Consider the following 56211-nt stretch of genomic DNA (forward strand, 5'->3'; position numbering starts at 1 on the left):
CGTCTCGGTGCCAAAGGTGCCGGTGAGCTGTCGCTTCCGGTGACCGTGGCGATAGCCTTTTGCCGGGCCGTCCCCACGACGGTAGCGAAGCCGGCCGAGGAAGCTGGCCAGCTCCTCTTCGAACACGGCTTCGATGGTCGCGCGCACGTTGGCTCGAAGCCGCTCTTCGATCAGATCGAACCCGGCCTCTTCGGCCAGTAGCGCAAAGCTCGCGGTGTCGGTAATCTGGTTCATGGCGTGATCTCCCTGGCGGTTGCCGCCGCCGGTTGGGTGGGTGTCAGTTCACCCGGAGATTACGCCGCCCTCGAATTTCCACCACCTCCGCGACACGACCTCGAATGGGCGCTCCTGCTGCCGCAGACAGGCCTCCTCGGCCGTCGACCAGGAACAGATGTCGAACGGGTTCGCGTCTTCGAGATTCAATTCGACCAGTAGATCGCCAACCTGCCGTGCCGTCCGCCCGAACTTCAGGAATGTCGAGATACTGATGCGGTCGGGTGCAGAAGTTTGTTTTCCCAGCCCACTTTCATTAACGGCGCCATTGCTGCAGCGTTTGCCGAAGTATTTCGGAAGGTTTCGGATCTTCGCCAATGCGAGGACGACATCTTCCCGATCAATGTCGGAGAAGATCGGATTCCCAAGGGCCCACGTCCAAACGCGCTTCGCGCTCTGGGTATTCGCACCGCTGATCCGGCGCCAGTGTTCACCACGAACGGCATCGAGTAATCGAGCACCAGACCGATAGCCCCGCGACTTTGCATCCATGAAGATGTCGAAGGCTTCTGACAGGCAGACCTGGTGTTCGCCGGCAAGGATCAATTGCGATTGTTCAATGCGATTGGCGGGGTCAAGAAGATGGCGGGGTACCGATTGGTCGGCCGTTGTCCGCCATATTGTGGTTGCAGTTTCGTTTGCGAGGTTAACGCGCATTTCCTGGGTCTCCGTTCGTGTGGGAATGCTGCCCCTATGCCCCGGATTCGCGGGAAACAGTTGATCTGAGTCAAAATTTCGGATCGTTAACTCCGGCGCCGCATCACGCCTTCGTGATGTCGCCTGAAAATGCGATGGCTTGGCTCAAACATCAGGCTGGTCGACGCCGAAACCCGACGACATTGCCGTGATTGTCCTGTGTCTCAGTCGGCACGGGCTTGGGAGCTGCGGCCTTTTGCGCAGCGAAGGGGCTCTTGATCCTCGAGATATCCAGGTCGATCCGGCTGATGACCTCGTGGAGCGTCTTCACCCAGATCTCGCGCGTGTAGGACCCGTCACCCTCGTCGACCGGCTTCTCGTGCCCCATCAGGCGCCGGCGCACCATGTCGGGGCAGAGCAGGTTGCCGAGGTCGTTGTGGAATGTCGTGCGGAACGCATGGAAGTCGAGCCCGGGCCAGTAGCAGTCGTTCGTCTTGCGGTAGTAGCCGAAGGCCTTGCTGTAGAGTTCGGAGAACGTGTCCTTGGTCTGGCCGCGGTTGAGGTTCGGGAACAGGCGCGACTGCTTCTGCCGCCGCCGCATCTCCACGAAGTTAAGAAGTCCGAGCTCGACGAGCTTCGGGTGCACGGCGATGCGACGTTCCCCGGCGGTGGACTTCACGTGGTTGCCGGTCACGTTGCGCACCGTGAAATAGGCAATGCCGTTCTCCGAGCCGAAATCCTCCGGCCCGAGTTGCAGGATTTCCTCGGCGCGACAGCCTGCAAGGCGCGCGATGAGAGGGCCCCAGAACAGCGGGTAATCCTTCTCCTCGCATTGCCCCTGGTAGACCGGAGAGGCGAAGAGCTTCTGGATCTTGTCGTCCCAGAGCATGCGCGAGCGATCTTCCTCGTTCGCCTTCATGTCCTTCTCCTCGTCGTTGGTCCAGGAACAGATCTCGAACGGATTCTCCTCGATGAGCTTCATGGCCTTCAGCATCTTGCCGACCCGGTTCGCCATGCGGCCGTGGCGGAGGAAGGTCGCGACACGCAGCCGCGGGATCTTCGCGTCGAGGGCCGCGCGTTCGAGTTCGGCCGGCGTCACCTTGCCTCTTGCGGCAAGAACTTCCTTCGCTGCGATCGCCGTGGCCAGTTCCTGCTCGTCGGCACGCTCGACGAGATCGCGGAAACCTTTCGTATTGAGAAGGTTCTTCTTCTTGCCGTGGTATTTGGGGATCCGGCGAATGACATTCAGGACACCGTCGACTTCCGTCCAGTCGATCTGTTTGAGCGGTTGGTTGCCCAAGACATCGACCCAAATATCGCGGGCTTTCCTTGCGTTGCCCCTCGAGGACCGAACCCAGTTCCGACCCTTGTCCGGAAAACTCTTCTGACGTGCTTCGAAATTGTCCCCATAGCCGAGTTCTTTCAGCTCAAAATACAGGTCGAACGCCTCTCGGAACTCGATATTGGGGCCTTTCGCCAGGGCCGCGCGCGCCTTGTCGGAGAGGAGCGACTGATCGATCAGGATCCGGGGTTCTTCGCGCGGCATGGCGGGAGCCTTCGGCGCCGGCTCGGGCGACGCAACGATAGGTTCGGGTTCGCGATCGTGGCTGGGCGTTCGGCTGGACACAGTGTCCGCGACACCCAATTCCGCCGTCTTCGGCGTGGCGGGAGCCTCCTGGGCCGGGGTCTGAGCCGGAGAGGCCACCTGTGGCGCGGCCGGGGCGGTGCCCGACGGGATGGTTGACACCGGCACGGAAACCGCACCAGGCGCAGCTGCTGCCGGGATCGTCAGGGCGGGCGCGTGCGATTGTGCGACAACCTGGGGCAGGACAGCGCCCGGGGCGGCCGAGCGGCGCGCCATCACCGACCGGAAGATCGGCGTCACGTCTTCGTAGGTTCCGACCTCGCGCTTCTCCCGCTCGCGCGACACATCCAGCATGACCCGCAGCGCTTCGAAGGCGAGCGCGCGCCAGTCAGCGGTGCTCACGTCGAGAGTCACGCCGAACTGCCTCGCCATCTCGCGCAGGGGATCCGTGACCGGTGTCCGGTCGCCGAGCGCGAGGGCACGCCGCAGCATATCTTGGGTCGCACGCTCGGTCTGCGCCGCGAAATTCGCCGCCTCTTCCGAACGCGGCTCGGCGGAGGCGCGCAGAGCCTCGTGCGCCGCGATCTGGCAGCGCGCCAACTCGGTCAGCAGGGCAACATGTTCGGGCTTCAGATGATCCACCGGTCTCTCCGTCGTCAGCGCGAAGGCCGCGTCGGTGAGCACCGTCAGGCGCGCGACGAGGATCTTCGCTTCGGAGAGGACGTCGGTCCGCAGGCTGAGACAGATGGCCGAACTTTGACCAGGGTTCGATATCTCGACGAGCGCCCTCGGCAGGCGGCGCCGAAAGAAGAAGCCCGAGGGGCGTTTTTCGAGATGGGGGGTGTGTGCGACTCCGGCCATGGCAGGTGCTCCGAAAACGGTTCCAGGGCATCCGGGAGTCGGGATCCGTGCACCGGTTCGGGCACGCGTTTGTGCACCAATTTGTGCACGTGCACAGGTGGCTCCGACTCCGGTCGGGGCTCATCCAATGAAATCAACCACTTAGGGAATTTTGGCTCCGGCGGTAGGGATCGAACCTACGACCAATTGATTAACAGTCAAAGATTAATCTAATTAAAACAGTATCTTAGTCGATCTAAAGCGTTTTTTTGGGTTGAACGTTTCCAATAGGTTACGGCTCCGCCCAGCTTCACGCCGGTTCCAGGGCGCCGCGGCTGGCCGGATCGGCGCGCTGCACGTTCGCCCCGTCGCGGAATGTGATCGGCCCCAGCGCATCCTCGATCACGCCCGCGCCAACCTGCGGCACCAGCGTTCCGCTCGCATCGGACGGAATGCCCGTGCCCGCGACTGGCGTTCCGGTCCCATCGACGTAGCCCGTGGTGCTGGGGTCGTAGATCGGTGTCTCGTCCAGCGGCCCGTCGCTGATGTTCGGCGTGCCCAGGTTCGCCTCGACCAGCGCGTTGTTCCCGACCACGACATCGGTGTAGCTGGTCTGCGGGTTCACAAGCTCGGTCAGCGGCCCGTCGAGGTCGTTAACCACCGTGTTGTGGATGAGCGCGATCAGCCCCGTGAACAGGCTCGGTTCCGCCGCGCCGTCGCCGTTCGAGATCCCCAGCTGAAGGAGCGCAGGATCGAAGCCGTTCCGGCCCGCCATGGTCGGCAGAAACGCCTTGTTGTTGCGCATCAGGAACGGCGACACGCTCACGTTCGCGATCGTCGAGGTTTGGTGATCGCCGATGAAGGTGTTGCCCTCCACCCGCATCCGCGCCTTCGCACGCGGGATCGAGGACGCGCCCTCTTCCACCGTGCCGGCCGAGAGCATCGTGGATCCACCGCGCAAAACGCTTTTCGTCACGCTGATCCGATCAGTGCGCGTCGTTCCGGTCCCGAAGCGCCCGATGCTTTGGATCGCCACCTCGCCGTTGATCCAGCCCGACCAGCCGTGCCCGGATGTCCCTTGGCTGTGGCTGACGCTCTGAACCCGGCTGGTGTCGATCCGCAGCGGGAACCCGCCGTTGTTGCCTTGGTCCGTCCGCGCGCCGTCCAGTGCGCCGTAATCGACGCCAACCAGCCCGAAATCCCGCGTCTGGAACTGGTAGAAGATGCTGTGGCCGAAGTCCTTGAACACGCTGTCGGTCGCCGCGAAGCCCACGTCCAGGTGCGCCCCGTCATCCGCGAAATTGGTGTGGAAGTTGAAGCCGCGGATGTCGCAGTTGTCGACGTGGATCAGGTTGCGCGGGGTGTTCGGGAATAGCGCGCCGATGAAGCTCGTGTCCGGGCCGCTGGCCGCGAGGCTGTCATACGGCCCGTCTGCGTCCAGGCCGGACAGCCGAAAGTCGTGCGAGTAGGCCGCGACAGTGGCTGCGGGCGACAGGTTGAAACCTCCCGCGTTCGGGATCAGCGCGCGGCCCGTGCCGAACGCCTTGATGAGAAGATCGCCCCCGGTCACGGCTTGCGCGGCCTGCACGAAGGTCTCACCGCCGCGCGGCATGATGCGCTTGGGCGCGGTCGTGCCGTTGGACCAGTCCCGGATGGCCGCCGAAATGTCGTTGCCCGTGATCAGCCGGGCGCCTGCGGGCGCACCTTCGAAGTTTCCCGAGGGCGAGAGGCAGATCGTGTCTTGCCCTGGATAGGCCGCGTTCTCCGATCCCACGGAGATCGTCGTGCTGCCCGTGGCCCCCAGCCCGGTCAGGACCATGTCCGCCCCTACCTCGCGCACCAGGACCGTCAGGGTGTGCGTCCCTTCCGTCGGCAGGTAAATCATCGCGTCGGGCCCGATCAGGTAGCGCGCGTTCCCGTTGCCCTCTGCGGTCGCGAACGGCACGCTGGACAGGATCACGTCGCCGTCGAGCGCCAGGTAGACCTCGTGCCTGTGAAGCCCGTCGTTGCCCTGCGCAAACCCTGTCGCGCTCAAGTCAAGCTCGATGAAAGCCACATCGAACCCGGCATTCGACCTCGACCGTCGGACCACGGTAATCGTCACGTTTCCGGACACGATGACAGTCGGGGTTCCATCGAAAATGATCGAGGGCATTACGCTGCAAGCTCCAATGAAATGACGTAGAAGCCGTCTTCGAAATCGGTCGCCCCGCCGTCGCTGGTGACCGTGACGGGGCGGTCGATCTCTGCGCTCAGACCGCTAGCGCTGCCCGAGGCCACCATGCGCGTGCCGGTGTCCGCGTCTTCGGTCAGGCCGGTCCAGGTGGTCAGGTTCGAGTTGAAGTTGTCCCGCGACATACCGATCAGGACGCCACCTTCCGGCACGTCGATCAGCACGGCCCACTGGTTCGTGGCCGGCGTGTCATCGAACGCCTCGTCGTGAAGAACCGGCTCCCCGAGCATCGTGTAGACTGCGTGGCCGATGTCGAAAAACGGGTCCGCTGTCGTCTGGCTGTCCGTCCAGGCGATGTCGGCTGTCGTGCCGGTCGGCACGGCGGCCTTGAAGGCCAGCATGCGCAGCGCACCGCTGCTCTGCGGTGTCCCGAGCGGCTGCGCCGCCACGCCGCCAATGGTGAGCTGCACGTCGGTCGCCGCCTGCAAGCCAACAGTCGTCATCACCACGACCCAGCGGTTTGCCGCCGCCGTGCCGATGGGAACGCCGCTCACCGTGTAGGGCTGCGCGTTCTCTGTCCCGAACGTATCCGTGACCTGGTGCGCCAGTCCCGTAAGAGTTCCGCCGCTCGCCCCGATGGACAGCGGATCGACGGTCAGGATGATGATGTTCGAGGCCACGGCCCCGTCGCTTTCGCGGATCAGACAGATCGCGATCCGCACCGCGCCGTCCGCCGCCGTGGTGAAATCGCTCGTGACACCCTCCCCGATCGGGCTGTTGGTGTATTCGAGGACCCCCGTGCCGCCGGTGCCATTGTAGAGGTTGCCCGTGTTGACGGCGATGCTCGCTGTGGCGGCCGCCGCGTAGAGACGGAACCCGGTCACGCTGTTCGAGTAGGTGTAGCTGAGGGTGTTCGTCGCCGGATCGAAAGACGCCGTGTCCAGAATGGGCGCGGGCGCCGCTGGCGCCTCGACCGTGAAGGTGAAGCTGTCCTGCGCCGTCGCTCCCACGTCGTCGGTCACCGTGACGGTCACGGCCGTCGTCTGCACCGTGTCCAGCGCCAGGGTCAGGATCGAGCCCGAGACGCTGCCCACGTTCGAGCTGAAGCTGTAGGGCGCAGTGCCGCCGCTGGCCGACAGGGCCACCTGCACGGTTCCGCCGGCCGCCTGGGTTTCTGTCACGTTCGCCAGCGTGCCGATGCTCAGCGGGACCGGCAGGGTCTGCGCCGCAGTGGCGAAGGGCTGGCTGTTGCCTTCGCTGTTCGTCACGGTCTCGATGGCGTAGTAGGTGTCGCCCTCGCCTATCGTCGTGGTTCCGGCCACGGGCGAGCCGTTCAGATAGTAGGTCGCCACCTGGCTGCTAATCGTGCCCACGCTGGACGTGTATACTCCCGGAGTGAACCCGCTAGCCAAAGTGGCGCCGTCCGCCAGGCTCGCCATGACCGGCGCGGTGGTGGCGGTGATGACGGCCGCGGCCACTTCCGCTCCGAACGCGCGTGGAAAGGCGCGCGGGAAAGCCGGCTGAAAACCGGGCTGGAAGGCGCGGCCGCGCATCAGGCGATGTCCCGATGATCGACGTTCACGGTTGCATCGCTCGAGGCCGAAAGGCCGAAAAGCCGAACGGTCCCGGGCCCGAACGCTTCGACCAGGTCGATCTTGATCTCTCGATCGACCGTGCCGATGATCCGCCCGTCGGTTCCAGTCGGCGGGGTGTCGTCCGGTCGACCCATGATCCGGATCTCCTTTCCCTTCGGATCGATTACATGCGCGGACACGACGCTGGCATCGGCATTGGTCATCTCGGTCCAGACATCTGCATCGAGCGTCACGTCTTCACTGTTGCGGGGCATCAGGGGTCTCCTTCAGGATCTCAGCCATGGTTTCGATTTTGCCGTTTGCACAGCGGGCCGCGGTCAAATGCTCTGTCGCCAGCACCGCAAGATCTCGGTAGGTCTCGGCTTGCCGCTCACTGATCCGACAGGGCGTTAGCGTCTCGGCCGGGATCTGTGGTGGCAGGTAAACGATCCGCTCGGGCTGGCACGCGCCCGCGGCCAAGAGCGTCGAGAATGGCAGGATCAAGAGGCGCATCGGCACACTCCCCCATGTCAGCGGTTTGCAGATGTTCGATGGTTGCGCGGGCCTCGGCGGCCTCCTGGGCTTGGAGCTCGGCGCGGGCGGCTTCGACCCGGCGCGCAGTCCGCGCCTGGTCGGCCTGCCGCAGCAGCGCGGCATTGCTGGATCGCAGGGTCGCGTTTTCTGCCCGCTGGGCATCAAGGCGGGTCGTCTGGACGTATCCCCATCCAGCGGCCCCTCCAAGCGCCAGCACGGCCGCACAGAGCGCGTATGCCAAGATCTGTTTCACGCCGCGCACTGCTCTGCGGGCGCAATCGCCATGCAGCCGCGATAGATCGCTTCGGCCAGCTCGTCCATGTTGGCGTCGGCCGCGTGGCAGAACTGCGCATTCCCTCCGAAATAAGGCTCGGTCAGGATCGCGGGCGCCCTGCCCTGCCACAAGGAGCGACCGCCGCGGTCATGCCTGCCGCGCACTTGCACGCCGTCGTCCTCGTTGCCCATCACGGCAAGCATGCGGGCCTGGACTTCGCGCGCCAGCGCCATGCTGCCGGGCGTCCCGCTGGACAACGTCAGGCACCCTGTCGCGCGCGGGTCGGCCGAGCCGTTGAAATGGAGCTCGACCGTGACGTCGGCGCCCCAGGCATCGGTCTCGGCATAGACCTTGTCGATCTCGCGGCTGTACCCGCCGGCGCTTGGATCCCGGCGGAAGATCCGCACGCCTTCGGGGTCGTGCGCCCGGATCAGCTCGGCCAACTGGCCATTCCAGTCATACTCTGTGCGGCCATCCGTGATGCGAACAGCGCCCTGGGCGCGGGCGTTATGCCCGATGACGATAGCGATCTTCATTCCATGTCCTTTCATTGGTCTTGCCAATCGCCTGCGGCGAACGTGTTGGTCTGACGGGCCGGGCCGCGCGGGCAATTGGTGTGCGTCACCAGGATCTCCCAGCCGGTCGGCTCGATGGTTTCAGGCCGGACGATGACCCACGGGCCCCAGGTCTCGATCCTGTCGGATGGCGGGCGGTTTCCACCGCGCCAGACGCCGTGTTCCGGAGAAACATCCAGCGGCGCCCAGGCCCGGGATCCATCGTTGCGGATCACATAGGCGGTGAGATGATCGAACTCGCAGCGGTCCTTGCGCATCCAGCCCTGAACGACCAAGCCGCCGCGGGCAATCTCCTGCGCAGAGACGGACACCTCCGAAAATGGCGTCATGCCCATCAGGTCGCGATACCAGCGGTATTCCGGCAGGCGCTCGGTCCACGCATAGCCCACGATCAGCGCCACCAGGACGAACGGCGTCAGGGATTTCCGAACGGCGACCCTAGTTTTTTCCATTGCCGCCCCCAAATTTCTTGCGGATCAGCTCCTTGACGAAGTCGCGGTCGCTGAAGAGCGCGGTCCCCACGTCAAGCGCAATCAGGATGAAGGCCATGAGTGCGACGGCCGCGAGGATCTCGTTGTCGCGCGTATAGGCCGCGGCCGTTGGCGACAGGGCCAGGGTCAGCAGGGCCGAGGCGATGGTCTTCCCGACGCTCGCCATCAGCGTCTCGGACTTGCGGTCGCGCATGAAGATGTAGACCACCATGCCGATGAACGCGGCCCAATACTCGTGGGGCTTGTCGAACACGGGGGTCAGCCTCCCTCGGCTGGCTTTCCGTCCAGCATGTCGTGCGCCTGGCGCTTGAAGTGACGGGTCGCCGGGTGAAATTGCATCACGGCTTCGCGCACCATGACGAGCTCTTCGGGTTTCAGGTCGAGGACCCCGCCCTGCATCATAGGCGCCACCAATCCGCCAAGGGTCAGGTCGCGGATCTTGTTCTGATCCCGTGGGTCCATGGGCGGCTGATCAGCCGCCAAGGCGCAGAGGATGCCAAGCGTGACGGGCTTCTTCTCGTCGTCGCTGGGCAACATCTTCTCTTCCCAGGGCTGGCCGGTGGGTCCGACAAGGATGGCGCCGAAATCGATCTTCATGGTGAGCTCCTTAGGATGCTGGTGTTGAGCACGGGATGTCGCGAATATCGCCGTCATAGGTGACGACCCGGATGAAGCCGTCGGCCGCTGGCGGCGCTCCGGCTGTGTAGGCGCCCCAGGCGACAAGTCCGCCGTTCTGCCCCTGTAGGTGCAGGTTGCGGCTGTCATTCAGCGCGTTCGCCGCCCTGATCAGCGGGGCGCCGGACCCGGTCGCTGCCTCGACGCGAACGTGGGCAGTCGCCGCGGCTTGGTACGCGACCACGAAGAGGTTGCTGGCTGGGTTGATCAGCTCGCCGATCGCCAGGCCGCCGTCGGACACAAGCATCTGCATCCGCACGGCCGAATTCTGGATGGCGCTGGCGATGCTGAAAACCTCGGGCCGCACGCCGTCCACGTCGGGGTCGCGCGAGGACCAGCTCAGCATGTGGCGGTAGGCCATGCGGATGGCGTGGGCGTTCCCGTCGGTCCATCCCGTGGCCGACGGGTTGTCTTCCTCGCCGTCGCGAAGCAGGGCGTTGAAGCCGAAGACCAGCCCCGAAAGGAACTTCGCGCCATTATCTCCGAGGAAGATACCGGCCGGTACGCCATAGGACCGGCCGAAGACCGCCGCGTCCGACCCGGCCATGAGGCGGATACCCTGGACCAGGCCCTGGCCCGGCGCCTTGTGCGGGTCAGAAGCGCCGTGTTCGGATCGAACCTCGATACTGACGTTCTGCTCGATGCCGAAGCCGAGTGCGCCAAGGAGGCTGCGGAAATCGCCGTAGTAGCTCCAGCCCTTGCGACCGGTCGCGTAGGCGTGCCGGTTGAGACCGATGGCAGCGACACCGATCGCGTCCGTATCGTCGCTTGTCCGCGCCACGCCGCTGATCGCACCGCCGACGGACGTGATGACCGCCATGCGGAACAGGTCCTGCAGGTAATCCCAGCCCTTGCCGGTCGGTGCGGTGTCGCCGATCAGCTCGAGCCACGATCCACCGGTGACCGCGCCATCCACCTGCGCGCCGTGCAGGTAGCCGTCGCCTAGGAACACGCGGCCGTTGTGCCCGAGGATCGACGGGACGACCGAGCCGGACGCGAAAAAGGCAGGCGACGCGATCCGGACGCCCCCCGCGGGCGCCCAGTCGATCATGCGGGTATCCAGTAGGGCCATGATTACTCCCTCACGCCAGGACTGCGGTGTTGTCGTAGGAGGTCAGCCAGGCCCCGCCGCTGCGATGGACGAGCACGCCCGTGCCGTTGCCAGCGGTCTCGCCGGCCTTCCGCCCGTCGGTGGCATAGGCGATCGACCCATCGGCCACCGAGATGGTAGCCAGCTCCGCGACCGTTTTCGGTGGAGCCTGCGGCGGCACAAGGAAGATCACGCCGGCATCGTCCAGTTGCATGACGTCAACCAAATTGCCGGCGCCATCCTGGACAGCGAACCACATATTGAAGTTGCCGCCGGTCGACCCTGTCGAGCGTAGGGAGGCTTCCAGAAACAGGCCATCGTTGTCGCCCGTGGTGTCTGCCTTCCAGATGCGGAAACCGCCAGCCTTGCCGTTTTCGTCGATCCAGCCGCTGTCATCGGCGGTCGCGACGATGTCGATCCAGTTGTTTCGCGGCCCGATGATGGACACCGAGCCCGGAAAAATGTTGCCCGACCCCGCGTAGACGCCCGCAATGTCCTCGACGTTAGTGGCGCAGCCCTCGAACTGGATCTGATGGACGTTCGCGCTGGCGCTGTTGTAGCGCAGGCCGGTGCCGCAGTTTCGCGCGGAACCGACGAACCTGTTTTGAAGTCCACCAGTATCCCAAGCGACGTCGCAATCGTCCGCGAAGGCTTCGACGTTGCAGTGGCGGGTATCGGCGCCGAAATCCAGGCCGCGCCCGGCCCCACCAGTCCCTCGGCACCGGATTGCGTTCAGCCCGCGCCCGGACAGACCGACCGGCAAGCCGTCGCCGTTCGCTGTCGCGCGGTACCCATAGAACTGGTCAGACACCGTGCCACCCGTCAGGGTTACATAGGCATCGTTCACCTCGACGCCGGTAATGAACTCGGTGGTGGTGTTGCCGCTGCCTACGGGCTTGGTCGACGTCACGTTGTGGAAACCGAGAACCGACCGGGCGCCGCCCAGCCGATTGCTGGCATTCACCGGGGCGTTCATGCGGATGCCGGTCTTCCGCGTCTGACCCGGCTTCAGGTCCCAGGTTTCCTCGATCCAGATATGGTCCGCACGGACCGTCCCGCGAATGTCAAGGCCCGCCTGATCATCGTGATCCGGGTTCTGCATGAAGGATTTGATCCAGATCTGCTGGATCGAGGTCATGCGGTCCGGGGTGACAGGCAGTCCGAGGATCACTGTGAAGGATTTGATATCGATCGCATCGCCGCCGATGTTCTCGAAGACAAGGCTTTTCAGCGTCAGGCCCTCGTGGCTGACGTTCTGGCCGCCGAACCCGTAGTGAGCGCAATTTTTGAACTCCACGCGCTCGATCCGCGCGTTGACGAGCGAAGTCGCGTCGTTCCAGGTGATGATCCCCTCGCCGCGCTTCGGATCGGTAGGGTGCGGCGCGAGAGCCGGCCAATCGCCATCGATGGTCAGATCCATCACGCCACAATTGCGGATGCCGCGAATGCCGATAACGGACCGCCACTCGTTGGCCGCGTTCCGCAGGATGGTCTTTCCCATCCCCCGGCCGCGAAGCACGACGCCATCCAGAAGCCGCAAGCCCCCGCCGAGGTTGGCGTTGAAAGTCTCCTGATCCCCTTTCGCGCCGTCGACGAGGAACGTTCCCTCGGGCAGCTCGACCATACCGCCCCCGATGGCGCTGGCGAAGTTGATCGCGGCCTGCGATGCCGCGTTGTCGGCCTCCATGTCGCCTTCGCCGATCGAGCCGAAATGCCCGGGGTCGATCCATTCGACCGTGGGCATCGCGTTCGCCATATCCGCGATGGGGTTCGTCCCGAAAAGGACATGCCCGGCCGGGATCTTCACATAGGACAGATCGCCGGCGCTCACCTTGGTGCCGCCCGGCACCTGGGATGCGAAGAGCGCCCACCACGCGACCAGCGCGGCGCGACCCGCGAACCCGCCGCCAAGCCGCAGCCACTCCGCGACCGACAATCCCTCGTCGGTGCCGATCAGATCCGCGTCGGTGGCTGAGACGCCGGCGGACGGGGTGACGATATTGCCGTCGATCGCCAACCCCGCCGCGGCCGTCTCGACAAGCCGGACGCCCTGCCCCGATGGCGACGACGCCATGGGCACCAGGACGAAATCGGTGGTGGGCCGTTGCCGCACGCCGCCGATCCAGAGCTCGATATACTTCGTGGCGATCGGATCATCCGGCAGCGCGAAGGGCCCGACTGTGCCGTCGGCCGTAATGCTGAACGGTGTGACCTCGACCTTCGACGTCGAAATGATCGTGTCCGCCTCAGAGAGCACCAGGACACTCGGCCCGTTCTCCCAGCCGCGCTCGGTGCCGACCAGGATACGATTGATTTCCGGCTCGGGCAGCGTCCTGCGCTGTCCGTCTGCCGGCGGCGCGGCCAGCTGGGGGACCAGGCGGGTGCGCTCGGAGTTGTCCTGCGCCGCCATTGCCAGCCGGTCCAGCTGGCGCTCTAGCCCGCGCTCGCGGGCCGAGGTGCCCACCCAGCCCTGCTGCACGCTGGTGGCGCGCAGGATGTCCAGCCGCTTGCCCTGGTGCTCTGCAAAGGCCTCGGCTGTCAGCGTCAGCGCACCGCTTTCCGCGGGCCCTTGCGGGAGGATCGTGTAGCTCGTGGGCGCAAGCGTTTGCTCGAGGCCGGCGAGGTCGGTGACCCGGGCAACGATGTCGGCCGCTGCGGCGAATTCGAACGTCACCGGGTATGGACCTGCAGACTGGATGTCCGGATAGCTCGGCGGCGCGGTAAAGACGTCGACGGTCATTGCAGATCTCCCAGGGCATTGGTGATGTCGGGGGCCCGGTCGGGCGCAGCTGCGCCGCGATCCCACCAGGTGCGGTTGCCGTAGGTGCGCTCGCGATTGCGTTCCTGGCGGCGCCAGGCATCGCGGGCTCCGGGATCCAGCATCAGCTGCAGCTGGTCGGCGGCCAAGCGATCGAAGGCGACACGCCCGGGCCACAAGCTCGAGAAAATCGGCGTGTTGTATCGAAAGAAATTCGCGGCATCGCGACCGAAATACGTCTCATTGCCCTCGATCGCGGCGGTGGTATTGGCCACGATCGGGCGGATCACGTCGCCAGCAAACCCGGCAACCGGTCCCGCAAGGGTCTGCTCGATCCCGCCGCCAAAGCGATTTTTCTCGGAGAACAGGAAGTCACTGAAGATCCCGAGGCCGCCCGCCTGGATCTCGGCCGCCAGCCAGAACTTGGCCTCGTCCATGGGTCGGGGATCCCTGCCCTTCGCCAGCTCCTTCAGCTGCAGCGCCAGCGCGCCCATGACCAGCGTGGAGCTGCCCATGACCGCCAGGTATTTCGCCTTGCCCAGCGGCGTCGGGATCGCTTTGAAAATTGCGATTTGACCCATGGTGAAGCTGAAAGCGTAATTCTTGAACCCACCCGTCGATTGAAGAAGCTCACCGCTAAAGGTCCCGGGGCGGGTGTCTCCCCGGACAGCTGCAGTCGCGCGCATCCGCTTCGACGGGATGAACAGCTCGACCTGGTCGGCCAGTGCGGCCTGCAAGCGAAGCGCCAGGTCCTCGGCCTCGGCCCGGGGCAGCGCGGTCTGGTGCTCGAGCCACCAGAAGGGCGAGATAAAGTCGGCGCCGCCATCGGTCACATATCGGCCGTCTGGCGCGCGCAGGGCATCCCAGTCGGCCTCGGTGATGCCGTGCCGGCGCAGAAGGTTCTGCAGCATGCCGTCGACATCGCCAAGCGCGAGACCAGCCTGGCTGGCCAGGTGGCCGGCCGTTTCCATCTGCACCGCCACGCGCAAGGTATCCGTCCAGACACCCAACCCGCTGGCGCGGATGGTGAAGCCAGACAGGCGCGATAGCGTGTCGTTGGCCACCACGTCGTTCGTCAGCCGCGCCGAGGTCGACGCGATCGACATCAGCGTCTCGGCCACGAACCCCATGCGTTGCGCGTCCTCGCGGCTCGCGCTCGATGCCACCTGCCCCACGACCCGGCTCAACATGTTGCCGGGGTGACCGCGCATGACGGTTGCGGCCGTGCTGATCGTGGCCAGGTCCGATACGGCCGAAAGGGTGGCAGATCCCAGCTTGGTCGCCACGTTCAGGTGGCGGATGCCAGAAAAGAACCGAGCCCAACCCTCGTGCTCGGCCTGGTTCACTGCGCCGCTGGCATGGGCCAGCAGCACCCGGGCGCGCTTTACGCGCTGGTCGACGCCCTCCTTCAGTCGGCTATTGCCCGACACTTCTGCGCGGCGCGTCGCCACCTGCGTCGCGTATTCCAACCCGGCGGTCGGGTTGGGCCCGAATACCTGCATCAGCGCGATATCCCGGGCCTGGACGTCCAGCTGGCCTAGCATAGATGCCAGCGGGTCGGACATGCCGAACTCGGCGTTGTAATCCCACCAGGCGTCGCCGTCTCGGAAATGCAGCCGGCGCGGCTCGTCGCGCTTGCGATACATGGCCGCCCCACCGAAGGTCATGGCAGGCTCGCGATTGTCCCATCCGCGCGTGGTAATCCCGCGATACACGTCCTCGAGGAACGCCCGCGCGGCCGCCTTGCTCGGCGTCTTGCCCTCGGGCGCAAAGGGCCGCCCCGTCGAGAAATCATCGATCCGGGACCAGTCGAGCTTGTCGAAGATCCGCGACGCCCAGGCGTCGAAGCCGGCATCCTCAATCGCGCGCGCGTCGTGGGTGTGACGCAGGCCGTAATCGGCGAGCTCGCCGATATCACCACCAAGCGCGTTCATCTTCTGGCGCTGCCAGCCCTGCACCTTGCGAACCGATGCGGCGTAGGCCTTCGCGATGTCGCTGCCGCTGTCCTGGCCGTGGAGCTCGCGCACCACGTTGCGCAGGATCACCGGGTCACGGGACCGGCCCAGAACGTTCTGGCCATATGCCCGCAGCCCGTCCTGCAGATCGGCCCTGATGCGGGCCTGAATGGCGTCCTGCAGGAACCGCACGCTTTGCCCCTCGTAGGTCGATCCCGGAACCGTCTCGAACATGTCCAGGAGCGCCGTCGCCACATCAGGCGTCGTCTCGAGCCGCGCCTTGATTTCGCGCATCTTGCCCAGCTGGTTCAGAACCATGTGCCTGCGCGACCGCCGCTGCCGTCTGGTTGCCTCTTTCAGGTCGGCAGCGGCGGCCGCCTCGGCCTGGTGGCGCGGCAAAAACCGCTCGTAGTGGGCCACCTGGCGTTCGTATTCCGCACGGGCCGCGTCCGCGCGGCCCTGGTCGATATCCCCTGCGGCCAGCGCATCGGTCAGACATTTACGCATATCAGCCATCGGCTGTCCCCTCGATCGGGCAGCCGTCGATCGCGCGCTGCAGGGCGTCATCGGCCTCGAGGTCGTCCAGCGCTTCGCGCACGCTCATGCGCGATCCGTCGTCCAGCGTGATCTCGAGGTCGGCAAAATCCTCGGCCAGCTCGAGGCCGCCCGTATTGCCTGGCGCGCCATCATCCCCTATATCTGGGGTGGAGGTATCCCCCATGTCAGATCGAACATTCGTCGATTGGGACGGCCGACCCGCGGTGCTGTTCTCAGCCGCCCGGGGCGAGGCACTGGCGCTTCTCGAGCCCGACGGCACCTGGGAAGCGGTCGACGCGCTGGACGTTTCCAACACCGCATCGGTGCTGCCGTCGGAAGCCGCGCTGGTCGACAGGTTCGCGGGCGCGTTCGGATCGTTCGAAGTGCCGAAGAGCTTCGCGATCGACGGGTCCTCGCGGCTCAGCGCCTCGGCATAAAGCGTCCGCATCTGCTGCGTCAGCTCTTCGATTTCATCCGGATCGCTCGACGACCGCGCGCGGGTGTAGAGCTTGTGACCCGTCGCCTTCTTCGCCTTCAACAGCTCGGGCGACCAGATCTGGATTTCCGCGATCAGGCCGCTCTCGGTCTGCAACAGGACCTTGCGATCGGCGTAGCCCTCGGGGGTCCGTGACCACCCTTCGTCAATGATCCGACCGCTGCCCTTTAGGCTCTCGACGACCTGGTCGGCCTGTTCGGCCGTATTGACTAGGAACCCGCCGCGCACGATGTCGGTCAGCTCGCGGACGCTGCGATAACGCTTGCGCTCGATCTTGGCCGCGGCGGTGTCCATGTCTTTCAGCGCGGCTGCCGTGAATGTCGCGCCGGCATCGGCAGCGATGCGGTCGCCCAGTTCGTCAAGCTGCGTCTTCGCGCCCGGGGCCAAAAGATACAGTTCATCCAGGCTGTCGGCCGGCTGATCGTCCTTCATCTGCCGCAGCTCGGTCACCGGATCAGTCGCCTGGCGCGACAGGGGCCGGGTAAATCCCTGCTCGAGGGCAGCGTCCGCGGCCGCGGCCTCTTCGCTCATTGCCCCATCGGGGAAAGCAACGTCGGCCGGATCCGCCGCGGCCGCGATCGGCTGCGATCGCGCTGCCGGCGCCGCGCCGATCGTGTCCAACTCGCCGAAGGCCTCGCTATCGATCGCCTTCAGTACGTCCAGCGGGCCGGGCGTGTCCGAGAACAAGGCGGCGTCGGTGGTGCCGATGCGACGCGCCTCGGCCGCGTAGCGCGTCAAGAGGTCGGTAACCTGGTCGGCCCGGGCGGCGCGGCCGCCTTTGTAGAACCGCCGCGCCAGCGCGGCCGTCAAGGGTGCGACCGCTCCGTCGAACAGATCTTCATCGGCCAGCATTTCAGCCAGGATATCGGCCGGCCGGCCGCCGGCCTTTGCGACCACCCGCGCCTCCGCGATGATCCGCATCGCGTCCATGACATGGGCCGTCACGTCGAATTCAGGACGCAAGCGGCCGTCGCTGACGGCGCCCCGCAGCGCGGCCCAGCCAGGCGCCGACTGCTCGAGCGCTTCCATCAGGCTCAACAAATCGCCGGCGCCGGTTTCGGCGTAGCGCGACAGTATGTCGGGCGCGTCGAAAGCCCGTGCAAAAAGAGCCTGGCGGATCCGCCGTTGCCCTTCATCATTCAGCGCGCCGCTTGCATCGACCAATCCGCTGCGCTCGGCCTGCGGCATGCTATCGAGGGCGCGGCGCACGAAGGGCTGGTTTTCTGCTGCCGCCAGGGAACGCGACGGATCGAAGAGGGCAACGGTATCGGCATCGATGGCCCGGGCGTCGGCTGCGGCACGCTCGGTCGCCGACATGCGCGCCACGGCCGAGCTGTTGGCGGCACGCACGAATTGCTTGCGGGCCTCGGCTGACAGATCGGAGCTCCGCCGCGCGATCAGCACGGGCTGATCAACGCCGTCGGGAATTGTGAAGCCTGCGGCCTCGATCTGCTGGCGATAAGCATCGGCCCGGTTCGGGTTGCGCTCGAAGGCGCGCTGGATCGCCATGACCCGTCCGTTACCGCTTTCGATCACGTTGTCGGGCCCGACGATGGGCGCGCCACGATCGGCCTCGGGCGAGGGCATCAGCCGCGCGGGATCCAGCCTGGCGGCCATTTCGGCCACCTGCTCATCGCTCGATCGACGGCTGCGATCGCGCGGCTGCAGATCCCCGCTGGCGCGGACCAGCGATCGCGCGTCGACCACCTCGTAATCCACATCGATCCGAAGATCGTCGCCGGCCGTGATCTGTCCGCGCTGGGTATAGCCGCGACGATCGCCGTAAGTGATGTAATCGGCAGAGCCGGCATCCGGCGCGGCGCCGCCTGACGGCCTGACCGGTGTGTCACGGGGGCCGCGGTATCCTTCCCAGGCTTCCGTCCCCTGTTGGCGCCAGATCCACCAGCCCAGCCGATCCTGCAGCGCCTTGGTCATGACTTCATCGCCGCGCAGGCCGAGGCCCTTCTTGGCAGCTCGGAGCGTCGTACCGACGATCTGATAGGCCCCCATGGGCGTTGCGACCCGCCCGATCCGTGACTTGACCCACTGGCCGTATCGACCGCGCGGGGCCGAAAAGGCGATCGCCTCGTCGACGGTCATTTCCGTCAGCTTCACATCGGCGAAGCGTCCGCCGGGTCGGTTCTGGAAACTGAACAGCGCGTCATAATCACCGCCGCTCTCGCCCGCGAAGATCCCGTTCCGGATCTTCTCGGGAATGACCTGGCCGGGCGGGTAGATCGGATCGATGTCGACCTCGCGCCCCTCGTTCATGGCCTCTTCGGAAGTATCGACAGCGTCGCCGAAGGTGACCTGGTCGGCCTCGGGCGGGCGACGGGTCCCGGTGGTTTCCTGACGCGTGCGCCGCACATCGAAATACCGCTGCGCTGCCGCGACGCCGCCACCCAAGGCGCCGCCGAGGATCCCGGCCGTGCCGAGCGACAATGCCACGTCACCGACGCCCATGGGCAGGTCCAGCTCGTCGGCAACGGCGAACTGACGCGGCAGCGTGGCCGCCTCGGTCGCCACGCTCACGCCGGCCTCTACGCCGGCCGCTACGCCGATCCGCGTGCCGGCCGCGACCCCGAAGGGCAGCGATGCCAGGGTGCTTTCATCCGTGACCCCGGCCCACAGGCCACCCAGGATGCCGGCCGCCGCACTCCCATTGTCCAGAATGTCTTGCTGCGCCTCATATTCCGCCTGGCGCAGCGCGGTCACACGCTTTTCGAACTCTTCCGGCGTAGCTGGCAAATCGTCGTAGCGGCCGTCGGCATCGTTCTCGCGCAGTGCCGCAACGCGATCGGTCGCGTAGCCGACCTGAGCGTCGACGATCCTGTCGAAGGATCCGACGGTGAACCCGGGCCCGTCGCCATAGGCAGAGCCGAGCCGGTCGGAAATCTCCGCGATGGCCCGTTGTCGATCGACGTTGCGCCGGTTGAAGCTGTCCATCTCGATCCGGGCGGCGGTCACGCCCGCGTTGAACGTCTCGCCGAAATCCGACGGCAGGCGGGTCAGCGGATCCAGCTGGCTTGCGGCTTCGGCGTTGCGCAGCATGAAGCTCATGGCGACACCGCCTGCATCAGGGCCCGAAGGCTGAAGGTGAACTGTGCGCCGGCATCGTTCAGCAGCACCTCTGGCCGGCCGTTCCGACGGGGGCGGACGAACACGTAGGTATCGTCACCCACCGCCTGCAGCTGCAGGCTGGCGATGGTCGCGGCGTCTGGAAGCTCGCCCATGATGTCCGGACGCTGCCCGTTGCTGGCTTGCCCGAGCTGCGTCAGAAGCGTCTCGGCATCGAACTGATTGGTTGCTGTCTGGCGCGGCCCCGTGGGCACCTCCATGATGCCGAGGCGATCGAGGGCGTTGTCGACGCGGTCGGCGGCAACGCCTTGTGGCAGGATCGTCCGCATCCCCCGCACGTCCTGGATACCGCCGCGGGCCGAGCTGCTGTCGGCCTTGCCGATGCCGCCCATCACCTCGTGGAAAGCCTGCTGATAGATATCCTCGTCGAAGCCCTCGTCGGGATCCACGCGGCCCATGCGCCGCGCGTAGAGCGCGTCAGCCGCGGCGACGGCCGCCTGGCGATAGGCCTCGCCACCCGGGATGTCCGTGAAGACCGTCTCGATGACGCCGAAAGCCGTCTCCGCGCGATCGGCGATCGGCGGCAGCTTGATGTTGTCACGCGCCAGCGCTTCTTGCCCGCGCAGGATCTCGGCCGACAGGCCGACGGATCCGCTGGCGCTGGCCAGCATGCCCACGTGACCAAGTAGCGGATCGCCCGTCACGCCGACCAGGCTATCGGGCCCGTCGGCCGGCAGGGTGCTTGCAAGCGTAGCTGCCAGCAAAGCGCGCTGGCGGGGATCCTCGGTCGCCTGCAGGCGGGTCTTGAGCTCGACGCGTTCTTCCGCGGTGAAGACCGTTGCGGTTTCAGTATATCCCGCGTCAGCCAGCTCGTAGCCTTCCCGTACGCGGCGAACGACGTCGCGGGCCAGGCCGGCCGGCGCGTTGTCGAAATCCAGCGGGGTGTCATCGATCAGACCACGCGCCGCGGCCGTGGCGATTGGATCTTTCGCGAACTCGTCCAGTGTGTCGTCCAGCGCCCCGCGCAGGACCTCGAGCCGTTCTGCCTGCCACGGGCGCGCCAGCGATCGCTTTTCCTCGGCATCGATCAACGCGCGCAGCTCGCCGGGCGTCTTCAGCTGCAGCTGGCCCTGCTCTCTCCGCAGATCCAATGCCGCGGCCGTCCGGCCGTATCCCGGATGCTGCTGGTAGGCGGGATCCGACAACTTGCGCTCGTCCACGGCCTCGCGTCCGGCGGCGGCGATCTCGCGGATCGCGACCAGGTCCTCGCCGATCTCCCGCTGGCGAGCCTCGGCGGCCTTCTCAGCTTCGCGCGCCGCCGCGGCCGCCTGGCGCTCGAGGGCGCCGGAAGCCTGGGTCCGGTACCGCGCCAGCGTTTCGCCTCCGAGCCCATCGAAGTCGCCAGCGTCGGCCGCCGTGATGAACCCTTGTGGATCCTCATCGATCAGACCGATCGCCCGGGCATTCGCGATATCACCGCGCAGCCCTTGGCGCTGCAGCTCGGCCGTTTCGGCATCGATGACACCGGCGGCCAGGTTCTGGGCGATGATGTCCTCGCCTTCCGCGACCAGGGCCGCGCGGGTCTCGGGATCGGCACTGGTTGCGACCCGCGCCGCCGTGTCGGAATAGCGCAGGAAATTCGCCTGGCGTTCGGACTGCCGCAGCGCCAGGGTGCGCTTACCCAGGGAAAAGCCCTGGCGATTTGCCAGCTCGTCGAAGGTGAGCTCGAAATCGGCGGCGTTCTTCGGGTCGACCGCACCGGGCGCGCCATCGGGTCCGCCGAGGTATCGGCCGCGCAGATCCTCGATCCCTGATTGCCAGGCGGCTTCGGCCTGGTCCGGATCGCCCATGGCCTCGACCGACAGACGCAGATCGTTCATGTCGGCCGTCAGATCGATCGTGTTGCGCTGGCGCGACCGCTGCAGGCGATCGGTTTCCAGCGCGGTGCCAACCTGCAGCGCCGTATCGCCCAGCTCGGCGATCGCCGCGCCCAGCTGCGGCGTTTGCAGCTGCGGGGCGCGGGCAGCGCGGCCGGGATCGGTCCCGGCCGTGGGAACGACCATGCGGCTCATGCCAAGAGCTCCGGCCAGACCTCTGGCGCCCCGCGCAAGAGGCGCCCCGCGCCACTGAACATGCCGCGGATCATGCTCTGCTTACCCTGCGCACGGACCAACCGCGCGCTGTTCGACAGCTCCGTGTCGGTGGCCGCACCGCGCTGGCGGACGCTTTGCGATGCAAAAGCCAGCTCTTGCGCGGCCGTCTGACCCAAATAGATGGCGGTGGGACTTCCGGCTGACACGCCCCGGGCTGCAAACCCGGCACGCTGCTGAGCTGTCTGGGCGCGCATTTTCTTCCGGGTGCGATAGTCTTCGACGGCGTTCAGGCGCGCCTCTTCCTGTCGCTGCACTTCCAGGGCATCGGCCTGCGCTTCCGCGGTCTTCTTGGCCTGGATCCCCTGCACGAAGGATCCGCCCACGCTGGCAAGAAGGCCAATCGTCTGCAGCGCACCACCAATGCCGGCACCCGCCGTCGCAGCCCCGGCCGCTGCGCCCGCTGCGGTGGCGGTGCCACCTGCGCCCGCCAGGGCGGTCAAGAGCGTTGGGACGCACATCAGGGACCCATCTCTTCAATGTCCGCGAAATAGGCGAGGACCGTCATCGGGGCCGCGCCTTCGGGTGTGAAGCGCAGCCGCACGTCGTTGCAGGTGCCCGACTGGACGTCGGTCAGGATTGTCGCGTTCTCTGTCGTGCGGGCATCCGACAGCACGGTCCGGCGCACCAGCGGCTTGGCCGCCCCAAGATGCACGTTCCCGCCGGCATCGCGCTCGACCGCCTGAACACGTCCGCCGGCCGTCTCGTGGATGGCCACTGCGGCGTTATGCAAGCGGCGGCCCCGGCCACGGGCGTCGCCGTCCCGCGCCGGGGCTGAAATCGGAAGCGTCTCGGCAAAATGCGTTTGGTCCAGAAGCCCGATGGTCGCGCGCGTCGCCGGATAGGCGAGCTGCACCGTGCCCTGGGCGTCCGCCGACAATCCGCCCTGGTCCCCGACATCGGTCCAGGCATGCAGGCTGGTCAGCGCCAGGTGCGGCGCCAGAAACTGTTCGCGCGCCGGATCGGCCGAAAGCGAAACCGTGCAGAAGAGGTGCGTCGTATCGCTCAGCACCTCGACAAATCGCCGGGTGGTTTCCGCGACAGTCCTTTCGACTACCATGGACACCTGGTCGGCCGTTCCGGCGGCGTTCGGACTGACGCTCAGATCGATGACCCGACCACCCGCGACCGGCACCACCGCCCAGCCCAGAACATCCTGGTCGGGATCGAACACCATGGCGATCAGATCCCCGTCCCGGGTTCGCATCCAGGCCGTCCGCAATGGTGCGCTCTGCCAGACGATCTGGACGATGGCCCGCGCGCCCAAATGCGCGGCGGGCAGCGACAGCTCGATCGGTCGGGATCCGTCTTCCTCGAAGCTGTAGAGGATCCGGTTCACCCGCGCACTGTCGCGCGAGATATAGACCGGGTCCCCGAAAGCCAGGATCGGCGGCGTGTCGGCGACGCCATCATTCGCCACCAGCTCGGTATCGAAGGTCGTGGGACCGATCGCCTCGCCCGATACGCTCGAAAACACGCGCCAGACTTCACCGAGCGCCCCGATGAACAGGCCTCGTCGCGCCCGCTGCAGCCAGAACAGCCTGTTCTTCCGACCGTCGCTTTCCAGCTCGAACGCGAAACTCGCATCTGCATCGCTGCCCGGCAGGTAATCTTCGAAGGCGTTCTGCGTCGACGCCCAGACGGTACGGGGCTCGGAGGGCGAGGAAATCGCAAACAGGCGGCGCTCGTAGAGCGTGATCGCGCGGGGGTAGCCATAGTCGTCCGACCACGCGCTTTCGGACCAGCGGTAGCTGGGATCGTCGATGCAGGGCTGCGGGATGGTGCGCAGCACCTCTGCCCGCGCCTGGTTGGCGCTCAGAACCTCAGTGACACGGAACACACCCTCGAGGGTCGAGACGAAACGATACTTGGTGTCCTTCGACGCATCGGTGCGTCGCGTGCCACTCTCGTGGGTGGGCGGATTGATCCCCGAATGATCACCGGCGACCAGCTCGTAGATCTTGTCGTCATAGGTCACCAGGTCGCCGTTCCGGGCATCGCCGTCGTTTCCGACCCATAGGGGCACATTGGAAAAGTCGGTGGGCCGGATCAGGAAGACGCTTCCGACGTGGCTATCGCGGAAGACGTCGCCCACGGCGGTCAGGTCGATATTGCCCTCGGACGCGGTCGCGTATTCGTAGCGCCAGCTCGCGGTGTAGACGGGGCTGGTTCCCCAGTCGTAATCCTGCTCGCCGGCCGTGTGGGTCGGCGGGGTCGGGCCGACAGCGCCATCGCCGAGCGCGCCGCCGTCGGTGCGAACGCCCAAGAACGTGTAGACGCGGCCGTCGTGACGACACAGATCTCCGATCGCGAGGGACTGATCGGCGGTGGCATCGCCCGTGGGCGGGCTGCCGGTCCAGACCGTCACGCTGCCGGACACGGCACTGCACTGGATGGTCTTCGCTTCGTCCAGGTTCTGGATACGGAAGGGACCGCTTTGAAAGTCCACCGGCGCGATGGTCCAGTCGTCCAGCGCCAGGCGGCTGATCTTGTGCATCGGCTGCCGGCCATCGACGATGTAGATGACATCGCCGTCTTGCGCCGTATCGAGGTTCGGAAGGTCCGCCTCCTGGTAGGGCGTGGCCAGCTCGAAAGGCGCGCCGTCCCTTTGCACCAGGACACCGTACCGCCAGACCCGCATGACGCCGTCGGTGAACTCGAGCTCGACCGCGTCGTTCAGCGCGAATTCGAACGGGATCCGGCGCGCCGGCAGATCGAGACGCGTGCTGCCCTGGTGAATAGATCCCGGCGCCCTGGCGAAGGCGCCCTGGCGCAGGGGGATGAAACCGCGACAAGCGGACATCCCCGTCTTGAACCGCTGGAAGTCGTCCCGCGCATACAGAAGCGGGTCGATCTCGCCGCCCGAAAACGTGTTCTGGACCACGCGCGCCCGGGTCACAACCGGGCCTCACAGACCCAATCGCCATCGGGCATGGCAGCATCGATCGCGTGTCCGGACGCGCTGTGGCTGTCATGTCGCTTGGCCGCCATCAGAAGATCGTTGAGCTCGACACGTAGATCTGCCCGCTTCGTCCGTGAGCCGACGAATTTCGGCGACAGAAGAACCGCCATCTGGCTGGCGATGGCCGTCTGCAGGAAGGCAGGAAGCTCGGCCTCGACCTCGATCCTGCGGGTGTAGAGAATGTCCAGACCGCCAGCCTGCATGGCTCGGATGAAGCGTCCATCTTGCCGCCATACGTCGCGCGATCGGACGCTGCGCAGTATCAGGCAATCGGTGGGCAGCACGTATCCCACGGGCAGATCCGGATCCTGCGCGACGGCCGTTGCCTCGGGCAGGCTCGCGAAAGTTCGCGCCGCCGACCAATCGTAGTGTTCCAGAACCATGTCGCGGGCGCGGGGATAGACCTGGGCGGCCTTCGCAGCCTCGGAGCTTTCATCGCCAAACGACGAAATCTCGGCCTTCTCCATGAAATCGAAGGCCTGGGCGACAATTGTGCTGGTGGCGATGTCGACGGTCACGCGCGCCCCTCGGGGTCAGACCGGCCCGGGCGGATAGCCCGGGCCGCTTGGATCAGGGGGCCAGGTACGCGACGCGGAACGGCAGCGCACCGGCGCCCGTGGCGTCGGCCTCGGCATGGGCCCAGAGCTCGACATTGCCGCCGGGATCCGAGGCAAGGCCCAGCACCTCCCAGATCATCAGGCCGTGCGATGCGTCACCGAAGGCGACGGGCGTGACGATGTTCTCGGTGGCCTTGGTCTGATCGATCAGCGCATCGGTGTCGCTTTCGGTGCCGATGACGATCTGGGCGAAACCCCAGTTTTCCACGTCGAAGGCAGTGTCTTCATGCAGCAGCGCCGTCGACGGGATCGAGGCCAGGTGGAACTTCGACCCGCTCAGGTCGTCGGCTGCGTTTTCCACGGTCCCGGTGGCGACGATCAGGCGCCCTCGAGCTTTCTGCGGATCCGCCGGGACTGAGCCCGGCGTCATCGGATCGTGGATCAGGTTGGAAGTCTTGTTGGTCACGGGCATGGTGCGCCCTCCTTTCACAGGTCAGAAGGGGGGCCGCCCGGCGGGCACTGGGCGGCCCGCTTAGATCACTCGGCGCAGCGGATGACCCGCACGCCGCCGTCCTGCACGCGGCCGGCGGCCGGGTAGCAGTCGACATGCGCGTAGGGCAGGTTCTTGGCGGCCGTGTCGTTCCACATGTCGCCCTGCACGTCCTGCCAGAAGCCGCAGACGATCTCGGACTTCAGCCAGAAGGGGCAGAGCCGACGGCCGTTCGCATCCCGCGGGAGGCGGTTGGTGAACAGCCAGTTGACGCCCAGAAGGCGCGTGGGCTTGCCTTCGCGGATCGTCTCGACCTCGAACGCGTTCAGGGACCCCTTGGTCTCGAGCGCGATATTGATCAGGTCGGTTTTCTGCTTGGGCGTGATCAGGCCGTAGACCTCTTCGTCGGTCTCGAGCCCGAATTCTTCCAGCTCCATCCCCTCGGTCGCGGCGCGCAGCTTGCCGGTTGTCAGGCCAACATGCGTGCCGGGGGTCTCGTAATCGGACGCGATGTAGTTGGCGGCCGGCAGCGACACGGTGCTGGTCGGCGTCTTGCCTTCGAAGACGGGGCCCAGGATGCCGCCGCCATGCAGGCGGAAAGTCCCGTCCGTCGCTTTCTCGATCCCGAGGATCGTATCGAACACACCGCGCTCGACGGCCTTCAGGTGCGCAGTCACCAGCTGCGAGCTGGGATCCTGCGACTGGTCGAACTTTTCTTCCTTGGTGATGTATTGCCCGCTCTCGATCACGCCCGGGCGGACCAGCCAGCGGCGCGAACGCCTGGGCGGGTTCTCGGGGTTGCGGCGCCCGTAGTCCTCGCCGCGCAGGTAGTCGATCTCGTTGATCAGATCGGCCATGTCCTGCGCTTCGCCGGTGCAGGTGACGGTCGTGACGGCCGCGCGCAGCGGGTTCGACATCTGCTGCGCCGTCATCTTGATGTTGTTCTGGAAGGTCAGCTTGTGATGCGGCTCGACCAATTGACGATAGGACATGCCCTACCCCTCTCGAAAAATCATGTGTGTGAGTTTTCGGAGGGGTTGCCCGGCAACCGGACCCGCCCTGACCGTATCGTGGCCTGACCGCCGGAGCTTATCCGGTGCAGAAGGACCCGACGCACGGGTTACCCTTCAAACGGAACATGGCCGCAAATCTAGCGGCCATGTCAAGGGTTTTATTCAAATGCTAGACCGGATGAGTGATTGTGCTCGTTACCTAGCGCTCGATTTTATGGGCAATAACTGGCTCGGGTCCATCAGTGAAGACAGCAGCGATCTCATAAGTGCCGGAAGCGTTTTCGAACGATTCTTCAACGACACCCGCTTCCGGATTACTCCATTTCTTTAGACCGGGTTTAACAGTTGAACTTGCGCCATCCGTTACCGGTCGCCTTATTCCCAGACCAGTTACGTTCTGACCTTGCGCCTGAACGGACAGTCTTGAAACAGGTTTTGTCAATCGAGCAATGATGGTCACTTTTTTGTTGCCTTGCCACTCTTCAACCGTCGGACCCTCTACTATCTCTAGCTCCGGCTCGACCTCTTGGTTGATCGTGGTGTTATTGTAGGTGGGGGAAACGGTACCGCTGTTTTCTCCTACGTTAACGCTCTGATCGTAGATTTTTTTATACTCGTCATCTTCTGCCATTTCGCTGGTTTCCTCTTGAATTGTCGTATAATGGAGAGATCTTTCCAATATTTTTTTTCACCTTGATACTTTGATCAAAGTGAGAATACGAATCCGCGGCGTTAGGTTCTGGTGTCTCATCCGTCCGCTGATCAGCTGCGCGCTTTCCCGCGAATATGCGGTTCCAGAAAATCAGTACAAAAAGACCAATGGCAGAGAGACCCAAAGAGACGAAGGGCAACCACGGTACGCCACTCATGTGCTGCTCCCAGAACGCGCCCAGCCATCCCGGAAGCGTATAGTAAAATTCATATGCTCCGACGAGACCGGGAATACCGGTTCCGACAGTCCACACAAAGGTCCAGAATCGACGCATATGCAAAGCATGGCAGAACTCATATGTTGGAGTCGAGTTTCAAGTGGACAACCATCACGTTGGCAAGGCGACTACCCGGCCGCGAGCTTCGACAGCTCGGTATAGCGCTTGTGCAACCGGTCGAAATCGTGCCCGGGCTGGCCGATCCGTTTCGCCTTGATCGCCTTCTGGTAGTCGCTGTCGGGCTTCATCATCGCCTCGAGCTCCGACCTCGCATCCGCCGGCGTGACGCCCAGGGTGGATCCGCCAGTACGCATACCGGCCGCGCTGTCGTCGCCCATCATCTGACCAATAGCCGCAAACATCTTGATCGTGTTGGCGTCGCCAGTCTTCGCGGCCAGGACGCCCGACAGCGCAGAAATCGCGTCGCCGTCCAGCCCGGCCTCGGCCGCGATCGCGCTGGCGGCCTGCTGCGCCTGGGCGACCTTCGCGCTGTATTGGTCGCCCCAGTCGGATTGCAGCGCCTCCTGCAGCCTGGTGTTGGCAAGGCCTGCCTCGGTTTCGGCATCGCCCACCATCTTGGCCATATGCCCGGCGAAGAGCTCGGTCATCCCCGCCATCTGGGCTTGCGTCATTCCGAGCTCGTGCGCCTTCGTTCGCGCGACGCCCTCGAGCTGTTCGTCCCACGGCTGATCCTTCGGCCAGGCCTCGGGCTTGGCGATGTCGTATTTCTCGGCCGTCTCGGGGATCCCGAACACGTCGCCGTTGGCCTTCAGCCACTCGGCCACGTCCTGCCCTTCCTTGGGCCGGTCCATCAGCTGATCGGCGGGCTTGCCCAAGCGCTTTTCGGCATTGCTGTAGAAATCCGCCAGCTTCCCGATCGCCTCGACCGGATCGTCAACGGTCAGACCTTTTGCCTGCAGCATCTGTCGGGTCTGATCGTTGAACCGATCGCCCTTCCACCAGGGCGCCTCGCCACCGGTGCCGCCAGCTCCTTCGCCACCGGTCCCACCATCGCCGCCCGTCCCTTCGCCGCCGGCGCCACCGTCGCCGCCCGCCGCCTCGCCACCGGTACCGCCGCCGGCACCGCCCTCGCCTTCGCCCTGGCGCAGGATCTCGCGCCAACCGGGCCGCCCCCAAAAGCGATTAATCGTCATATCTCTGCTCCTTCAGCATGTTCTGGATGTCGGTGTGGGTGACGTTGCCGGCCGACAGCAGCTGCACGGCCAGGTCGCGCCGTCCGGCCTCGTAGGCCAGGCGATAGGGATCGATCGGCGCCGGCGACGGAAAGCCCTGATCCATCTGGACGGGCTGGGTCACCATCAGGCCTCCGTGGACGATCAAGTCTCCCATCAGCTCTTCGTCGCGGGCGAACGCCCGGCTCCATCGCGCGGCAAAGCCGGTCGCCGCTTCGGGCGCGTGCTGCGGAAAGATCGACCGCAGCACGGCAAGGGGGTTGGAGATTTTCACGGATGTCTCCCCGTTATGATCTGCCAACACGGCGCATCAAGTGCGCCAACGGGGACCCGCTCGATCGGCATCCCCATGAGCTTCGGCACGGGTTCTGGATTAGTGCAATCGCTTGAAGCCGTCACGGAACTCTCCAGCGACATTTGCCGCATCAGAGTGCAGTAAGCATCGTTCGTGATCTTTATTTTCTGAAACTCGTAGCCTTCATTGGCCAGCCGGAAATATTCGGCTTTGATCCGATCAATCATTGCCATCAGCTGCGCTCCCGCCCTGCATGGCCGCACCGGCCTGCGCCATGTCGCGCAGCGCCGCCCCGCCATCCTTGGCCATCTGCGTGGCCTGCATGGCCTGCATTTGCTGCTCACGGGCTTGCGCGCGCGCAGCCGCGACTTCCCGCGGTACCAGGAGCCGCTGCGGAAGCGACGGGCTGGCCTCGTGCAGGACCTCGGCGTAATCATCGGCGCTGATCCGGTCCAGGAGCTCGGGCTTCACCTGCGCCAACGGCAGAAGGTCGCCCAGGATATACCGCCGCACCGACGACGCCTCCGACGCCTTCAGCGCCAGGGCGGTCTGCGACGTGTAATGCACCTGCAGCGGCACGTCGCCGGGCGTCCCCTCGGGCGCCGGATCGATCTGGCCCGCGCGCATCAGCATTCGGAACCGCCGCTCGAATTTCGGTGCGGCGTATTCCTCCATGATCCGGTCGGCATGCGGCGCCCAGTTGCGCAGGCGTGCTTCCTCGATGACGCGGTTCTCGTCGTCCGAGATCCCGGTGCGGCCCGTGAGGCTCATGACCGTGTAGTAGAACGCGTCCTTGATCTCTTCCTGCTTGGCGCGCTTTTCCTCCATCGTCAGACCGATCGACCCCGTAGCGTCGTCCGACTGCACCAGGCGCTGTCCATTCGGCCCGATCGCGCCGTAGACGACTGCGCCCGGCCGGAACGTGCCATTCAGCGGGACCGCGTCGCGATCGGGCGCCAACCGGGTCGGATCGGCCGCGCGTTGCGCCGCCCGCAGCGTCGCGTCCTCCATGCGGTCGTTCACACGGGCCGATGCCAGGGCGATGAAGCCGGGCCCCGTGCCGTAGGTCATCCCGCTGTCCACGTCCCAGCGCGGGAAGTTGAACGGCATTTCGTCGTAGCCCGCGATGCGCACCAGGCTTTCCTCGACCTCGCAGGCATAGATCGACAGCCAGCGCTTGCCCCGCGGCCCCAGGGCGCGCGGCACGAACTGGTCATTGCGCACCACGTGCTGGTAGTACGTGTGCTTCTCGGTCGAGCCCTTCTCGGCCAGCTCCTGCACTTTCGGCGGCAGCGCCTTGAATTCCCGTGCGGCCTGGCGCGGCGTGAGCTTGAAGCGCCGCACCACCTCGTCCACACGGCCGTGAAAATCGACCGACACGACCAGCTCGGCCAGGGACAAGGTCACGTCCAGGAACCGCCGGTTTTCGCGGTCCATCTGGTCGTAGGTCCCGGCGTTGCCGAAGGCCGAAAGATCGGCATAGGCCTGGTAGCTCGATGGATAGAAGCTCGACATCGACGGGCTGAAGCTCGCCATCACCTTGGCCGTCTGCCGGTCCAGCCAGTCGGCGAAGGGTGGCCAACGGTTGAGATCGTCATCGGGGGTGCGCAGCCCGCCCCAGCGCGTGGCCGGGTTGGTGATGCCGGCATAGATACCCGCCGCGAAATTGCCGTGAGACGTCACGGGCACACTCGACAGGGGTTTCGACAGCTCGCGCATGGACGGGCTGTCCAGGCCGAAACCGCCCCGCTGCGGCCGGATCAGGCGGGCGATGTCTTCCCAGTCCTGCTCGTATCGGCGCCGCTCGACGATCAGCTCGCCCCAGCGGTCCATCGCGGCCCGGGCGCGCGGATCCTGCGCGATGACCTGGTCGGGCTTCATGCCGGCGCCCCCAGCTGGCGGGTGGTCTGCCCGGCCGGGATACCCACCGGGCTTGTGAGGATCGAGGACGCCCGGCTGGCACGCGCCCGGCGCAGGCGCGCTTCCATGTCACCGCCGCGGGTGGCTTCGCGGTTCGGGTTGGCCGCAATGATCTGCGGCGCGGCTTTGATGTCAGGCTTGGAAAACATGCACATTTCAGGGGTCCTTTCGATTGGTCCAGGCGAATTGAAGGAAGCGGTCGGCCCCGCCTGCCCCGAAACCGGGCAAACTGGCCTCGAATTCGAACCCGCAGTGAAGCAGGAAATCGGGCGCCGTCGGGTGACGATCCCAGCAACGCACCTCGACACGGTGGATCCCGGCCTCGACGCAGAAGACAGGCATGTCGCGGCGGATCTGCACCGCCGCCGCGGCGATCCCGCGGCGAAAGGTCTGGTGGCACCGGGCCAGCAGGGCCGCCTGGGCGACGCCCGCCTGGCCCGTGTTCCCCAGGATCAGCAGCGCGAAGGGCTCGCCGCCCCGCCGCCTATCGCGCAGGACCAGAGACAGGATCGCACCGGCCTGCGCCCCGCGCCAGTCCCCGAAAAGATCAAGATGATCGGCGCCGCCCCCGCGCACCGCCTGGGCTTCCAGCCAATCGCTGTGGTCCAGCCTGGCGAAGATCGCCAGCGCGGCGTGGTTGTCGAAGGGGGCGGCCTCGATCATGGCGTCAGTCCAGGCCCTGGGCAATGCGCCGCGCGCGGTTTCCCCAATTCTGGATCGCCTGCCCCATGGGCCCGCGCGTGCCGACCTCGAGCTTTGCGATCTTCACGTAGATCCGGCCCTCGGACGTCTCGCGGGATTTCATGCCCTCTTCGGTTTCCAGCCGGTGGATCAGGTCGGTGCGGCCCGGATCCGGGAACCCGGAAATCACGTCGGCGATGCGACGCAACTCGTCGGTGTCGTATTTCGGTTTCCGCTTCGCTGCGGGCTTCTTCTTGGTCGTCTCGGCCATGGGTGGCTCCTTTCGGTCAGAGGAAAAGACAGCCGGCGCAGAACAGCACCAGCGATACGATGGGCATGACGCCCTGAAGCGTTATCACGGCCCGCGTCTCCGCGATCGCAGCGTCGGGGTCGGCGATCAGGAACATGCCGATGGCCCAGCTGATCGCCAGCGCCACCGCGGCCGCGATCAGTCCGCAGATGAACCAAAGGTTCACGCCATCGCCGAGGTTGCCCACGATCGCCATCAAGGCGTTCAGCAGGATCAGCCCTTCGATCGCAAAGCATCCCAAGCGCTGCACCGCGCGCGCCTGGATCTTCTGAATTTCGGTCATTGCCCTTCTCCGACCGCCACGATCATCCAGTCTTCGGCCAGCATGTCGGTCTGCGAGGCCAGCCAGCCGATCACCATCGAGCCATCGGCGGCCCGCATGTCGATGTGCGGCAGGAGCTCGATTTCCTCGTCGGGAAGGATCTCGGAAGCACGCTTTGCAGCTGCATGGCCGCATTTCGCGTATTTCGCTTCGAAAGCGGATCCAGGCGTCAGCGCAATCCACATGCCCTTGCCGTTCCATCCCTCACGGGCGACAGCTGCTCCGGCTTTCAGAGCAGATAGCGCTTCGCTGAAGCTCAAGGCGAACTTGCGATTGGCGGGCTCATAGGTAGCCGCGAAGATCTCAGGCTTGCAGGGGTAATGCTCGCCCGCAACGCCAGTGATGACCCAATCGCCAGGGCTGACCATGTGATCGCCTTCCAGCGTCTCGATCAGACCGTGCGTCTCGGGTCCGACCTTTTCGGTCGCCCACTGGCTCAGGATCTCACGTTTCACCGCGGGGTGGTCACCGTGTTGAAACCATTGCGTGGCTTCGATCACGACAGGCTTTTTCCGAAACTTCATTGCATCCCTCCGTAGGGGCTCAGGACGTCCCAGCTGGTGGTCAGGCCGCCCTGGGACTTCGGCGGTCGGCGGCTACCGGGCATTTGCCCGGCCTCGCCCTCGCGGCGGCGCTTGTCGTCCAGCCGCGACATGTAGGGGCTGATCCCGTCGGCCCGGTGCGCCGACAGCAGCAGGTACTGCCCCGCATCCATGACGTTTGCCTCGGTCAGCTGCTTGTTGGGCACCTTGCGCTTGTCGCCGTTGCGGTCGATTTCGTCCGTCCAGACGTATCGGGCTTCAAAACCCCGGATCAGGTATTTGCAGCTTGAGTCGACCAGAAGGCCGGGCTCGCCAGCTTCCAGCGGGGCCTCCAGAGCCGCACGCACGGCCTCAAGCCGTGGATGAATGCGATTGGTGCCGATCCGCTGCGGCCGAATGTGAAAACCGGCCGCGCGGGACACCATCAGGTTCCAGGTCGCATTTTCATCTGCCGCGTGGCTCGCGCCATGCTCGCCCGCCATGTCGCCCCAGGCGCCCTCAATCCGAGCGTTTGGGCAGCGTTCGTCCAGCAACTCGCGCAGCCGCGTGCCGAAAACATGGGCCATTAAGCGTTCGTTCGGGAAATGCAGCTCGGCTAGGATGCGCCACCGCCAGAACCCCGCGGGCTGCGCGATGACGGCCGCACCCTTGAAGCCCTGGTCGAGCCCGATCCTGACCGGCAATTCCTGGTTGAAGGGGATCGTCCCCTGCGCCACATGGATATGCCGCTTGAATTCTCGCAGGAACACCGGCTCGCCCGCGCGCAGATAGGTGATCTTGTTGTAGACCAGCCGGTCGGTGAAATCGCTTCGTCCCGCCGCCTTGTTCAGGGCGATCTGAAGCTCGTAATACCCGGCCTTCAGGTTCTGCAGGTTCTCCGTGCCCGGCTCACCGAAACCCGGCTGGCGGAAGAATTCCATACGGATCGGCTTGGCGCCCTCTTCCAGCGCCATGGTCAGCTCGGCCTCCATTTTCCGGCGCTCCCCTTCGTTGTGGAACACGCGGAAGGTCCAGTTTTCCTCGTCGGGCGCGTTGAAGTCGCAGCAGATCTGACCATATCGCTGCAGCTCGATCGGCAGGCCCTTGAAATGCTGACCGGCGGGGTAGCGGTTGATCCGGCCGATGCCGACAGTAATCACATCCACCGGCACCGTGTCGGCCTCGTTGATGACGATATCGGTGGTCTGGATGCCGCGCATGGACGCGGCGATGTCGTCGCCGAACGCCATGAACTCGGCGGTGAACTCGATGGGCCCGTGCTCGTCCTGAAACTGGATCACGTGGGTCACCGGATCGCCGCGGCCGCCGGACCAGGTCCCGAGGCTTTTCGGAAAGGTCTCAAGGTATGACGGGATCGTCGTCGACCACAGCTGCCGGTAAGTCTCGCGGATGAAGAGGACCTTGTAGCGCCGCACGCCGTCGACCGTGGACCGGGGCATCATGATCGCCCGGCGCCGGCGGGACTTCATCAGCGTCGTGGTCTTGCCGGATCCGACCGGGCCCTGGATCCCGATCACGTCGTCGTCGGACCAGTAGAAGTTTTCCGCGATCGGACCCGGGAAGGTGCTGTCGTCGATCCGGTCGAACTCGGCCTCATCTGCGAACTTGCGCCCCAGGGCGGTTTCGTCCAAGCTCGCGATTGCCTCTTTCGCCAACAGCCCTTCCAGCTGCGCGCCCGTACTCCCATTGTCCGCACCCATGCGGCCAGCGGGCGCTGATCCCCCACACCCCTCGTTCGGGGCGGTCCAGAGGCCCCCCTGCCCCCCGACCCGTCGTCCCAAGGTTACGCTCATGGCCCCACCTGCGGATCGGCCAAAACGCTGTATGGGGTCACACAGGGGGGCATAGGGACAGGGGCGGCGAGGCCCCCCCGGGGGGTCGCGCGCGCGTGCGCCTGGCGCGCCTGGTGCGCGCGATCGAGGCCGCGCGCGTCCGTCACCGGTTGATTTTCGATCAACTGGGCTGTGGCCATTTGGCCCTTATTTTGCTGGTCTTTTGTCACTCCGTCCGACCCTCGCCGTCCGTCACTTCGACGTCGCTTTCGCTAACTTGCTGATTTCGCTGCATTTCGTGCGCCACGTCCGCAGGCATCATCCGACGGCTCGCGGGCGTCACGTCGCGGGCCCGATCGGCGCGATCGCCGGTCGGCTGCGGGGCCGTGAAGATCGCAACGGGCTGGGTCACGTGGACGTCGGGCGTCACCTTGGGCGCACCGTAGGGCATCAGCGCGTCGGCCGCGCGCAGCTGGGCCGTGTAGCACTGCTGGAAGACCTCGAGCCGCTTCGCCAGGCTCACGCGGTCGCGCTTGATCGTCCCGTCCTTCAGCTCGTCGGGCTCGGCACCGTGCCGCGCCCAGGACAGGATCCGCTCGGCCTGCTCCATGGCGGTGGCGATGGCGTCCTTGCCCGTCGTCAGGCCGGCGATCTCGGCCAGCTGCTGCTCGGGCAGGCGATAGCCCTTTGCCGCCAGGAACTCGCGCAGCTGGCTCAGCTGCTTGCCCTTGCCGCGCGTCGGCCGGTCGCCCTGGTCCGCCGCGCCGCTGTCCTGCTCGTCGGGCAGCAGCGACAGCTGCTTGACCAGGTCCTGATCGTGATCGAGCCGTTCGGCCGCCTCCCGCGCCAGCGCCTGGTATTGCGTGTCACGACCGGGCATCAAAATGCACCCTTTTCAACGATTACAAAGGGATAGCCAGCCGCCACGACAGTTTCGGCCACGTGTCGTGGGCGTGTCGTGGGACTTGTCGTGACCTTTCTTTCCATCTTTTCAAAGAGATAAGAGAGAGCCACGACGCCACGACGCAGAAGACACGTTACCGCCATCGCGCGGGCGCGCGCATGCACACACATGTGAGAGAAGCTGAAAACCTGTCGTGGTGTCGTGGATTCGATGTAAAGCATTGATCCCAAACGATATTCGCCCACGACACGCCCACGACAACGGCGATAATGGCTGTCGTGGCGTCGTGGCCCCGAACCCACCGGCCAAAGGCCCAGATCCGCGAAAATATAGGCCCGCCTACGGGTGCGGGTGCGGGCAAGACGGCGCGATATCAGGGGTTTGCGGGCCATGGTGATGGTCAGCCTAAATCGTCGATGTCGTGGGGAAGGTTGTCGCGCGCGGGCGTCGTGGCGTCTCGGCCGTCGCGGTCCATGGGGAAGGACAGAAGACCGGGGATCGATGTGAAGGGCACGTAGTGGCCACGCGACGCGACGCCGGCGAGGGTCAGGGCCTTGGTGCGCTCGGCGCCGGTCAGGCGCCGAGCGGCCTGTGCCCAGACACCGTTTTCCCAGGCGCTGCCCTCGAAGAGCCGGCAAAGCCCGCTGAAAGGCTTGTTGGGCAAGAACAACTGCGCGTTCTCCTTCTCGCCCTGCACACGGAGACCGATCTTGGCCAGATGCTGATTAGCGTTCCTTGCCCTGTCGCGCGCATCGATGTCGTCGGAGGAAAGCTGGGGGGGTGCGCCCGGCAGCATGGCGGCCGCCATGATCCATTGCGCAATGGTGAACTGCTCGCCGCGTCGGTAGGGGTCGAAATACTGCGACAGCAGCCAGGTCAGCATGTCCTCGGCGTTGCTGCCGACTTCGGTACTGTCCTCGACGATCACGCGCGCCATCTTGGCCGCCCAGTTGTCCAGGACATCCTGCTGGGGCAGCTCGGCACTATGGGCCATGTCGGCCATGGCCAGGACGGTGGCGTAGTTGTCGGCCGCGCGGCCGGTCTGCTCGTGACGGGCGAGGGCCGCGCGCCACAGGTCCAGCCGGGCGTCCCAGGTGGGCCAACCATCGATCAGGCGCTGTCGCAGCCTGGCGCCCAGCGTGCGCAGCCGGCGCGGGTTCAGGTCGGGTTTCGGCGCGCCCTGGGGCAGTCGGTCCAGGTCCAGGAGGATCAGGCGGGACCGGTCCTGCGACGGCATGTCGGGCACCAGGATCGAGCTGAACAGGAAACAGCTGTAGGCGTTCGACTGGTAGCCCTTCTGGTCCGAGGATCCGCGGAAGATTTGGCCGCCCGACGCGGCGCGGCGAGCGAGCTCGATGACGGCTCGCGTCTTGCGCGGGTTCTCGGGATCCGGCTCGAACTCGTCGATCGCCACGGGCAGGCTCGAGAAGCCCACGACCGAGCGGATCCCGGCCTCCGTGGCGTCGCTGGCCTGTTTCAGGCCCGTCTCGCCACCGTGCAGGTAGGACAGCAGTTGTTGGAAGGACGATTTGCCGGTGGCCTGGTCGCCGGTCAGCCATCCGACGGGCCGCCAGCTGAGCGCGCCACCCAGCATCTGCGCACAGATCAGCCCAAGCGCCAGCTGTCCATCGACATCGGGGCGCCGCCAGTTCCAGGTCGATATCAGATTGGCGATCCTGTCGGCCGTATCGACTGAGCCGTCCTTGTCGTCTTCATCGATGGGCCCGGTGGATGCATCGGCGCGAGGGGTGCGGGGCGCAGCTGAATAGACTTTGCCCTCGTGAACTCCTGGCGATAGCCACTTGCCCTTGACCTTGACCTCGTCGCCGGCATGCAGAACCAGGTTACCGTCGTCGTCGGTCCAGGCACCTGTTCCGCGCACGGCACCCGTTGGTTCCCAAACGCCACATTCGTCGCAGGCAGCCATCATGACAGAGCTGCACATCTGCGCGTCGAAAGCGTTGCGGCGTGGCTCGCCGTCCTGCTTGTAGCTCGGGAAGTGATGGGCCAGCAGCGCCAGGCGTCCGCCGAACAGCGACAGGATCTTCTGGTTGTCGTGCTTTGTGACGGCTCTCAGTTGTCCCCGGACGTCCAGGTACCAGCAGGCATCGCCGTTGACCCCAAGAGGTATGACCGGGCACCCGTCGAAAATCGTGCCATGCGCTCGTCCACGACCGCGCGCACCGCTGCCGCCACTGCGGGATGAGTTGGCCTCGCCATCTTTCGGTCGAGCTTCATCGCTTCCAGCGTGTCGATCCTGGCGTCCGTCATCATTCCGACCATCGGGTTTCTCCTCGAGTGCATTGCGCAGCTCTTCGCCGAGCTGGTGAAGGGGGGTGGCGTCGGTCATGCTGCGCCCTCGCCCATTGCGACAACGCCGCCGGCACCGGCCGCGCGCAGCGCGTCGTTCAGGTCCTTGCCGCCCTGCCCGTTCTGCCAGACAGCTACGGCGCGGCCCTGGTCCAGGAAGGCGCGGCGCGCGCGCTCGAGCTGCTTCTGCGCCTGCTCACCCTCGTCGCGATCGGCGATCAGCGTCACGCGGGTCACGGCCGGCGGCAACACCACGTTGGCCAGGTTGCCCAGGCTGATCGCGGCCAGGACCCGGTGCTCCGGCACTACCAGGGCGCAGCTCAGCGCGTCCTCGATGCCCTCGGCGATGAAGACGCGGGTGCCGTGCGGCGCGTCCTTCAGGCTCGGCGGCTGCCCGCCACGCGGGCCGGGGTGGTTTCCGCGCCAGACATGGATCGCGCCGGCGCCGTACATCCCCAGGACCTTCTTGGCCTTCGGAACCGGCGCCTTGTCCCAGCGACCGTCATGCCCCAGCGCCAGGTAAGTCCGGTGGCAGGCGACGACCCGGCCCCTCGCATCCACGACGGGCGCCACCATCGCGGGATAGCTGCCCTCGATGACCTCGCCGGTTTCCGGATCGGTGTGGCTGTAGAAGCAATCGCGCAAGTAGCGCAGCACGCGGATCCGGCGCGGAAGGCGCGCAAGGTCGATGCCCCGCCGCTCGCGCAGATACTGGCCGACGGGCGTGCCCTCGATGCCGTCGACGCCCGAGAGCCATAGGGCCTTTGCCTGTCGCGCGCGGCGATCGGCGCGCTCACGCTCGTCGCGCTCGGCCTGCGCACGGTGCGCCTTGGCCTCGGCCGCGGCGCGTTCACGCTGCGCGCGTGTGGCGGGATCCACGGTCTCCAGGCCCAGAAAGGCGCGCGCCTCGCGCAGCGCGCCGGCCAGGTCGCAGTTCAGGTGCAGCTGGATCAGGTCCAGAAGATCACCGCCCTGCCCCGTGGCGTGGTCTTGGAAGCGTCCGGCGTATGGTCCGGACAGGTTCACGTAGAAGCTGCCGACATTGCGATCGACGCGCCCCGGGTTCAGCGTGAAATACTTGCCCTTGTCGGTGTAGCTGCCGGGCGCGGCCGGCGCGTAGGTCTGAGCGACCCGGTCCACCTGTGCAAGGAGCATGTGCTTGATGTCGTCGATGCTGTGGGCATAGCGGCGTTCGTTCATGCCGCCGCCCCGCGGAGCGCGTCCAGGGCGTGGCCCGCTCGCCAGGACAGAACGGCCACTAGGCGGACACGAACGGCGTATTCCGCGTGATTGGCACCCAGCCCAGCCTGGGAGGAGTTCAGGAAATCTTCGACCGCGGCAACCAGCGGACCGACATAGAGGTGCTGGCGGTTGGCCTTCTTCACCGCGTCGCGGACGATTTCGATCATCATGTCCTCGTGCGGACCCGGCCGCACGTGGCTCACGAAAATCGCGGCCAGCGCGTTGATCAGCACGTGATCGTTTGGGGCCAGGCGCAGCTCATCCATGGATATCGCACCGCGTGTAATCGACCGGATCCGGCCGGGTCGCCCGCTCGATCGCATCCAGCAGCCAGGCGCCCCGCTCCGCGATCGCGGGCTGGTCGTGGCTGATCAGAAGGTACTGCGTCGCGAAGTCACTGACGGCCAGGAACAGCGCGTCGTCCTTCGCCAGCAGCTGCTCGGCCACGGCCTGCAGCTCTTCCACGTCCGCGCCGGTCATCTGGCCGGACTTGGCGCGCAGGGCGACGGTCGAGGCCTGCAGGCCGACCTGGACACGCGGTGAATAGGTCATGCGCCCGCCCCGTGCGAGGGACGCGTGGGGATGGGGCGGGCGCTCCCGGTGGGGGCCGGGATTTCAGCGAACGCGGCGGGCGATCCCCAAGGCGCCGCGTCCGCCCGGCCCGCGGAAATGCTCGAAACGCGGGCCGAAAGGAAGGGAAAATCCCCGCGCGAGCTGCCTTCGCGCGGGGAGGTAGCGGCCCGGGAGGATTGGGCCGCGAGGCTCAGATCGGCAGGCACCGACTGAGACGTCTCGAATTCAGGGGCGCGCCGCTCGTGGCGCTTGACCGCATCGATCACCAGCCACGTCCAGGACGCAACCCCGGTCAGGATCACCCAGGCAAGGACTCGTTGTGAAGGGGGCATTGCCGGCTTCATGCCGCGTCGTCCTGGCGTGCGGCCAGAATCGCATCGACCTCGGCCCGCGTCGCACCGCGGATAAGGTGCTCAGCTGTCAGGCCCAGCCCGCGCGCGTCGGAGTAGTCGAGAAGGCGGCGCATGGATCGAGCGGACGGAATGTCGCCAGCATCACGCCACGCAGAAGGGTTGACCCACTTGAACGCTGTTTTGCGGTCGAAGCCCGCTGCGATAGCGACGTCCTCTATGGTGCCAAGTAGGCACTTTGCTACTTCAACTGGTGTAAGGTTCGCACTCATACGCAAGATGTAGGCGAAGTCGATTTCCGCTGTCCAGCATATTTTTCCGTTTTTCGAACATCAGTTTTCGGTGAAGAGTGCCTACTTAGCGGAAATGGATGTCGACTGGTTCAAGAAACAACAGAAGATCAAGGACGTAACAGCCGACAAGATCGCGGCCGAAATGGGCCGCGCGCGCTCGGCCGTCTCGCGCATCTACTCGGGTGAACAGAAGATGAGCCTGGATTGGGCTCGAGCATTCGCCCGCGCGCTTGATCTTTCGCTCGATGAGGTGCTGTCGCACGCCGGAGTACTTGGCGAACAAGATGCCAAGACTGTCACGCCAAGCCTTAGCGACGGTGACGCATCGCCATACAAGGTGCACGGGGACGCATCCAACCACCGACAATTGCAGATCATCGAAGCCATGGGCGGAGGCCGTTCCGGCGTCGAAATCTGGCAGGTTCGCGAACCCTCTCTCGCCTTCATGGGATACATGCCCGGCGATGCCATCGCGGTGGATGCGCATCAATCGGAGCTGACCAAGGCGGGCGATGTTGTGCTCGCACAGATCTACGAGCACAGCGGTGGCCGCGCTCGAACCATTCTACGGCGACATGAGCCCCCTGTACTTGTAGCAGCGTCACCAAATCCGGACGACGCTCGCACCTACGTCGTAGATCACAACAATGTCGTCATAAGAGGCAAGGTCATCGCGAGCTGGAGGCTTCAATGATCCTCTTCGAAGACGCGATCTGGCAGGTGAAGACTGGCTGGCTGACCGGCTTCAAGGTCTTAGACAAGGTCGAGCGTACGTGGCACCGACCCAAAAGAGAGCAATCAATCCGCATGGGCTTCACGCTCCAGAAGATCCGGCAGGGCCGTCTGCAGACCTCACCCGCCACCAGGAAGCGGGCCGAAGACGAACTCTGCAAGATGTTTGCCCGCGCCGTGACCGATCCCGATACAGAGGAAGCGGTCGGATTTCTTGGGCGCCCAGAACATGAGCTTATCACATTCATTGAAGATTTCAGCATCGACTACGAAGCCAGAGTGCGGCAAGCCTCCGCAAACTGATTTCCGTTTTTCGGAAATTTTCCGTTGACGGTGCAAAGTGGGCACCTTACCTCTGAGTGCGTACCGCACACAGGAGGGACTGCTCGTGCCAAGTCTGGAAACCAAGAACCCGTTGGGGGGCTTCGCGGCCGCCGTGCGGTGGAAGATCCTCGACGGCGATAGCCTGAACTGCGCCAGTGATGCCGAGGCCGAGGTCAACCCGGCCGAGCGCGAGCGTCGCTTCGACCTGGCCGCGCGCCTGGTCTGCCGAAATTACCAGGTCAGCCTGCTGGAAGCCCGGGTTTACCTGGACGGTCACTGCGGATCGATCTTCGGCCACCAGGTCGGCAATCTCATGCTTCAGGGTGAGGACTTCGACACGGCCCTGACCGTGGCATTGGCCACCGGCTTGCCGCTGCTGCGCCTGCGCACCGGCCGCGACGGTCTGCCCCTTGATACGCGGGTGGCGGCATGAGCGCGGCCCGCGAAATCCCCAGCTTGCCCGCGGCCGACCCGGCCACGATCAGCGACCAGCTGCTCGAGACGCTGATCGGCATAGCCGAAGACGCGCGGACTGGCTCCACGACCGAGGACAAGGCCGCGCTGCTGCTCATCTGCGCCCAGCCCTGCCTCGAAGAGCTGCTGGACAGCCGCCGCCGCGCCGCCGCGGGGCTCGAGCTCGTACCCGATATCACCCCGTCCAACGTGGTCCCGCTGCTGGGCCCGGGGGACCGGCCGTGACCCGCCGCCTGGACGAACGCGACGTGGCCGCGGCCATGCTCGACGGCGAACTGGATCCGTATCGCGTGCTGCAGCTCTTCGCTGGCAGCGCGCCCGATGCCACGCTGAACGACCTGACCCGCCGGGCCAGCCGCGACTGCCAGCTGTCGCTGGTGCCTGACAACCAATTTCTGCGCCTCTGCCGCGCCCTTCAGAATGGCGTGACCAGCGGCCAGGCCGCCCGTCACTGGGACAACAACCCCGCGTTTCGCGCATCGTAAGCCTCTGCCAGGGCCGCGACGGGGTCTGTCGGCCGATCCTTCTCATCGGACGCCCCGCCATCGCCCGCCGCACCGACAGCGCGGCGGGCCGGACAAGGAAAGACCATGCCAGATCCCACTTTCATCGACGCCACCGGTTTTGCCCGGATGCTGGATTGCAGCCGCGCCACCTTCCTGCGCCGGCGCGACCAGCTCGAGGCCGACCATCGCTTCCCTTTGCCCATGCCGCACATGCAGTCGCCCCTGAAATGGCGCCGCAGCCAGGTCGCTGCCTGGATCGCCCAGAACGGTCTGCCCCGCGACGTGACGCCCGAGCTGCCGCCCGAGCTGACGCCGACCGGCGGGAACGTTGTGCGTCTCATGCAGAAGGCGGCAACGGCATGAGCCAGAAGGTCATGACAGAAGTGGTTTTTCAGCAGTCGCGCGCCGAAGTCCAAACCATCCTGCGAGACGCCGACGGCCTGGACAATTCACAGGTCAGTCAGGTCGCAGCGGATTATTTGCTGGCGGCCGTTACGTTGTTTCTCGGCATCGGGACGGATCGCGACCAGGTGACGCTGATGTTCTGCCACGTATTGGCCGCGCTTCTGTCCGGCCAGCTCGGGACGTGCGACTGCCCGAAATGCACGGCAGCCCGAAAGCGCGGCGCGAAGGCCCTACATTGAGCAAGCCGCCGATCCCCAAGGCCAAGATGCCCCAGCGACTGCGCCAGCGGCGCCGAGCCGACGGCAGTTGGCGGGTGTGGTGGGAACCGGGCAAGGCGCTGGCCGCCGCAGGCTGGAAATCAGTCGAGCTCTCAGCCGACAAGCCGACCTGGTCAATCCGCGAAGCAGAAAAGCTGAACCGCGACGTCGACCTGGCCCGCGCTGGCAAGACGCCGGCGCGCACCGGAGGCCGCTCGATCGACGCGGTGATCCAGCGTTACCGAGCCGAAGCCTTCCCGGACTTGGCGCCGAAGACGCAGAAGAGCTACGACGCCCTGCTGCGACTGATATCGGCAAAGTGGGGCGAGGATCACGTCTCGGATTTCACGAAACCGGTGATCTACAACTGGTACCAGGCGCTACTGCGGACCGGCAGCCCGCGCCGCGCCCAGGCGCTTGTGCGCATGATGTCGAGCCTCATGGGCCATGCCGAGCTGCTGGGTTGGCGCTCCGAGGACAGCAACCCCTGCCTGCGGCTCAAGATGCGCACGCCGAAGCCGCGCAAGCGTACCGCCAGCTGGGACGAGATTGACTCCCTGGTGCAGGCGGCAGACGCGCTTGGCTGGCCGGTCATGGGCCAGATGGTGCTGTTCGCCACCTATCACGGCCAGCGCGAGACGGATCTGATCCTGGCCCGCCGCGCCGACTTCCGCCGACAGGACGTGCAGCTTCCCGGCGATGCTTCCCCGCGCCGCCTGTGGCTGTGGCAGCTGACCCGCTCGAAACGCGGGACCGAGGGCGTCCTGCCCGTGCACGACGCCTGCGCCCCCATGCTCGATGCTCGCGAGGACCTGGCGCCTGAAGCGCCGATCTTCGCGGATCCGGTGAATGACGCGCCGTTCAACGAAGAGACGTTCCAGACGCGCTGGCAACGCCTACGCACAACCGCGGCCGAGGCGCTGCCCAGCGTCGCCACCCTGCAATTTCGCGACCTGCGCCGGACCTTCGGTGTCATGGCCCGTTCGGCCGCAGTCGGCCGCGACGATATCGGCGACGTCCTGGGCAACTCGGCCGCGCGGGATCCGCTCCTGGGCGAAACCTACATGCCCGCTGATTTCCCGGCCGCCATGCGCGCGATCGGCGCGATCACCCGACCCGCCAAGGGGCCCGAAAAGAGGAAGGCGTGAAACGATGAGCGAGCAGACCGGCGCCGCAGAACTCACCCGTCGCGGAATCTTCGATTTACAGGTATGCGTCCCCTCCGACTGGAAGGACGACCAGGTCGTAGACTTCGCCGAGACGCAGTTTCCGAGCGGGACGGAAGATGGCTGGCAGATCCGCCGAGAAGGCAATCACGATCTTCGCGGCGACCCGGAACGAGTTCAGTGCTCGAAGCATTCCACCCGTGTCCATATCATGCTGGACGCCTGATCCAGCTCAGCGATGTCCATCGGAATCGAGCGAGGAAGGACCGAGCGCATGAACGCGGAAAGCACACGCGGAAACACCTTCGCCGACATTGCCGCGCGCCATGCGGTCGACGTGACCAAGACATTCGAGAAGAACGGCGTGATCTACAATCGCCGCCGCTTCCTGAGCTTCGAGCAGCTCGAGGACTTCTTCATCGAGAACCTGCTGGGCGAGGCGGTCAAGTCCAAGGTGATCGGACGGACGTTGATCTGGTGGACGCACTAACGCTAGCCTAAGATTCCACATTTGGTGTGGATAGCGCCGTGTCTTCCTAGACTCGGTAGAGATGCCTGTGATATCAGCAAAAATTGAGGCGGTCAGGTCTTCCCACCTGCCGCCTCTATTTGTAACCAGCCGGGTCAGGCCGATGTATGTGAGCTCACGAGTACTTTCTACAGGTGTTAATCGCAGCGTCAAGCCTGATCCGGCCAATCTGAAAGGCCAGATCCATGGCACAAAACGTAATATGGCACGGAGCGAGCGGTCGTCCGTACACGTTCGAAATGCACCCCGTCGGGACGGAGTTCAATCCGATTCCGGGGGTCTACGTCTTAGGTAGACCTGTGATTTCCGATACGTGGGAAGCGCTTTACATCGGTGAAACCCAATCTCTCAAACAGAGACTCAATTTGGGTGTCACCTCCCACGACGGCTACCGACGGGCCAGATCGCTCGGTATGACCCATATCGGTGCGATGTGGGTTCCTGGACACGCCGAGCGCCTTAGCATTGAACGTGACCTTCTTCATGGTTTGTCTCCTTCCGCCAATGCTCAGACAGCTCGGGGGGCCACCTGATGGACGGTGAAAGTAAAACCATTCTTTGCGGTTCCTGCAAAGTGCCCCTGCAGGGGCCGGAAGATCCAGGACCCAAAGACACTGTCGCGTGCCCCAACTGCGATCGGGGCGATACGGTGGAAAACGTGGTGAAAGAAGTTGAGGCTTACGCCGAGCATGAAGCCAGCCGATATCTGCAAGATGCCGCGAGAGACGCTGCACAGCGCAGTCAGTTCATGACTTTCGATGGTCCAAGGATCACGCCTCGAACCTTCCGGTTTATCGTCGATCTCGATCTGTGACAAGAGGCGGCCGGCTGACAATTCGGTCGGCCGCCGGCGCTGATCGTACCCGAAATCTTAACTCGCATTATCCATCAGACGGAGCGTCCGTCACGGACGGCGACGGACGGACGGACGCTGCTGCAGCGCAGCAATACCCAAGTATCTGATTTAGTTGGAAAATTTGGCTCCGGCGGTAGGGATCGAACCTACGACCAATTGATTAACAGTCAACTGCTCTACCGCTGAGCTACGCCGGAACACGAGGGGCGTATAGCAAGGGTGTTCGGGGGCGACAAGAGGGCCGGGAGGAAAAAGTCACGAGCGGTGAAACATCGTCTCGGCATGGATCGGCCCCGTGGCGGACACCTCGTTTTTACCATGCAGATCAATCAGATGCGCGAGGACGTTGCGCGCGGCGGCCGGCAGAAGACGGGCGGGCGTGTCGGTATAGATGCGCGCGGCCAGCGTGGCGGCGGTCAGCGGCGCGGGTCCCAGGGCGTCGAGGATCTGCGTCTCGCGGCCCTTGCGGTGGGCAATGAGCCAGTCCAGCCGTTTGGCCGGCGCGTCGACCGGGTCGCCGTGGCCCGGGTGAAACCGGGCCCAGTGGGTTTCGGCCAGCCGCGCGACGGACGCCATGAACTGGGTCATGTCGCCGTCGGGCGGCGACACCAGCGACGACGCCCACCCCATCACCAGGTCGCCGGTGAACAGCGTGTCGTCCCAGGCGAAGCTCAGGTGGTTCGACAGGTGCCCCGGCGTCCAGAGCGCGCGGATCGTCCAGCCCTCGCCGCGAACGGTATCGCCATCCGCCAGCGTTTCGTCGGGCCGGAAGGCATGGTCAACGCCCTCGCCCCCGCCCAGCTCGCCCAGCCGCTCCATCACCGGCGCGCGGCCGGCATGGGCGGGACCGAAGCCCAGGATCGGCGCGCCGGTGGCCTTCGCCAGCGCGCGGGACAGGGGCGAGTGATCCAGGTGGGCGTGGGTCACGAGGATGTGGCTCACCCCCTCGGGACAGGCCGCGAGGATCGCGTCCAGATGCGCGGGATCGTCCGGCCCCGGATCGATGACAGCACAGGGGCCCTCGCCCACAAGGTAGGTGTTGGTGCCCGTATGGGTCATGGGCGACGGGTTCGGCGCGCGCAGCCGGCGCAGCCCGGGCCCGAGCGTGAACGGCGCGGCCATGGCCTTCCTCCTGTCCGACGGACGCAGTAGCGTGGCCAGCATGACAGTCGATGGCATGAAACGCTACATCCCCAGATCGCTCTACGGGCGGGCCGCCCTGATCCTGCTGCTGCCGGTCATCACCATCCAGCTGGTCGTGTCGGTGGTCTTCATCCAGCGCCTGTTCGAGGACGTGACCGAGCAGATGACCACGAATGTCGCGCTGGAGCTGTCGCGGCTCGTCACCCTGATCGAGGAGGCGCCAAACCCGGAGGAGGCCCGAGATCAAGCCGGCCGGCTGGCGCAGGCCCTGAACATCGAGCTGGCCCTGCCCGACCCCGATCCGGTGACCGGGGACGCGCGCCTGTTCTACGACCTGTCGGGGCGACTGGTCCTCCCCACGCTTTACGACGATCTGCCGGGCATCACCGGCATCGACCTCGCGCGCAACGACGGCGCGGTGTTCCTCACCATCGACACGTCAAAAGGACCGGTGGGGCTCAGTTTCGACCGCGACCGCGTGTCGGCCGAGAACCCGCATCAGCTGTTGGTTCTCATGGTTGGCACGTCTATCCTGATGACGGTGATCGCCTACCTGTTTCTCAAGAACCAGCTCAGACCGATCAAGCGCCTCGCCGCGGCGGCCGAGGCCTTCGGACGCGGCCGGCTTCAGCCCTATCGCCCCTCCGGCGCGACCGAGGTACGGCAGGCGGGGGCCGCCTTCCTCGACATGCGCCAGCGGCTCGAACGGCAGATGGAGCAGCGGACGCTGATGCTGTCGGGCGTCAGCCACGACCTGCGCACGCCGCTGACCCGGATGCGTCTGAGCCTGTCGATGATGGACGACCCCGAGGCCCCTGCCCTGTTGCGCGACGTGGACGAGATGCAGCGCATGCTGGACGCCTTTCTCGACTTCGCCCGCGACGGCACGCTGGACGATCCGACGCTGGTCGATCCCGCCCTCTTGCTACAGGATCTGGTCGAGAACAGCCGCCGCGCGGGACAGGCCGCGCATATCCACCGCATCACCGGCTCGGGCGAGGCGCTGCTTCAGCCCGTCGCGATCAACCGCGCGCTGGAAAACCTCGTGGGCAACGCCGTGCGGTATGGCAGCCGGGCCGAGCTGTCGCTGTCGCTGACCCCCAAGGCGCTGGTCTTCACGGTCGAGGATGACGGTCCCGGCATCCCCGAGGCGGCACGGGACGAGGCGATGCGCCCCTTCGCCCGGCTGGATGCCGCGCGCAACCAGAACGCGGGCGGCGGCGTGGGCTTGGGCCTGAGCATCGCCATGGACATCGCGCGACAGCACGGCGGCATCCTGCGGCTGGACCGGTCCGAACGTCTGGGCGGGTTGAAGGCGGATATCGTCCTGGCGCGGTGAAGCGCGGGGCGCCGCCCATGGAATTAGCCGCTACAGACAACGATCCTGCAAGCGAGCTTGTGTAAGCACCGCCTTAGGCTCGCCTCGGCATCAGGAAACGAGGCCGGCACCTTTTCCGTGCCGGCCTCGACCGCTCAGCCGGCAACATAGGGTTGGCTTGGGCGTGATGGGTCGCGAACGGCAGCCCAACCAGCGCCGCGGGTTGAAAATTGTCGCACCGGGGCGAGAGCCGGACCGATCAGCGCGCGGTGCTTGCGCAGGAAAACGGCGTTTTACCGTATCGAGGCAGGCCACGGCGACGGTCCGCTCCGACAGGGCGGCCGTTCGTTGCGACACCGAACCGAGGTGGTCTTCGCCAGCCGCGAAGGCGACGCGCCTCAGGACGAGACCGCGCGCCACTGGCCCACGATCCTTCCGGTCGAGACCGTCACGGCGAGCGGAGCGACCCTAGTCGACGCCGCGAAAGCCCTGCGCCACCACGAATTTCTCGGAACTGTCCGACCGGCTGCTGGGCGGTTTCATGTGGGCGACCTTGGCGAAGCGTTGTTTCAGGATCTTCTGCAGGTCGCCTTCGGCGCCGCCGGCCAGCACCTTGGCGACGAAGGTCCCGCCCTCGTCCAGCACGTCGAAGGCCAGGTAGGCCGCGGCCTCGCACAAAGCGATGATGCGCAGGTGGTCGGTCTGCTTGTGGCCCGAGGACGCGGCCGCCATGTCCGACATGACCACGTCGGCCCGCCCGCCCAGCAATTCCTTGACCCGGTCGTCGGCGCCTTCATCCATGAAATCCATCTGGTGGATCTCGGCGCCCGGCACCGGCTCGACCTCTTGCAGGTCAACGCCGAGGATGCGGCCTTTGGGCTTGCCCGGCGTATCCCCCAGCGCGTTGATGCGCGGCACGGCCACCTGCAGCCAGCCGCCCGGCGCGCAGCCAAGGTCCACCACCCGCGCGCCGGGGCGCAGGAAGCCGTACTTGTCGTCCAGTTCCATGATCTTGAACGCCGCGCGGCCGCGATACCCCTCGGCCTGCGCACGCTTCACGTAGGGGTCGTTCAGCTGCCGCTGCAGCCAGCGGGTCGAGGAGGACCGACGCCCCCGCGCCGTCTTCACCTTCACGGTCAGGTCGCGCGCGCCGCGGCCGCTGGTCTTCTTGGCCATGATCGCCATCCTTCCCCGCCCGCGCGGTCGCGCGAAACAAATCGTTGAAAATCGAACCCGGCCGGGCATCCATGGGGATACCGCAGACGAAGGAGTTCGCACCATGCCGTATTTCGATCTTTTCGTGGCCGCCGTTCCCAGCGCCGACAAGCAGGCCTATACCGAGTTCTGCACCAAATCGCACGCCTATTTCCTGTCCATCGGCGCCACGGGGGCGGTCGATTGCTGGGGCGACGATGTCCCCGGCGGAGAGCTGACATCATTGCCCATGGCCGTGAAGTGCGGCCCGGACGAAACGGTCGCCGCGGGCTGGATCGTCTGGCCCGACAAGGCCACGCGCGACGCGGGCTGGAAGCAGATGATGGAGAACGATCCCGAGATGCAGATGCCCTTCGACGGCAAGCGCATGATTTTCGGCGGTTTCTCCGAGATCGCCACCAGCGCGTCCTGACCTTGCCGCCGGATCAGTAGGGGCCGTCCTCCAGCACGCCGTCCGCCGACATCTGGGCGTAAAGCAACCCCTCGCGCAGGCCGCGGTCGGCCACGCTCAGCCGGTCGGTGGGCCAGACCCGCAGCAACGCCTGCAGAATCGCCGCACCGGACATGATCAGCGCGTGCCGGTCGCGTCCGATGCGCGGATCGGCGCGGCGCCCCTCGGGGCCGAGGGTCAGGTAATCGCGGATGACGGCATCGATTTGCGCGCTGGTCATCCGCAGCCCGTCCACGCGATTGCGATCATAGCGACGCAGGCCCAGGTGGCTGGCCGCCACGGTCGTGACCGTGCCGCTGGTGCCGATGATCTGGAAGCCCTCGCGCTTCTGCTCGGTGGCGTAAGGCGCGAAATTCACGAGGTTTTCCTCGAAGAACCAGCTCATCAGCGCGAAGCGGGCGGCGTCGTTCTTCACGTCGTCGAATTGCTCGCGCAGGGTGGCGACACCCAGAGGCACGCTGATCCAGTCCACGACACGCGCCGCCGGGAAGGGCGATCCGTCCGCGGGCTTGAAGCCCGCGTGCAGCCGCATGATGGCGCGGGGCCGTTCCACCCGCGGCACGCGGGTCAGGTCGATCCAGACAAGCTCGGTCGAGCCGCCGCCGATATCCACGACCATCAGCTGCTCGGTCTTGGTGCTGACCAGCGGCGCGCAGGAGATCACGGCCAGCCGCGCCTCTTCCTCGGGCTGGATGATGTCCAGCCGCAGACCCGTCTCGCGCCGGACCATGCGGATGAAGTCGCCCGCGTTGGTGGCACGCCGGCACGCCTCGGTCGCGACCAGCCGCATGTGGCTGACCTTGTGCTTCTGCAGCTTCGACTGGCAGATCCGCAGCGCGTGCACCGTCCGGCGCATGGCGGCGGCGTTCAGCCGCCCGCTCGCCTCGAGCCCCTGGCCAAGCTGCACGGACTTGGCGAAGGAATCCACGACATGGAACTGGTTGCCCTTGGGCTGGGCAATCAGCATGCGGCACGAGTTCGTGCCGAGATCCAGCGCGGCATAAAGCGACGCGGGATCGGGTTTCTGGGTGCCGGGCGGCTCTACCGGTTTCGGGAACACGCCCGCACCTATGGGACGCTTGGGCGCCATTTTCACACGCCCTCCTTTACACTTACCGCAAGCGTAGGCCCCGCGCCCGCACCTTGCAAGCCTTCTCACCGGTCGCGCGCCGCCCTGCCCCGGCCGCACGCCTTCATAATCATGTTGAGCCGAATGACGCGCCCCGCCGCTGGCCATCCCGGTCGCTTGGGCTTACCTCAGGCCGCGTGAGCGACGGGCGCGTCGTCTTGTCCCGACAGGATGTCGAAAATCGGCATTCCGGCGGGCCTGTCGCGTCCTATCGGAAACGGGAAAGAGGAGATCCGACTATGGCCGAGGTGACCATCGTGTACTGGCGCGACATGCCCGCCCAGGTCATCGTCGGACGCGGGCGGCGGGCCACGAAGCTGGCGCTGCCCGAACGGTTCGAACAGGCCATCGACCGCGCCGCCATGAAATCGGGCGCGGCCTCCACCGATGACTACCTCGCCGAATGGCGCAAGGCCCCTCCCTACAGCGTGGACGGCGACGATGCCGATGTCGCAAGGGCCGAGGCCGACCGGATCGACGCCGAGTACGACACCGACCGCCTGAAGACCCTGATCGCCAAAGACGGTTGGGCCTGACCCCTGCCCCGTTTCCCTCGCTCGCTGGAGACCCTGATGTCGCTTCTGTCCTTCAAACGCCCGTCCCCGACCACCAGGCCCGCCCACGGCGCCATGGCGCCGTTTCTCGACGGCTTCTCGATCGAGGTGATGCCGCGCACCGCCGCCAAGATCGACGATTTCCGCGCGATCCTGCCCGAGGGCACCCGCGTCTACATCGCACATATCGACGGCACGCCCATCGACGACATGGTCGCCACCGCCCGGCGCCTGGCCGACCAGGGATTCCCGGTCATGCCGCACTTTCCGGCCAGGGTGATCCCCGACCGCGCGACGCTGGCGGACTGGATCGCGCGCTATCGCGGCGAGGCCGGCGTGGACCAGGCGCTGGTCCTGGCGGGCGGCCTGGCGACGCCCAACGGCGACTTCACGGACAGCATGCAGTTGCTGGAAACCGGCCTGTTCGGCGACTTCACGCGAATCCACGTCGCCGGCCACCCCGAGGGCAACCGCGACATCGACCCGTCGGGCGGCGCCGACAACGTGAGCGCCGCGCTGCGATGGAAGCAGCGTTTCTCGGAAACCACCGACGCGCGCATGGCCATCGCGACGCAGTTCTGCTTCGACGCGGCGCCGGTGATCGACTGGGCCGACAGCCTGCGCGCGGCCGGCATCGACCTGCCCATCCATATCGGCGTGGCCGGTCCCGCCAAGCTGCAAACCCTGATCAAGTTCGCCATCGCCTGCGGCGTGGGCCCGTCACTGTCGGTGCTGCAGAAGCGCGCCATGGACGTGACCAAGCTGCTGCTGCCCTACGAGCCCACTGACGTCGTGGCCGCGCTGGCCGCGCACAAGGCGCAACACCCCGAGTTCAACATCGAAAGCGTGCACTTCTTCCCGCTGGGCGGCATCACCGCCACGGCGGACTGGGCGCGCGACCACGGCGGCCAACGCGCCGCAGCCAGATAGGAAAGCCATGACCCGTACCGTTATCGAGTCGAAGACCAAGACCGTCACCATCGGTTTCGACGAGCCCTTCTGCGTCATCGGCGAGCGCATCAACCCCACCGGCCGCAAGAAGCTCGCGGCCGAGCTGGAGATGGACGATTTCTCGACCGTCGAGAAGGACGCGATCGAGCAGGTCGCCTGCGGCGCCATGGTGCTGGACGTGAACTCGGGCGCGGTCTTCACCAACAAGATGGCCGAGGATCCGCGCTACGCCGACAACAACTTCGTCGAGCCGCAGCTGATGCCGGAACTCGTGCGGCGGGTGCAGTCGCTGGTGGACGTGCCGCTCTGCATCGACAGCTCGGTCCCCGGTGCGCTCGAGAACGGGCTCGAAGCCGCCGAGGGCCGCCCGCTGCTGAACTCGGTCACGGGCGAGGAAGAACGGCTGGAACTGGTCCTGCCGCTGGTCAAGAAATACAACGTGCCGGTCGTCGCGATCAGCAACGACGACACCGGTATCAGCGAAGACCCCGAGGTGCGGTTCGCCGTCGCCAAGAAGATCGTCGAGCGTGCCGCCGATTTCGGCATCCCCGCCCACGATATCGTGGTTGATCCGCTGGTGATGCCCATCGGCGCCATGGCCACGGCCGGCCAGCAGGTCTTCACCCTCGTCCGCCGCCTGCGCGACGAGCTGGGCGTCAACACCACCTGCGGCGCGTCGAACGTGAGCTTCGGCCTGCCCCATCGCCACGGCATCAACGCGGCCTTCCTGCCCATGGCCATCGGCGCGGGCATGACCAGCGCCATCATGAACCCCATGCGCGCCGTCGAGATGGAGGCGATCCGCGCCGCCAATTTCCTGATGAACCACGACGACAATGGCTACGAGTGGATCAAGTTCTCGCGCGTGCTGGATGCGGTCGATGGCGGCGAAAGCTTCATCGAGGCCTCGAAGGCCGCGCAGGCCGCCGGCGGGACGCGTGGCGGACGGCGGCGGCGCCGCGGTTAAGCCCATGTTTACCATGCGCCGGTTCAGATCGGGGGATGATGCTATCCCCCCCCACCCCGTTCGACGGTCATCACGTGGCCGAGTTGTTTTCGGCCAAGGCTGTCGCACGTGGCTGTGTGGTCCGATGGAACCGGGCCTGGGCGGATCGCGAGATCGGGCGCGACCGGCTGATCGCCGAGGTGCGCAGCCGCGGCTTTCACATGATCGCCTGCGGCCCTCAATACGTGATCATCTGCAATCGCGGCGGCATCGACATGATCTGCTGACCCGAATTTGCGTCGCAAATTCTTCGATATTCTCGAACCGAAAATCGCTTTCCACGGGGAACACGCATGTCTGATCCCTTGGTCGTCTTCATGCCGTCGGGCAAGCGCGGCCGCTTCCCGGCCGGCACCCCCGTCCTGACCGCCGCCCGCCAGCTCGGCGTCGACCTCGACTCGGTCTGTGGCGGGCGGGGCATCTGCTCCAAATGCCAGGTCAGCCCCGGCAGCGGCGCCTTCCCGAAGCTGGGTCTCACGGTGCGCGAGGATGCGCTGAGCCCGTTCAACAAGGTCGAACAGCGCTACGACGAGAAGCGCGGGCTGAAACCCGGTCGCCGCCTGGGCTGCCAGGCCCAGATCCAGGACGACGTGGTCATCGACGTGCCGGCCGGCAGCCAGGTCCACCGTCAGGTCGTGCGCAAGGCCGCGACCGCCCGCGACATCGTCATGGACCCGGCCACGCGCCTGATGGTGGTCGAGGTCGAAGAACCCGACATGCACACGCCCTCGGGCGATCTCGAACGGCTGAAGCGCGCGCTGAAGGATCAATGGCAGGTGGACGGCCTGACCGTGACCCTGCCGGTGCTGTCCAAGCTTCAACCCGCGCTGCGCAAGGGCGAGTGGCAGGTCACCTGCGCCATCCACCACGACCATTCGGGCGCGCCGCGCCTGCTGGACGTCTGGCCCGGCTTCTACGAGGGCGGGCTTTACGGCCTGGCGATCGACCTGGGCTCGACCACCATCGCGGCGCACCTGTGCAACCTGCAATCCGGCGAGGTCGTGCTGAGCACCGGCGTCATGAACCCGCAGATCCGGTTCGGCGAGGACCTGATGAGCCGGGTCAGCTATTCCATGATGAACCCGGGCGGCGACGCCGAAATGACCCGCGCCGTGCGCGAAGGGCTGTCGGGGCTGATCGAGGATACGCTGTCCGAGGCCGATATCCCCGCCCGCGCGGCGGTCGAGATCACCGTCGTCTGCAATCCCGTGATGCACCACCTGCTGCTGGGCATCGACCCGGTTGAACTGGGCCAGGCGCCCTTCGCGCTCGCCACCGCCGACGCGCTGACGCTGGACGCGGCCGAGCTGGATATCGGCTGCGTGAACCCCGCCGCGCGAACCTACCTTCTGCCCTGCATCGCGGGTCACGTGGGCGCCGATGCCGCCGCGGTCGCCCTCAGCGAGGCGCCGGGCGCGCAGGAGGACCTGACGCTGATCATCGACGTGGGCACCAACGCGGAAATCCTGCTGGGCGACCGCGACGGCGTGCTTGCCTGCTCCAGCCCCACGGGGCCCGCCTTCGAGGGCGCGCAGATCTCCAGCGGACAGCGGGCGGCGCCCGGCGCCATCGAGGCGATCCGCATCGACCCCGAGACGAAGGAGCCGCGCTTCCGCGTCATCGGCTGCGATCTCTGGTCCGACGACCCGGGCTTCGCAGCGGCCACGAAGGACACGGGTATCACCGGCATCTGCGGTTCGGGCATCATCGAGGCCGTCGCCGAGATGCGGATGGCGGGCCTTCTGGACGCGGGCGGCCTGATCGCAAATGCCGAACAGGCCGGCACCGACCGGATGCAACCCGACGGGCGCACGCAGGCCTACGTGATCCACGACGACGGCGAACGGCGCATCACCGTCACGCAGGGCGACATCCGTGCCATTCAGCTTGCGAAATCGGCGCTTTACGCCGGGGCGCGGCTCTTGATGGACGAACGCGGCGTGGACCGGGTCGGCCGCGTGGTCCTGGCCGGCGCGTTCGGCGCGCATATCAGCCCGCTGCACGCCATGGTGCTGGGCATGATCCCGGACGTCCCGCTCGACAGGGTAACCAGCGCCGGGAACGCGGCCGGCACCGGCGCGCGGATCGCTCTGCTGAACCGTGCCGCCCGGTCCGAGATCGAGTCGACGGTCCGGCGCATCCACAAGGTGGAAACGGCGATCGAGCCCCGCTTCCAGGAGCATTTCGTGGCCGCCAACGCCATCCCCCACGCCACCGACCCGTTTCCCGAGCTGCGCAAGATCGCGACCCTGCCCGACCCCAGCTTCAACACCTCAGGCCGCGAAGGCGGACGCCGCCGCCGCCGGGGCTGAGCCGCCCGAGGCCGCTTGACGGCGCGCCCGCTTTGGCGCATGGGATGGAGCAAGGCGGGTGTAGCTCAATGGTAGAGCAGGAGCTTCCCAAGCTTAAGACGAGGGTTCGATTCCCTTCACCCGCTCCAGTTTTCCAGATCCGCGAGACTTCGACCGCTTGGCCGGTTCACGCCGATTCTTCGGCCCGCTCACTGGCGCGGAGGGATCGGCGCGCCTAGGTTTGTTGCAATAGCAATCCAAGGCGGGAGAACACCATGTCGTTGAAGAATATGGCCGTGAAAATGGCGCTGGCCTTCGCCGCCGCGAAGGGCGTGCAGGCCTACCAGCAGGCAGGCGGCATGGACGGCATCCGCCGCAAGCTCGCACAGCAGAAGGCACAGGGCGGCAGCGCGGGCGCGCCGTCCTCGACCGGCGGGCTCGACGGGCTTCTCGGCCAGCTGGGCCTTGGTGGCGGCGGCAGCAGCGCTGGCGGATCGTCCTCGCTGGGCGGGCTTCTGGGCGGGCTCGCCGGTGTCGCGGGCGGCAGCGCGG

The 56211-nt window shown here is 65.9% G+C and carries 60 protein-coding genes, 2 tRNA genes and 1 pseudogene (1 of these 63 only partly in view); 20 read left to right on the plus strand and 43 right to left on the minus strand.

Translation table 11 applies throughout. The annotated features are described in order from the left end of the window. From BMX96_RS11440 to BMX96_RS11630, 39 genes and pseudogenes are all read right to left on the minus strand, one after another. Positions 1-234, minus strand: a pseudogene (locus BMX96_RS11440) (IS256 family transposase); the annotation flags it as partial. Between the two features lie 48 nt (positions 235-282). After that, positions 283-819, minus strand: a complete 537-nt coding sequence (locus BMX96_RS11445) for a hypothetical protein (protein WP_091845628.1) — start codon at positions 817-819, stop codon at positions 283-285. Positions 820-1081: 262 nt separating this feature from the next. Beyond that, on the minus strand, positions 1082-3355 hold the full coding sequence (locus BMX96_RS11450) for a DUF6538 domain-containing protein (RefSeq protein ID WP_091845629.1): 2274 nt from the start codon (positions 3353-3355) through the stop codon (positions 1082-1084). Between the two features lie 289 nt (positions 3356-3644). Further along, a complete protein-coding gene (locus BMX96_RS11455) occupies positions 3645-5369 on the minus strand; it encodes a hypothetical protein (protein ID WP_139210053.1) in 1725 nt (574 codons plus the stop codon). A 119-nt stretch (positions 5370-5488) separates the two neighbouring features. After that, the gene (locus BMX96_RS11460) at positions 5489-6985 is read right to left on the minus strand and encodes a hypothetical protein (protein WP_139210055.1); all 1497 of its coding nucleotides are present in this window, start codon (positions 6983-6985) and stop codon (positions 5489-5491) included. A gap of 74 nt (positions 6986-7059) precedes the next feature. Then, positions 7060-7356, minus strand: a complete 297-nt coding sequence (locus BMX96_RS11465) for a hypothetical protein (protein WP_091845632.1) — start codon at positions 7354-7356, stop codon at positions 7060-7062. Further along, positions 7340-7594: an Rz1-like lysis system protein LysC gene (gene lysC, locus BMX96_RS11470; protein ID WP_236737043.1), complete on the minus strand. Its 255-nt coding sequence runs from the start codon at positions 7592-7594 to the stop codon at positions 7340-7342. The genes BMX96_RS11465 and lysC overlap by 17 nt, the downstream gene beginning before the upstream one ends. Positions 7595-7864: 270 nt before the next feature. Next, on the minus strand, positions 7865-8425 hold the full coding sequence (locus BMX96_RS11475) for an N-acetylmuramoyl-L-alanine amidase (RefSeq protein WP_175481724.1): 561 nt from the start codon (positions 8423-8425) through the stop codon (positions 7865-7867). 11 nt (positions 8426-8436) lie between these two features. Further along, the gene (locus BMX96_RS11480) at positions 8437-8865 is read right to left on the minus strand and encodes a hypothetical protein (protein WP_139210057.1); all 429 of its coding nucleotides are present in this window, start codon (positions 8863-8865) and stop codon (positions 8437-8439) included. Between the two features lie 37 nt (positions 8866-8902). Continuing rightward, a complete protein-coding gene (locus BMX96_RS11485) occupies positions 8903-9208 on the minus strand; it encodes a hypothetical protein (protein WP_091845635.1) in 306 nt (101 codons plus the stop codon). A 5-nt stretch (positions 9209-9213) separates the two neighbouring features. After that, a complete protein-coding gene (locus BMX96_RS11490; protein WP_091845636.1) occupies positions 9214-9552 on the minus strand; it encodes a hypothetical protein in 339 nt (112 codons plus the stop codon). Positions 9553-9562: 10 nt separating this feature from the next. Then, a complete protein-coding gene (locus BMX96_RS11495) occupies positions 9563-10702 on the minus strand; it encodes a hypothetical protein (RefSeq protein WP_139210060.1) in 1140 nt (379 codons plus the stop codon). 10 nt (positions 10703-10712) lie between these two features. Beyond that, a complete protein-coding gene (locus BMX96_RS11500) occupies positions 10713-13460 on the minus strand; it encodes a glycosyl hydrolase family 28-related protein (protein WP_091845638.1) in 2748 nt (915 codons plus the stop codon). Next, entirely contained in the window at positions 13457-15949 is a 2493-nt protein-coding gene (locus tag BMX96_RS11505) for a hypothetical protein (protein ID WP_091845639.1), read from the minus strand. The genes BMX96_RS11500 and BMX96_RS11505 overlap by 4 nt, the downstream gene beginning before the upstream one ends. Next, a complete protein-coding gene (locus BMX96_RS11510) occupies positions 15942-19433 on the minus strand; it encodes a hypothetical protein (protein WP_139210062.1) in 3492 nt (1163 codons plus the stop codon). Before BMX96_RS11510 ends, BMX96_RS11505 begins: the two co-directional genes overlap by 8 nt. A gap of 89 nt (positions 19434-19522) precedes the next feature. Continuing rightward, positions 19523-21616, minus strand: a complete 2094-nt coding sequence (locus tag BMX96_RS11515) for a hypothetical protein (RefSeq protein WP_091845641.1) — start codon at positions 21614-21616, stop codon at positions 19523-19525. Beyond that, positions 21613-22137, minus strand: a complete 525-nt coding sequence (locus tag BMX96_RS11520; protein ID WP_175481725.1) for a hypothetical protein — start codon at positions 22135-22137, stop codon at positions 21613-21615. The genes BMX96_RS11515 and BMX96_RS11520 overlap by 4 nt, the downstream gene beginning before the upstream one ends. Positions 22138-22154: 17 nt before the next feature. Then, complete coding sequence (locus BMX96_RS11525) at positions 22155-24593, minus strand: phage tail protein (protein ID WP_091845643.1); 2439 nt, start codon at positions 24591-24593, stop codon at positions 22155-22157. After that, entirely contained in the window at positions 24590-25174 is a 585-nt protein-coding gene (locus tag BMX96_RS11530) for a phage connector family protein (protein ID WP_091845644.1), read from the minus strand. The genes BMX96_RS11525 and BMX96_RS11530 overlap by 4 nt, the downstream gene beginning before the upstream one ends. A 52-nt stretch (positions 25175-25226) precedes the next feature. After that, positions 25227-25685, minus strand: coding sequence for a hypothetical protein (locus tag BMX96_RS11535; RefSeq protein WP_091845645.1), 459 nt, complete (start codon positions 25683-25685; stop codon positions 25227-25229). Between the two features lie 65 nt (positions 25686-25750). Further along, on the minus strand, positions 25751-26695 hold the full coding sequence (locus BMX96_RS11540) for a phage capsid protein (protein ID WP_091845646.1): 945 nt from the start codon (positions 26693-26695) through the stop codon (positions 25751-25753). A gap of 220 nt (positions 26696-26915) precedes the next feature. Further along, positions 26916-27347 carry a hypothetical protein gene (locus tag BMX96_RS19300; protein ID WP_139210066.1) on the minus strand — a complete coding sequence of 144 codons (432 nt, stop codon included), beginning with the start codon at positions 27345-27347 and terminating at the stop codon, positions 26916-26918. After that, positions 27334-27702 (minus strand): hypothetical protein, encoded by a 369-nt coding sequence (locus tag BMX96_RS19305; protein WP_139210068.1) that lies wholly within the window; start codon positions 27700-27702, stop codon positions 27334-27336. Before BMX96_RS19305 ends, BMX96_RS19300 begins: the two co-directional genes overlap by 14 nt. Positions 27703-27773: 71 nt before the next feature. After that, a complete protein-coding gene (locus BMX96_RS19635) occupies positions 27774-28799 on the minus strand; it encodes a hypothetical protein (protein WP_175481726.1) in 1026 nt (341 codons plus the stop codon). Then, on the minus strand, positions 28789-29112 hold the full coding sequence (locus BMX96_RS19315; RefSeq protein ID WP_139210069.1) for a hypothetical protein: 324 nt from the start codon (positions 29110-29112) through the stop codon (positions 28789-28791). The genes BMX96_RS19635 and BMX96_RS19315 overlap by 11 nt, the downstream gene beginning before the upstream one ends. Then, entirely contained in the window at positions 29109-29366 is a 258-nt protein-coding gene (locus BMX96_RS19320) for a hypothetical protein (protein WP_139210071.1), read from the minus strand. Before BMX96_RS19320 ends, BMX96_RS19315 begins: the two co-directional genes overlap by 4 nt. Next, on the minus strand, positions 29353-31014 hold the full coding sequence (locus BMX96_RS11555) for a portal protein (RefSeq protein WP_091845649.1): 1662 nt from the start codon (positions 31012-31014) through the stop codon (positions 29353-29355). The genes BMX96_RS19320 and BMX96_RS11555 overlap by 14 nt, the downstream gene beginning before the upstream one ends. Then, the gene (locus BMX96_RS11560; protein ID WP_091845650.1) at positions 31011-31208 is read right to left on the minus strand and encodes a hypothetical protein; all 198 of its coding nucleotides are present in this window, start codon (positions 31206-31208) and stop codon (positions 31011-31013) included. Before BMX96_RS11560 ends, BMX96_RS11555 begins: the two co-directional genes overlap by 4 nt. Before the next feature lies 1 nt (position 31209). After that, positions 31210-31716, minus strand: coding sequence for a hypothetical protein (locus tag BMX96_RS11565; RefSeq protein WP_091845651.1), 507 nt, complete (start codon positions 31714-31716; stop codon positions 31210-31212). Between the two features lie 4 nt (positions 31717-31720). Next, complete coding sequence (locus tag BMX96_RS11570) at positions 31721-32005, minus strand: hypothetical protein (protein WP_091845652.1); 285 nt, start codon at positions 32003-32005, stop codon at positions 31721-31723. 16 nt (positions 32006-32021) lie between these two features. After that, positions 32022-32327, minus strand: a complete 306-nt coding sequence (locus BMX96_RS11575; RefSeq protein WP_091845653.1) for a hypothetical protein — start codon at positions 32325-32327, stop codon at positions 32022-32024. Continuing rightward, entirely contained in the window at positions 32324-32890 is a 567-nt protein-coding gene (locus BMX96_RS11580; protein WP_091845654.1) for a DUF2829 domain-containing protein, read from the minus strand. Before BMX96_RS11580 ends, BMX96_RS11575 begins: the two co-directional genes overlap by 4 nt. After that, the gene (locus BMX96_RS11585; protein ID WP_091845655.1) at positions 32887-34539 is read right to left on the minus strand and encodes a hypothetical protein; all 1653 of its coding nucleotides are present in this window, start codon (positions 34537-34539) and stop codon (positions 32887-32889) included. The genes BMX96_RS11580 and BMX96_RS11585 overlap by 4 nt, the downstream gene beginning before the upstream one ends. Before the next feature lie 367 nt (positions 34540-34906). Next, positions 34907-35560 (minus strand): hypothetical protein, encoded by a 654-nt coding sequence (locus tag BMX96_RS11595; RefSeq protein ID WP_091845657.1) that lies wholly within the window; start codon positions 35558-35560, stop codon positions 34907-34909. Positions 35561-35984: 424 nt separating this feature from the next. Then, complete coding sequence (locus BMX96_RS11600) at positions 35985-37934, minus strand: hypothetical protein (RefSeq protein WP_139210073.1); 1950 nt, start codon at positions 37932-37934, stop codon at positions 35985-35987. Further along, positions 37931-39094 carry a DUF7146 domain-containing protein gene (locus BMX96_RS11610; protein ID WP_091845660.1) on the minus strand — a complete coding sequence of 388 codons (1164 nt, stop codon included), beginning with the start codon at positions 39092-39094 and terminating at the stop codon, positions 37931-37933. The genes BMX96_RS11600 and BMX96_RS11610 overlap by 4 nt, the downstream gene beginning before the upstream one ends. Then, positions 39091-39402 (minus strand): hypothetical protein, encoded by a 312-nt coding sequence (locus BMX96_RS11615; protein WP_091845661.1) that lies wholly within the window; start codon positions 39400-39402, stop codon positions 39091-39093. The genes BMX96_RS11610 and BMX96_RS11615 overlap by 4 nt, the downstream gene beginning before the upstream one ends. Next, the gene (locus BMX96_RS11620) at positions 39395-39688 is read right to left on the minus strand and encodes a hypothetical protein (RefSeq protein ID WP_091845662.1); all 294 of its coding nucleotides are present in this window, start codon (positions 39686-39688) and stop codon (positions 39395-39397) included. Before BMX96_RS11620 ends, BMX96_RS11615 begins: the two co-directional genes overlap by 8 nt. A 361-nt stretch (positions 39689-40049) precedes the next feature. Then, complete coding sequence (locus BMX96_RS11630; protein ID WP_091845664.1) at positions 40050-40331, minus strand: hypothetical protein; 282 nt, start codon at positions 40329-40331, stop codon at positions 40050-40052. Positions 40332-40425: 94 nt separating this feature from the next. On the opposite strand from BMX96_RS11630, the gene BMX96_RS11635 reads away from it, so the two are divergent. The 11 genes from BMX96_RS11635 (at position 40426) to BMX96_RS19325 (ending at position 45559) form a co-directional block, all read left to right on the plus strand. Then, positions 40426-41046 carry a helix-turn-helix domain-containing protein gene (locus tag BMX96_RS11635; RefSeq protein ID WP_091845665.1) on the plus strand — a complete coding sequence of 207 codons (621 nt, stop codon included), beginning with the start codon at positions 40426-40428 and terminating at the stop codon, positions 41044-41046. Then, entirely contained in the window at positions 41043-41387 is a 345-nt protein-coding gene (locus tag BMX96_RS11640; protein ID WP_091845666.1) for a hypothetical protein, read from the plus strand. Before BMX96_RS11635 ends, BMX96_RS11640 begins: the two co-directional genes overlap by 4 nt. A gap of 85 nt (positions 41388-41472) precedes the next feature. After that, a complete protein-coding gene (locus BMX96_RS11645) occupies positions 41473-41841 on the plus strand; it encodes a hypothetical protein (protein ID WP_091845667.1) in 369 nt (122 codons plus the stop codon). Further along, complete coding sequence (locus BMX96_RS11650) at positions 41838-42107, plus strand: hypothetical protein (RefSeq protein ID WP_091845668.1); 270 nt, start codon at positions 41838-41840, stop codon at positions 42105-42107. Before BMX96_RS11645 ends, BMX96_RS11650 begins: the two co-directional genes overlap by 4 nt. Beyond that, positions 42104-42367: a hypothetical protein gene (locus BMX96_RS11655; RefSeq protein WP_091845669.1), complete on the plus strand. Its 264-nt coding sequence runs from the start codon at positions 42104-42106 to the stop codon at positions 42365-42367. Before BMX96_RS11650 ends, BMX96_RS11655 begins: the two co-directional genes overlap by 4 nt. Before the next feature lie 105 nt (positions 42368-42472). Further along, positions 42473-42751: a hypothetical protein gene (locus BMX96_RS11660; RefSeq protein ID WP_091845670.1), complete on the plus strand. Its 279-nt coding sequence runs from the start codon at positions 42473-42475 to the stop codon at positions 42749-42751. Then, complete coding sequence (locus BMX96_RS11665; RefSeq protein WP_091845671.1) at positions 42748-43032, plus strand: hypothetical protein; 285 nt, start codon at positions 42748-42750, stop codon at positions 43030-43032. The genes BMX96_RS11660 and BMX96_RS11665 overlap by 4 nt, the downstream gene beginning before the upstream one ends. Next, the gene (locus BMX96_RS11670) at positions 42990-44198 is read left to right on the plus strand and encodes a site-specific integrase (protein ID WP_139210075.1); all 1209 of its coding nucleotides are present in this window, start codon (positions 42990-42992) and stop codon (positions 44196-44198) included. Before BMX96_RS11665 ends, BMX96_RS11670 begins: the two co-directional genes overlap by 43 nt. Positions 44199-44202: 4 nt before the next feature. Beyond that, a complete protein-coding gene (locus BMX96_RS11675) occupies positions 44203-44442 on the plus strand; it encodes a hypothetical protein (RefSeq protein WP_091845673.1) in 240 nt (79 codons plus the stop codon). 48 nt (positions 44443-44490) lie between these two features. Further along, entirely contained in the window at positions 44491-44706 is a 216-nt protein-coding gene (locus BMX96_RS11680) for a hypothetical protein (protein ID WP_091845674.1), read from the plus strand. Positions 44707-45277: 571 nt separating this feature from the next. After that, positions 45278-45559, plus strand: a complete 282-nt coding sequence (locus BMX96_RS19325) for a hypothetical protein (protein WP_139210077.1) — start codon at positions 45278-45280, stop codon at positions 45557-45559. Between the two features lie 164 nt (positions 45560-45723). Here BMX96_RS19325 and BMX96_RS11685 read toward each other — a convergent pair. Then, positions 45724-45798 (minus strand) — tRNA-Asn (locus BMX96_RS11685). 58 nt (positions 45799-45856) lie between these two features. Continuing rightward, complete coding sequence (locus BMX96_RS11690) at positions 45857-46723, minus strand: MBL fold metallo-hydrolase (protein WP_091845675.1); 867 nt, start codon at positions 46721-46723, stop codon at positions 45857-45859. A 40-nt stretch (positions 46724-46763) separates the two neighbouring features. On the opposite strand from BMX96_RS11690, the gene BMX96_RS11695 reads away from it, so the two are divergent. After that, a complete protein-coding gene (locus BMX96_RS11695) occupies positions 46764-48083 on the plus strand; it encodes an ATP-binding protein (protein WP_091845871.1) in 1320 nt (439 codons plus the stop codon). Between the two features lie 447 nt (positions 48084-48530). On the opposite strand, the gene BMX96_RS11700 is transcribed toward BMX96_RS11695, so the two are convergent. Next, positions 48531-49238 carry an RlmE family RNA methyltransferase gene (locus tag BMX96_RS11700; protein WP_073125594.1) on the minus strand — a complete coding sequence of 236 codons (708 nt, stop codon included), beginning with the start codon at positions 49236-49238 and terminating at the stop codon, positions 48531-48533. 103 nt (positions 49239-49341) lie between these two features. On the opposite strand from BMX96_RS11700, the gene BMX96_RS11705 reads away from it, so the two are divergent. After that, positions 49342-49689: a DUF1428 domain-containing protein gene (locus BMX96_RS11705; RefSeq protein WP_091845676.1), complete on the plus strand. Its 348-nt coding sequence runs from the start codon at positions 49342-49344 to the stop codon at positions 49687-49689. Between the two features lie 13 nt (positions 49690-49702). Here the strand turns inward: BMX96_RS11705 and BMX96_RS11710 are convergent, their stop codons facing one another. After that, positions 49703-50818 (minus strand): Ppx/GppA phosphatase family protein, encoded by a 1116-nt coding sequence (locus BMX96_RS11710; RefSeq protein ID WP_091845677.1) that lies wholly within the window; start codon positions 50816-50818, stop codon positions 49703-49705. 278 nt (positions 50819-51096) lie between these two features. Here BMX96_RS11710 and BMX96_RS11715 point away from each other — a divergent pair, with 278 nt between their 5' ends. The 7 genes from BMX96_RS11715 to BMX96_RS11740 all read left to right on the plus strand — a co-directional run. Continuing rightward, positions 51097-51393, plus strand: a complete 297-nt coding sequence (locus tag BMX96_RS11715) for a virulence factor (RefSeq protein WP_073125585.1) — start codon at positions 51097-51099, stop codon at positions 51391-51393. A gap of 36 nt (positions 51394-51429) precedes the next feature. Next, complete coding sequence (locus tag BMX96_RS11720; protein ID WP_091845678.1) at positions 51430-52341, plus strand: methylenetetrahydrofolate reductase; 912 nt, start codon at positions 51430-51432, stop codon at positions 52339-52341. 7 nt (positions 52342-52348) lie between these two features. Then, a complete protein-coding gene (locus BMX96_RS11725; RefSeq protein WP_091845679.1) occupies positions 52349-53329 on the plus strand; it encodes a methyltetrahydrofolate cobalamin methyltransferase in 981 nt (326 codons plus the stop codon). A gap of 38 nt (positions 53330-53367) precedes the next feature. Beyond that, positions 53368-53595: an N-(5'-phosphoribosyl)anthranilate isomerase gene (locus BMX96_RS19330; protein WP_214606846.1), complete on the plus strand. Its 228-nt coding sequence runs from the start codon at positions 53368-53370 to the stop codon at positions 53593-53595. A 66-nt stretch (positions 53596-53661) separates the two neighbouring features. Then, complete coding sequence (locus BMX96_RS11730) at positions 53662-55680, plus strand: ASKHA domain-containing protein (protein ID WP_091845680.1); 2019 nt, start codon at positions 53662-53664, stop codon at positions 55678-55680. A gap of 54 nt (positions 55681-55734) precedes the next feature. Then, a tRNA-Gly gene (locus BMX96_RS11735) sits at positions 55735-55808 on the plus strand. A gap of 126 nt (positions 55809-55934) precedes the next feature. After that, positions 55935-56211, plus strand: the 5' portion of a protein-coding gene (locus tag BMX96_RS11740; RefSeq protein ID WP_091845681.1) for a DUF533 domain-containing protein. It continues 419 nt past the right edge of the window; 277 of the gene's 696 nt are visible here — the first part of the coding sequence; the start codon lies at positions 55935-55937; its stop codon lies beyond the right edge, outside the window.

The sequence above is a fragment of the Palleronia pelagia genome, from assembly GCF_900110115.1.
Taxonomy (GTDB): Bacteria; Pseudomonadota; Alphaproteobacteria; order Rhodobacterales; family Rhodobacteraceae; genus Palleronia; species Palleronia pelagia.

Bases quoted from the DNA above. Each gene is read 5' to 3' on its own strand.
- BMX96_RS11610 (WP_091845660.1), bottom strand. From the start codon at position 39,094: ATGAACGAACGCCGCTATGCCCACAGCATCGACGACATCAAGCACATG.
- BMX96_RS11665 (WP_091845671.1), top strand. From the start codon at position 42,748: ATGAGCCAGAAGGTCATGACAGAAGTGGTTTTTCAGCAGTCGCGCGCC.
- BMX96_RS11710 (WP_091845677.1), bottom strand. From the start codon at position 50,818: ATGGCGCCCAAGCGTCCCATAGGTGCGGGCGTGTTCCCGAAACCGGTA.
- BMX96_RS11715 (WP_073125585.1), top strand. From the start codon at position 51,097: ATGGCCGAGGTGACCATCGTGTACTGGCGCGACATGCCCGCCCAGGTC.
- BMX96_RS11505 (WP_091845639.1), bottom strand. From the start codon at position 15,949: ATGGCTGATATGCGTAAATGTCTGACCGATGCGCTGGCCGCAGGGGAT.
- BMX96_RS11660 (WP_091845670.1), top strand. From the start codon at position 42,473: ATGCCAGATCCCACTTTCATCGACGCCACCGGTTTTGCCCGGATGCTG.
- BMX96_RS19325 (WP_139210077.1), top strand. From the start codon at position 45,278: ATGGACGGTGAAAGTAAAACCATTCTTTGCGGTTCCTGCAAAGTGCCC.
- BMX96_RS11495 (WP_139210060.1), bottom strand. From the start codon at position 10,702: ATGGCCCTACTGGATACCCGCATGATCGACTGGGCGCCCGCGGGGGGC.
- BMX96_RS11575 (WP_091845653.1), bottom strand. From the start codon at position 32,327: ATGACCGAAATTCAGAAGATCCAGGCGCGCGCGGTGCAGCGCTTGGGA.
- BMX96_RS11700 (WP_073125594.1), bottom strand. From the start codon at position 49,238: ATGGCCAAGAAGACCAGCGGCCGCGGCGCGCGCGACCTGACCGTGAAG.
- BMX96_RS11570 (WP_091845652.1), bottom strand. From the start codon at position 32,005: ATGGCCGAGACGACCAAGAAGAAGCCCGCAGCGAAGCGGAAACCGAAA.
- BMX96_RS11675 (WP_091845673.1), top strand. From the start codon at position 44,203: ATGAGCGAGCAGACCGGCGCCGCAGAACTCACCCGTCGCGGAATCTTC.
- BMX96_RS11640 (WP_091845666.1), top strand. From the start codon at position 41,043: ATGATCCTCTTCGAAGACGCGATCTGGCAGGTGAAGACTGGCTGGCTG.
- BMX96_RS11690 (WP_091845675.1), bottom strand. From the start codon at position 46,723: ATGGCCGCGCCGTTCACGCTCGGGCCCGGGCTGCGCCGGCTGCGCGCG.
- BMX96_RS11475 (WP_175481724.1), bottom strand. From the start codon at position 8,425: ATGAAGATCGCTATCGTCATCGGGCATAACGCCCGCGCCCAGGGCGCT.
- lysC (WP_236737043.1), bottom strand. From the start codon at position 7,594: ATGCGCCTCTTGATCCTGCCATTCTCGACGCTCTTGGCCGCGGGCGCG.
- BMX96_RS11615 (WP_091845661.1), bottom strand. From the start codon at position 39,402: ATGGATGAGCTGCGCCTGGCCCCAAACGATCACGTGCTGATCAACGCG.
- BMX96_RS11565 (WP_091845651.1), bottom strand. From the start codon at position 31,716: ATGATCGAGGCCGCCCCCTTCGACAACCACGCCGCGCTGGCGATCTTC.
- BMX96_RS11630 (WP_091845664.1), bottom strand. From the start codon at position 40,331: ATGAGTGCGAACCTTACACCAGTTGAAGTAGCAAAGTGCCTACTTGGC.
- BMX96_RS19320 (WP_139210071.1), bottom strand. From the start codon at position 29,366: ATGGCAATGATTGATCGGATCAAAGCCGAATATTTCCGGCTGGCCAAT.
- BMX96_RS11580 (WP_091845654.1), bottom strand. From the start codon at position 32,890: ATGAAGTTTCGGAAAAAGCCTGTCGTGATCGAAGCCACGCAATGGTTT.
- BMX96_RS11560 (WP_091845650.1), bottom strand. From the start codon at position 31,208: ATGTGCATGTTTTCCAAGCCTGACATCAAAGCCGCGCCGCAGATCATT.
- BMX96_RS11725 (WP_091845679.1), top strand. From the start codon at position 52,349: ATGACCCGTACCGTTATCGAGTCGAAGACCAAGACCGTCACCATCGGT.
- BMX96_RS19330 (WP_214606846.1), top strand. From the start codon at position 53,368: ATGCTATCCCCCCCCACCCCGTTCGACGGTCATCACGTGGCCGAGTTG.
- BMX96_RS11515 (WP_091845641.1), bottom strand. From the start codon at position 21,616: ATGAGCCGCATGGTCGTTCCCACGGCCGGGACCGATCCCGGCCGCGCT.
- BMX96_RS19635 (WP_175481726.1), bottom strand. From the start codon at position 28,799: ATGACGATTAATCGCTTTTGGGGGCGGCCCGGTTGGCGCGAGATCCTG.
- BMX96_RS11540 (WP_091845646.1), bottom strand. From the start codon at position 26,695: ATGTCCTATCGTCAATTGGTCGAGCCGCATCACAAGCTGACCTTCCAG.
- BMX96_RS11555 (WP_091845649.1), bottom strand. From the start codon at position 31,014: ATGAAGCCCGACCAGGTCATCGCGCAGGATCCGCGCGCCCGGGCCGCG.
- BMX96_RS11465 (WP_091845632.1), bottom strand. From the start codon at position 7,356: ATGCCCCGCAACAGTGAAGACGTGACGCTCGATGCAGATGTCTGGACC.
- BMX96_RS11500 (WP_091845638.1), bottom strand. From the start codon at position 13,460: ATGACCGTCGACGTCTTTACCGCGCCGCCGAGCTATCCGGACATCCAG.
- BMX96_RS11695 (WP_091845871.1), top strand. From the start codon at position 46,764: ATGACAGTCGATGGCATGAAACGCTACATCCCCAGATCGCTCTACGGG.
- BMX96_RS11620 (WP_091845662.1), bottom strand. From the start codon at position 39,688: ATGACCTATTCACCGCGTGTCCAGGTCGGCCTGCAGGCCTCGACCGTC.
- BMX96_RS11650 (WP_091845668.1), top strand. From the start codon at position 41,838: ATGAGCGCGGCCCGCGAAATCCCCAGCTTGCCCGCGGCCGACCCGGCC.
- BMX96_RS19300 (WP_139210066.1), bottom strand. From the start codon at position 27,347: ATGGCAGAAGATGACGAGTATAAAAAAATCTACGATCAGAGCGTTAAC.
- BMX96_RS11535 (WP_091845645.1), bottom strand. From the start codon at position 25,685: ATGCCCGTGACCAACAAGACTTCCAACCTGATCCACGATCCGATGACG.
- BMX96_RS11490 (WP_091845636.1), bottom strand. From the start codon at position 9,552: ATGAAGATCGATTTCGGCGCCATCCTTGTCGGACCCACCGGCCAGCCC.
- BMX96_RS11705 (WP_091845676.1), top strand. From the start codon at position 49,342: ATGCCGTATTTCGATCTTTTCGTGGCCGCCGTTCCCAGCGCCGACAAG.
- BMX96_RS11450 (WP_091845629.1), bottom strand. From the start codon at position 3,355: ATGGCCGGAGTCGCACACACCCCCCATCTCGAAAAACGCCCCTCGGGC.
- BMX96_RS11635 (WP_091845665.1), top strand. From the start codon at position 40,426: ATGGATGTCGACTGGTTCAAGAAACAACAGAAGATCAAGGACGTAACA.
- BMX96_RS11720 (WP_091845678.1), top strand. From the start codon at position 51,430: ATGTCGCTTCTGTCCTTCAAACGCCCGTCCCCGACCACCAGGCCCGCC.
- BMX96_RS11670 (WP_139210075.1), top strand. From the start codon at position 42,990: ATGCACGGCAGCCCGAAAGCGCGGCGCGAAGGCCCTACATTGAGCAAG.
- BMX96_RS11595 (WP_091845657.1), bottom strand. From the start codon at position 35,560: ATGCCCGGTCGTGACACGCAATACCAGGCGCTGGCGCGGGAGGCGGCC.
- BMX96_RS11680 (WP_091845674.1), top strand. From the start codon at position 44,491: ATGAACGCGGAAAGCACACGCGGAAACACCTTCGCCGACATTGCCGCG.
- BMX96_RS19305 (WP_139210068.1), bottom strand. From the start codon at position 27,702: ATGCGTCGATTCTGGACCTTTGTGTGGACTGTCGGAACCGGTATTCCC.
- BMX96_RS11730 (WP_091845680.1), top strand. From the start codon at position 53,662: ATGTCTGATCCCTTGGTCGTCTTCATGCCGTCGGGCAAGCGCGGCCGC.
- BMX96_RS11600 (WP_139210073.1), bottom strand. From the start codon at position 37,934: ATGACCGACGCCACCCCCCTTCACCAGCTCGGCGAAGAGCTGCGCAAT.